This window comes from Bdellovibrio sp. ZFWA1, from assembly GCF_056175665.1.
In genome coordinates this window covers 1-56,702 of sequence record NZ_JBJKJH010000004.1, presented here as the reverse complement: position 1 = coordinate 56,702, position 56,702 = coordinate 1, and the positions used below count along the sequence as shown (strand labels likewise).

General features: G+C 42.0%; 58 protein-coding genes and 1 tRNA gene (1 of these 59 running past the window's edge). 40 read left to right on the top strand and 19 right to left on the bottom strand.

Going from position 1 to position 56,702, the window contains the following annotated elements; all coding sequences use genetic code 11:
- Positions 1-299 carry the 5' portion of a metalloproteinase domain-containing protein gene (locus tag AC04MN_RS15015; protein WP_475384030.1) on the bottom strand. Its footprint begins 145 nt before the window's first position, so only the first 299 of its 444 coding nucleotides appear in the window; it begins with the start codon at positions 297-299; its stop codon lies beyond the left edge, outside the window.
- 248 nt (positions 300-547) lie between these two features.
- On the opposite strand from AC04MN_RS15015, the gene AC04MN_RS15010 reads away from it, so the two are divergent.
- Positions 548-1,027, top strand: a complete 480-nt coding sequence (locus AC04MN_RS15010) for a hypothetical protein (protein ID WP_475384029.1) — start codon at positions 548-550, stop codon at positions 1,025-1,027.
- Positions 1,028-1,032: 5 nt separating this feature from the next.
- Here the strand turns inward: AC04MN_RS15010 and AC04MN_RS15005 are convergent, their stop codons facing one another.
- A complete protein-coding gene (locus AC04MN_RS15005) occupies positions 1,033-2,208 on the bottom strand; it encodes a glucosidase family protein (RefSeq protein ID WP_475384028.1) in 1,176 nt (391 codons plus the stop codon).
- Positions 2,209-2,425: 217 nt separating this feature from the next.
- On the opposite strand from AC04MN_RS15005, the gene AC04MN_RS15000 reads away from it, so the two are divergent.
- Positions 2,426-4,078 carry a hypothetical protein gene (locus AC04MN_RS15000; protein ID WP_475384027.1) on the top strand — a complete coding sequence of 551 codons (1,653 nt, stop codon included), beginning with the start codon at positions 2,426-2,428 and terminating at the stop codon, positions 4,076-4,078.
- Positions 4,079-4,133: 55 nt separating this feature from the next.
- On the opposite strand, the gene trhO is transcribed toward AC04MN_RS15000, so the two are convergent.
- Both trhO and AC04MN_RS14990 read right to left on the bottom strand, forming a co-directional pair.
- Positions 4,134-5,192, bottom strand: coding sequence for an oxygen-dependent tRNA uridine(34) hydroxylase TrhO (gene trhO / locus AC04MN_RS14995; RefSeq protein WP_475384026.1), 1,059 nt, complete (start codon positions 5,190-5,192; stop codon positions 4,134-4,136).
- A 95-nt stretch (positions 5,193-5,287) separates the two neighbouring features.
- Positions 5,288-5,668, bottom strand: coding sequence for a hypothetical protein (locus tag AC04MN_RS14990; RefSeq protein WP_475384025.1), 381 nt, complete (start codon positions 5,666-5,668; stop codon positions 5,288-5,290).
- A 127-nt stretch (positions 5,669-5,795) separates the two neighbouring features.
- Here AC04MN_RS14990 and AC04MN_RS14985 point away from each other — a divergent pair, with 127 nt between their 5' ends.
- From AC04MN_RS14985 to AC04MN_RS14970, 4 genes are read left to right on the top strand one after another with little or no spacing between them, the layout of a single operon-like run.
- Complete coding sequence (locus AC04MN_RS14985) at positions 5,796-7,403, top strand: peptide chain release factor 3 (protein ID WP_475384146.1); 1,608 nt, start codon at positions 5,796-5,798, stop codon at positions 7,401-7,403.
- Entirely contained in the window at positions 7,403-7,678 is a 276-nt protein-coding gene (locus AC04MN_RS14980; RefSeq protein WP_475384024.1) for an ATP-binding cassette domain-containing protein, read from the top strand. The genes AC04MN_RS14985 and AC04MN_RS14980 overlap by 1 nt, the downstream gene beginning before the upstream one ends.
- Positions 7,635-8,297: an ABC transporter ATP-binding protein gene (locus tag AC04MN_RS14975; protein ID WP_475384023.1), complete on the top strand. Its 663-nt coding sequence runs from the start codon at positions 7,635-7,637 to the stop codon at positions 8,295-8,297. The genes AC04MN_RS14980 and AC04MN_RS14975 overlap by 44 nt, the downstream gene beginning before the upstream one ends.
- Positions 8,294-9,067 carry an ABC transporter permease gene (locus AC04MN_RS14970; RefSeq protein ID WP_475384022.1) on the top strand — a complete coding sequence of 258 codons (774 nt, stop codon included), beginning with the start codon at positions 8,294-8,296 and terminating at the stop codon, positions 9,065-9,067. The genes AC04MN_RS14975 and AC04MN_RS14970 overlap by 4 nt, the downstream gene beginning before the upstream one ends.
- A 14-nt stretch (positions 9,068-9,081) precedes the next feature.
- Here the strand turns inward: AC04MN_RS14970 and AC04MN_RS14965 are convergent, their stop codons facing one another.
- Positions 9,082-10,128, bottom strand: coding sequence for a hypothetical protein (locus AC04MN_RS14965; protein WP_475384021.1), 1,047 nt, complete (start codon positions 10,126-10,128; stop codon positions 9,082-9,084).
- 267 nt (positions 10,129-10,395) lie between these two features.
- Here AC04MN_RS14965 and ffh point away from each other — a divergent pair, with 267 nt between their 5' ends.
- The 10 genes from ffh (at position 10,396) to AC04MN_RS14915 (ending at position 16,398) form a co-directional block, all read left to right on the top strand.
- Positions 10,396-11,727 (top strand): signal recognition particle protein, encoded by a 1,332-nt coding sequence (gene ffh / locus AC04MN_RS14960; protein WP_475384020.1) that lies wholly within the window; start codon positions 10,396-10,398, stop codon positions 11,725-11,727.
- A gap of 79 nt (positions 11,728-11,806) precedes the next feature.
- Positions 11,807-12,058, top strand: coding sequence for a 30S ribosomal protein S16 (gene rpsP / locus AC04MN_RS14955; RefSeq protein ID WP_475384019.1), 252 nt, complete (start codon positions 11,807-11,809; stop codon positions 12,056-12,058).
- Between the two features lie 78 nt (positions 12,059-12,136).
- Positions 12,137-12,376 carry a KH domain-containing protein gene (locus AC04MN_RS14950; protein ID WP_475384018.1) on the top strand — a complete coding sequence of 80 codons (240 nt, stop codon included), beginning with the start codon at positions 12,137-12,139 and terminating at the stop codon, positions 12,374-12,376.
- Positions 12,377-12,533: 157 nt separating this feature from the next.
- Entirely contained in the window at positions 12,534-13,058 is a 525-nt protein-coding gene (gene rimM, locus AC04MN_RS14945; protein ID WP_475384017.1) for a ribosome maturation factor RimM, read from the top strand.
- Positions 13,048-13,857 carry a tRNA (guanosine(37)-N1)-methyltransferase TrmD gene (trmD, locus tag AC04MN_RS14940; RefSeq protein ID WP_475384016.1) on the top strand — a complete coding sequence of 270 codons (810 nt, stop codon included), beginning with the start codon at positions 13,048-13,050 and terminating at the stop codon, positions 13,855-13,857. The genes rimM and trmD overlap by 11 nt, the downstream gene beginning before the upstream one ends.
- Entirely contained in the window at positions 13,857-14,456 is a 600-nt protein-coding gene (locus AC04MN_RS14935) for an RNA methyltransferase (protein ID WP_475384015.1), read from the top strand. Before trmD ends, AC04MN_RS14935 begins: the two co-directional genes overlap by 1 nt.
- 71 nt (positions 14,457-14,527) lie before the next feature.
- A complete protein-coding gene (gene rplS / locus AC04MN_RS14930) occupies positions 14,528-14,914 on the top strand; it encodes a 50S ribosomal protein L19 (protein ID WP_475384014.1) in 387 nt (128 codons plus the stop codon).
- 120 nt (positions 14,915-15,034) lie between these two features.
- A complete protein-coding gene (locus tag AC04MN_RS14925) occupies positions 15,035-15,682 on the top strand; it encodes a ribonuclease HII (protein ID WP_475384013.1) in 648 nt (215 codons plus the stop codon).
- Complete coding sequence (locus tag AC04MN_RS14920; protein WP_475384012.1) at positions 15,627-16,046, top strand: YraN family protein; 420 nt, start codon at positions 15,627-15,629, stop codon at positions 16,044-16,046. Before AC04MN_RS14925 ends, AC04MN_RS14920 begins: the two co-directional genes overlap by 56 nt.
- Entirely contained in the window at positions 16,012-16,398 is a 387-nt protein-coding gene (locus AC04MN_RS14915) for a hypothetical protein (protein ID WP_475384011.1), read from the top strand. The genes AC04MN_RS14920 and AC04MN_RS14915 overlap by 35 nt, the downstream gene beginning before the upstream one ends.
- On the opposite strand, the gene AC04MN_RS14910 is transcribed toward AC04MN_RS14915, so the two are convergent.
- Positions 16,399-18,816: an LPS-assembly protein LptD gene (locus tag AC04MN_RS14910; protein WP_475384010.1), complete on the bottom strand. Its 2,418-nt coding sequence runs from the start codon at positions 18,814-18,816 to the stop codon at positions 16,399-16,401.
- Between the two features lie 107 nt (positions 18,817-18,923).
- Here AC04MN_RS14910 and AC04MN_RS14905 point away from each other — a divergent pair, with 107 nt between their 5' ends.
- Positions 18,924-19,250, top strand: coding sequence for an STAS domain-containing protein (locus AC04MN_RS14905; RefSeq protein WP_475384009.1), 327 nt, complete (start codon positions 18,924-18,926; stop codon positions 19,248-19,250).
- Here the strand turns inward: AC04MN_RS14905 and AC04MN_RS14900 are convergent.
- From AC04MN_RS14900 to AC04MN_RS14890, 3 genes are all read right to left on the bottom strand, one after another.
- Entirely contained in the window at positions 19,247-19,822 is a 576-nt protein-coding gene (locus AC04MN_RS14900) for a hypothetical protein (RefSeq protein WP_475384008.1), read from the bottom strand. The two genes, AC04MN_RS14905 and AC04MN_RS14900, sit on opposite strands and share 4 nt — an antisense overlap.
- 4 nt (positions 19,823-19,826) lie before the next feature.
- Complete coding sequence (locus tag AC04MN_RS14895; RefSeq protein WP_475384007.1) at positions 19,827-20,927, bottom strand: hypothetical protein; 1,101 nt, start codon at positions 20,925-20,927, stop codon at positions 19,827-19,829.
- A gap of 87 nt (positions 20,928-21,014) precedes the next feature.
- Entirely contained in the window at positions 21,015-22,214 is a 1,200-nt protein-coding gene (locus AC04MN_RS14890) for a vitamin K epoxide reductase/DsbA family protein (protein ID WP_475384006.1), read from the bottom strand.
- A 61-nt stretch (positions 22,215-22,275) separates the two neighbouring features.
- Between AC04MN_RS14890 and AC04MN_RS14885 the strand changes: the two genes are divergently transcribed.
- Complete coding sequence (locus AC04MN_RS14885; RefSeq protein WP_475384005.1) at positions 22,276-23,979, top strand: ChaN family lipoprotein; 1,704 nt, start codon at positions 22,276-22,278, stop codon at positions 23,977-23,979.
- A 9-nt stretch (positions 23,980-23,988) separates the two neighbouring features.
- Positions 23,989-24,408: a GYF domain-containing protein gene (locus AC04MN_RS14880; protein ID WP_475384004.1), complete on the top strand. Its 420-nt coding sequence runs from the start codon at positions 23,989-23,991 to the stop codon at positions 24,406-24,408.
- Here the strand turns inward: AC04MN_RS14880 and AC04MN_RS14875 are convergent.
- Complete coding sequence (locus tag AC04MN_RS14875) at positions 24,389-24,661, bottom strand: HU family DNA-binding protein (protein ID WP_475384003.1); 273 nt, start codon at positions 24,659-24,661, stop codon at positions 24,389-24,391. The genes AC04MN_RS14880 and AC04MN_RS14875 overlap by 20 nt on opposite strands.
- A gap of 157 nt (positions 24,662-24,818) precedes the next feature.
- On the opposite strand from AC04MN_RS14875, the gene AC04MN_RS14870 reads away from it, so the two are divergent.
- From AC04MN_RS14870 to pyk, 4 genes are all read left to right on the top strand, one after another.
- A complete protein-coding gene (locus AC04MN_RS14870) occupies positions 24,819-25,502 on the top strand; it encodes a tetratricopeptide repeat protein (RefSeq protein WP_475384002.1) in 684 nt (227 codons plus the stop codon).
- 2 nt (positions 25,503-25,504) lie between these two features.
- Entirely contained in the window at positions 25,505-26,248 is a 744-nt protein-coding gene (locus AC04MN_RS14865; RefSeq protein ID WP_475384001.1) for a hypothetical protein, read from the top strand.
- 118 nt (positions 26,249-26,366) lie between these two features.
- Entirely contained in the window at positions 26,367-28,031 is a 1,665-nt protein-coding gene (locus AC04MN_RS14860) for a hypothetical protein (RefSeq protein ID WP_475384000.1), read from the top strand.
- A gap of 30 nt (positions 28,032-28,061) precedes the next feature.
- Complete coding sequence (gene pyk, locus AC04MN_RS14855) at positions 28,062-29,549, top strand: pyruvate kinase (RefSeq protein ID WP_475383999.1); 1,488 nt, start codon at positions 28,062-28,064, stop codon at positions 29,547-29,549.
- 34 nt (positions 29,550-29,583) lie between these two features.
- On the opposite strand, the gene AC04MN_RS14850 is transcribed toward pyk, so the two are convergent.
- The 5 genes from AC04MN_RS14850 to AC04MN_RS14830 form a co-directional block, all read right to left on the bottom strand.
- Positions 29,584-30,645, bottom strand: a complete 1,062-nt coding sequence (locus AC04MN_RS14850) for a hypothetical protein (RefSeq protein WP_475383998.1) — start codon at positions 30,643-30,645, stop codon at positions 29,584-29,586.
- Positions 30,646-30,756: 111 nt separating this feature from the next.
- Complete coding sequence (locus AC04MN_RS14845) at positions 30,757-31,740, bottom strand: Crp/Fnr family transcriptional regulator (RefSeq protein ID WP_475383997.1); 984 nt, start codon at positions 31,738-31,740, stop codon at positions 30,757-30,759.
- Positions 31,741-31,869: 129 nt separating this feature from the next.
- A complete protein-coding gene (locus AC04MN_RS14840; RefSeq protein ID WP_475383996.1) occupies positions 31,870-32,526 on the bottom strand; it encodes a 3-oxoacid CoA-transferase subunit B in 657 nt (218 codons plus the stop codon).
- A 3-nt stretch (positions 32,527-32,529) separates the two neighbouring features.
- Positions 32,530-33,228, bottom strand: a complete 699-nt coding sequence (locus AC04MN_RS14835) for a CoA transferase subunit A (RefSeq protein ID WP_475383995.1) — start codon at positions 33,226-33,228, stop codon at positions 32,530-32,532.
- Between the two features lie 16 nt (positions 33,229-33,244).
- Complete coding sequence (locus AC04MN_RS14830; RefSeq protein ID WP_475383994.1) at positions 33,245-34,420, bottom strand: thiolase family protein; 1,176 nt, start codon at positions 34,418-34,420, stop codon at positions 33,245-33,247.
- A gap of 210 nt (positions 34,421-34,630) precedes the next feature.
- Between AC04MN_RS14830 and AC04MN_RS14825 the strand changes: the two genes are divergently transcribed.
- Both AC04MN_RS14825 and AC04MN_RS14820 read left to right on the top strand, forming a co-directional pair.
- A complete protein-coding gene (locus AC04MN_RS14825) occupies positions 34,631-35,650 on the top strand; it encodes a hypothetical protein (RefSeq protein WP_475383993.1) in 1,020 nt (339 codons plus the stop codon).
- Positions 35,651-35,692: 42 nt separating this feature from the next.
- Positions 35,693-36,712, top strand: a complete 1,020-nt coding sequence (locus AC04MN_RS14820; protein WP_475383992.1) for a YheT family hydrolase — start codon at positions 35,693-35,695, stop codon at positions 36,710-36,712.
- Between the two features lie 4 nt (positions 36,713-36,716).
- On the opposite strand, the gene AC04MN_RS14815 is transcribed toward AC04MN_RS14820, so the two are convergent.
- Positions 36,717-37,361: a hypothetical protein gene (locus AC04MN_RS14815; RefSeq protein WP_475383991.1), complete on the bottom strand. Its 645-nt coding sequence runs from the start codon at positions 37,359-37,361 to the stop codon at positions 36,717-36,719.
- A 102-nt stretch (positions 37,362-37,463) separates the two neighbouring features.
- Between AC04MN_RS14815 and miaB the strand changes: the two genes are divergently transcribed.
- The 5 genes from miaB (at position 37,464) to guaA (ending at position 43,036) form a co-directional block, all read left to right on the top strand.
- Positions 37,464-38,849, top strand: coding sequence for a tRNA (N6-isopentenyl adenosine(37)-C2)-methylthiotransferase MiaB (gene miaB, locus AC04MN_RS14810; protein WP_475384145.1), 1,386 nt, complete (start codon positions 37,464-37,466; stop codon positions 38,847-38,849).
- Positions 38,849-39,412 carry a bifunctional nuclease domain-containing protein gene (locus tag AC04MN_RS14805; protein ID WP_475383990.1) on the top strand — a complete coding sequence of 188 codons (564 nt, stop codon included), beginning with the start codon at positions 38,849-38,851 and terminating at the stop codon, positions 39,410-39,412. Before miaB ends, AC04MN_RS14805 begins: the two co-directional genes overlap by 1 nt.
- A complete protein-coding gene (locus AC04MN_RS14800) occupies positions 39,412-39,927 on the top strand; it encodes a gamma carbonic anhydrase family protein (protein ID WP_475383989.1) in 516 nt (171 codons plus the stop codon). Before AC04MN_RS14805 ends, AC04MN_RS14800 begins: the two co-directional genes overlap by 1 nt.
- Before the next feature lie 119 nt (positions 39,928-40,046).
- Positions 40,047-41,513 (top strand): IMP dehydrogenase, encoded by a 1,467-nt coding sequence (guaB, locus tag AC04MN_RS14795; protein WP_475383988.1) that lies wholly within the window; start codon positions 40,047-40,049, stop codon positions 41,511-41,513.
- 2 nt (positions 41,514-41,515) lie between these two features.
- Positions 41,516-43,036, top strand: coding sequence for a glutamine-hydrolyzing GMP synthase (gene guaA, locus AC04MN_RS14790; RefSeq protein ID WP_475383987.1), 1,521 nt, complete (start codon positions 41,516-41,518; stop codon positions 43,034-43,036).
- Between the two features lies 1 nt (position 43,037).
- On the opposite strand, the gene AC04MN_RS14785 is transcribed toward guaA, so the two are convergent.
- Positions 43,038-43,850 (bottom strand): substrate-binding periplasmic protein, encoded by an 813-nt coding sequence (locus tag AC04MN_RS14785; RefSeq protein WP_475383986.1) that lies wholly within the window; start codon positions 43,848-43,850, stop codon positions 43,038-43,040.
- Positions 43,820-44,857: a sugar ABC transporter substrate-binding protein gene (locus AC04MN_RS14780; protein ID WP_475383985.1), complete on the bottom strand. Its 1,038-nt coding sequence runs from the start codon at positions 44,855-44,857 to the stop codon at positions 43,820-43,822. The genes AC04MN_RS14785 and AC04MN_RS14780 overlap by 31 nt, the downstream gene beginning before the upstream one ends.
- Positions 44,858-45,078: 221 nt before the next feature.
- Between AC04MN_RS14780 and AC04MN_RS14775 the strand changes: the two genes are divergently transcribed.
- Genes AC04MN_RS14775 through AC04MN_RS14745 form a run of 7 tightly spaced genes read left to right on the top strand, consistent with a single transcriptional unit; the run spans position 45,079 to position 55,035 of the window.
- Positions 45,079-47,733 (top strand): ATP-binding protein, encoded by a 2,655-nt coding sequence (locus AC04MN_RS14775; protein WP_475383984.1) that lies wholly within the window; start codon positions 45,079-45,081, stop codon positions 47,731-47,733.
- Between the two features lie 12 nt (positions 47,734-47,745).
- Positions 47,746-48,447 (top strand): response regulator, encoded by a 702-nt coding sequence (locus tag AC04MN_RS14770; RefSeq protein WP_475383983.1) that lies wholly within the window; start codon positions 47,746-47,748, stop codon positions 48,445-48,447.
- A gap of 1 nt (position 48,448) precedes the next feature.
- Positions 48,449-48,853: a response regulator gene (locus AC04MN_RS14765; RefSeq protein WP_475383982.1), complete on the top strand. Its 405-nt coding sequence runs from the start codon at positions 48,449-48,451 to the stop codon at positions 48,851-48,853.
- 1 nt (position 48,854) lies between these two features.
- Positions 48,855-50,150: a hypothetical protein gene (locus tag AC04MN_RS14760; protein WP_475383981.1), complete on the top strand. Its 1,296-nt coding sequence runs from the start codon at positions 48,855-48,857 to the stop codon at positions 50,148-50,150.
- Positions 50,151-50,166: 16 nt separating this feature from the next.
- Positions 50,167-53,724, top strand: a complete 3,558-nt coding sequence (gene dnaE, locus AC04MN_RS14755; protein WP_475383980.1) for a DNA polymerase III subunit alpha — start codon at positions 50,167-50,169, stop codon at positions 53,722-53,724.
- Complete coding sequence (locus AC04MN_RS14750; RefSeq protein WP_475383979.1) at positions 53,721-54,065, top strand: hypothetical protein; 345 nt, start codon at positions 53,721-53,723, stop codon at positions 54,063-54,065. The genes dnaE and AC04MN_RS14750 overlap by 4 nt, the downstream gene beginning before the upstream one ends.
- Before the next feature lie 13 nt (positions 54,066-54,078).
- Positions 54,079-55,035 (top strand): hypothetical protein, encoded by a 957-nt coding sequence (locus tag AC04MN_RS14745; protein ID WP_475383978.1) that lies wholly within the window; start codon positions 54,079-54,081, stop codon positions 55,033-55,035.
- A 31-nt stretch (positions 55,036-55,066) separates the two neighbouring features.
- Here the strand turns inward: AC04MN_RS14745 and AC04MN_RS14740 are convergent, their stop codons facing one another.
- Entirely contained in the window at positions 55,067-55,426 is a 360-nt protein-coding gene (locus tag AC04MN_RS14740; RefSeq protein WP_475383977.1) for a KH domain-containing protein, read from the bottom strand.
- Between the two features lie 193 nt (positions 55,427-55,619).
- On the opposite strand from AC04MN_RS14740, the gene AC04MN_RS14735 reads away from it, so the two are divergent.
- From AC04MN_RS14735 to AC04MN_RS14725, 3 genes are all read left to right on the top strand, one after another.
- Positions 55,620-55,695: transfer RNA gene (locus AC04MN_RS14735), tRNA-Val, on the top strand.
- A gap of 260 nt (positions 55,696-55,955) precedes the next feature.
- Positions 55,956-56,240, top strand: coding sequence for a helix-turn-helix domain-containing protein (locus tag AC04MN_RS14730; protein WP_475383976.1), 285 nt, complete (start codon positions 55,956-55,958; stop codon positions 56,238-56,240).
- Positions 56,241-56,254: 14 nt separating this feature from the next.
- On the top strand, positions 56,255-56,702 hold a 448-nt coding region (locus AC04MN_RS14725), incomplete at its 3' end, for a hypothetical protein (RefSeq protein ID WP_475383975.1).

The following is a 56,702-nucleotide window of genomic DNA, read 5'->3' as shown; positions in this document are numbered from 1 at the left end:
GCGCGAACACATTTAATATCAATGTGCTGAATATTTGATTTCATGTCTTTTTCAAGGTCGCCGCCATTAAGGATTACCTCTTCTAGCTCTTCTGTATAGGCGTTAACGACTTTCAGAATATCCGTTAGTCTTTCACCATTTTTTATGTCTCCCTCTAGGCCGACTGTTTGAGCATTTTTATTTAAGACTCCGTAGGCAGAGGCCTGAAGTTCTTGATCTTTAATTGAGTCAAACGCCGACGCCGACGCCTGAGAAATAGAAAAAAGTACCACTAAAGAAGCAAATAGCATTTTAAGCATAAACAATCCTCCGCTTTTTATATTCGGGCTTGCTCAATGCCAAATCGGAGCCAGGCTCAGCTTCAAATTAGCGATGGAAGGGATGTCAAAATGATATGCAGTGACTCAAATTGGTCTTTTTTTGGGACATTTAAGCTCACTTCGTGACTCGGCGATTCCTGAAGCTATGTTTATCGAAAGGGGGCAAAGTTTCGACTTGTCCTAGGTATTTATAAGAGTAATTTGTGAGCATCTCCAGAGGGGGAATGATGAAAGCATTTATTTTTATGGTTGTTCTGTGGCCTGTTTTTGTTTTGGCTGGCAGTGGAGCTTTGATTAATGCAAAAGATGGTTTGTTTAGTGATACCTCACGCTTTGAAGCTGTAGCCTTAATGGAGCAGAACTTAAGAAAGGCCTTTGAAAAAGTCTGCGATGATACTTTCTGTGAAGGGGAGTTTTCGAATATCAAACATATTGCATTGAATTGCTTTATTAATGGCGATACCGCGATGGTTGATAGTTGCCACTGGGATTTTGCCGGCTCGTACGCCTATGCTGATGGCGATGTGATCGTTAAGGATGCCAGGGTTTTTCAGTGTGAGTTTAAGCCCGAGATGAATATTATGGACCTAACTGAAATCGTAAATTCTGCTGCGGGAAAGCGGATGACAAATCCATTGCGAGTGCTTCATACAAAGATAAACAATCGGGGAGAGACCATATTTGATGGTCTTTCCGATTGTCTTTAGAGGATTTATTTTAAACCCAACAAGGACTTGAGATTTTTTAAAAACTCAAAGGCCTCGGCGTAAGATGCTGCCCCCCAAAGGAAGGGCTCTTCGCTTTGATAAAGCCAACTGGAATAGGGTTTTCGAGATTTAGGATCATAGACTTCAGAGACGAACTGCTGTTTTCCGAAAAGTTGGTCGGATATTTTTAAGATATTTTGAGCCTGTTGAGTATCATTCATCATTAAAGCAACTTTAAAAGCCAATCCAGTAAGCCAGCTCCAAGTCATCTCATCATGATAGGCCTTCAGGCCGGCCCATTTTACATGGGAAATAAGCTCGCCAGATTTATAGCGAGGATAGGTGGCTATCAATGGCCCTTGAGAAGAAGTCCATAGTGGGTGTTTGATCAAAGCATTCCAGAGTTCTTTTTTTTGATCTCCTTTTACCCAATTCCACTTAATTGCAAGTAGCTGGTCATCAAGTCCAAACTGATTCCTCTTAAATTCACTCTGAAAGAGTCCCGTCTGCGGATCTTTGAAGCCTGCTTCGATGGCTCGACGTAAAAACGGTGCGCGCTCTTGGCAAAAGTTGAATTGGCTGAATAGGCAAAGCTCTTCGGTTACGTTTGAATACAGCATATTCGTCAGGAATATAGCTCCTTCGCGTCGAGCAGAGTCCTTCCAGTCTGCGAATGGGCCCTGATGAATCAGGCCGTCTTTTAGGAATTGGTCGTAGTATTTATAGATCGAAACCAGCTTTGTTTCGTTCTTAAGAAAGAATTCGATATCTTGAGTTTTTGCGCAATATTCTAATACGGCCTTTAAGGTTAGTATGTTTGAATCGATATTAGGATATTTGCCGTTGATTTTGTAATAAGCTTTTAGTGGAGACTGAATTTTTAATTGAATCCGAAATTTAAATAATGCTCCGATGCTGGAAAGAAAAACTCTTTTCATTGGGCTCATCGAGTCACAATAAAGTGGTACTAAGCCATTTTCATTTGTGTGATCGATAATTAACTGCAGTTGGTTTTTTACGATCTCTTGAAGATTTAAATTTAAGAGTCCTGAAACTGAAAAGCAAAAGTCACGAGTCCAGAGTGTTCTGAACTGATGAGCCCCGGCTGTGACATACTTTTTTCCATCAATTTCAATAATATTTTTGAGAATGCTTTGAGCAACAATAGTTTCTATATCCATCTGAACATTATGGCATTTTAGATCAAATTGTCGAATTTCTTTTCGGTGAGTCGAGCTAGAATAATTAAATAAAAGTCTTTTTTGTAAAAGCTTTGTGCACTTCAATCTCAGAATAAGATTATGTTGAACTTCGCTGTTTGATTGAAAGATGATGGAGTCAGCCCTAGAGGAAAGTCTGCTTTTATGAGCACCACGGGGTGAGGATCAGGAGGTCCGAATGAAGAATCAAGGAAGATATCTATTAGCTACAGGTTTATTAGCTTCGGTCATGGTCATCACGGGATGCCTTGAGATCAAGGGCGAGCACGAAGTTCCAACTTCTGATTTAAACAATAGTGACTTTAGCGTAACAGCTCCTGATGGTAGTTCAGGTTCCACTCAAAGTGGCGGACGCCCCACAACTCCTACGACAGATTCTGGGACTTCTGACAGCGGTCAGCTTCCTCCTGATGTATCAACAGACTTACCAGCGGGATTCACAATCAATCGTGGGGCATTGATGACAGGTTCGCAAGACTTGCTGCTCGCCTTTAATCCTCCCTTCACATCTGCTTTCATGAAAGTCTCGGAGTCCAGTGATTGTAGTGGTGGATCATGGGGGGACTATGCGGATTCTATTATTTATTCGGCCCAGTTGGTAAATCAAAGTGTACCCATATCGGTTCAGTTTAAGGATTACGATGGACGAGTAAGTCTTTGTTTTAAGAATAGCATTATTATTGATAAAGCTGGGCCTAGTATTGTCTTTCAAAAGTATCCTGCCGCATCTATTGAAGAAGGACTTGATGTTGAAATTGTTTTTAATGTTGAGGACGCTGCCGGTGTGAAGTCGGTTCAATGTCAATTTGCTGGAGTTTTGAAAACTTGTTTAGCGGGCTCAAATAAAGTCGTATTTCCCAAAATGGCAGCAGGATCCTATCAGTTCAATGTCTTGGCTGAAGACTCGTTCGGTAATAAATCACAACGTGCTATTGTCTTTCAGGTGACAAGTCTTTATAAAAATATGAAGCAGTCGGTGACAGTGACTCAAAATAACAAAGTCGATATTTTATTTGTTATTGATAACAGTGGTTCGATGGCTTACGAGCAAAAAAGTATGGCGTCCCGTGTACGCAACTTTTTAGATGTCATCAAAGGTTTGGATTGGCAGGCTGCAGTTACCACAACGGATCCTTCAAATTCTACCTATGGGGATGGACGATTGGTCAGCATGAAGGGATTGTCTAATACCTATATTTTGAAATCATCAATGGACGAAGCTACCTCACGCACGGTTTTGAGTAATACTTTACAAAGAAGCGAGACGGGAAGTGGAAGTGAACAAGGAATTTATGCGACCTACCGTACTATCGAGAGAAGTCTTGCGGGGCCTGGTATTTATAAAGATTTTATCCGCGAAGGGGCTCAGTTAGCTGTGGTGGAAATTTCGGATGAAGACGAATCCGCGAATGGATTAAAAAATGATCCAAGTAATTTAATAAAGCTAATTCAGAGTTCCTTCAATGGGCAAAAAGCCTTTAGTTTTCATAGTATTATTGCTCGACCTGGTGATACCAAGTGTCTTTCCGGAGAGGGTGCAACCGCTGGCTTCCGTTTAGAGCAAATGTCGAAGTTAACTGGTGGGATGGTTGGAGACGTTTGTGCTTTGGATTACGCCGAACAAATGAAAGGAATCGCTGATGGAGTTCGTAAAACTTTAAAAACACTCACTTTAAGCTGCGAGCCCGTAGTCGACTCTTATCGTAACATAATCATTCTTAAGGATGGTCTGGCTTATACGGGGACTTATGTAAAATCCGGAGTGAATTTGACATTTAATGACATGCTTCCTTCGGGAAATTATGAAGTGCTTTATACATGTGTAAGATAGGTTTGATCCTAAAAAAGTACGAGATAAAAAAGCCACCGAAGAGGTGGCTTTTTTCTTATGACTTTACAGTAACTGCTTGTCCGTTTTCGTTTAAGGTGACTTTCTTGTTTTTAGTCACCTGAATGATCGGAAGACTTTCCGGAGACAGTCCTTGGGCCTTCATTTTTTCAAGTTCAAAAGGCAACAACTGGCGAGCTCCTTTCTTTCCTGGATGCATTTTCCATTGGTTCGCGCAGTTCTTAGAGCAGGTGTCCTTCAAAACGTCGATTTTTGCGCAATCCACACAAATCAGTTGTTCGTGATCGCAGCGAACACAATCAATTTTCTTTTCTGACGGCTGCCCGCAATGTGGACATAGACCGTACTTCGTTGTCGGTTTTAAATTTTGATCTAAAGCGACACGGTGATCAAAGACGAAACATTCCCCTTCGTACTGATCATTGGGGTGCTGGGCTAGATAATTGATAATACCGCCTTCAAGCTGATAGACTTGATCGTAACCCTGCTTTTGAAGTTCTAGAATTCCTTTTTCGCAGCGAATTCCGCCGGTGCAAAAGATCATGATCTTTTTATCTTTCGCAATACCTTGCTGTTCCATGAATTCTGGAAATTCAGTAAACTTTTCTATGTTAGGATTAATAGCGCCTTTGAAAGTTCCAATTTTATATTCGTACCAGTTTCGGGTGTCGATGATAACGTGATCCTTGTCTTCCTTCATCATCTTATTCCATTCGGTCGGAGACAGGTGAAAGTTCTTACCTTGCGGAGGCATCATTTCAGGAATACCTGTCGTGACAATTTCTTCTCGAATTTTTACTTTGTAGCGGCGGAAAGGGACAATATTGCACGAGCTATCTTTAAAGAATAGTCCATGACAGTTGAAATAATCTTGGATCCAATTTTTAAATTGATTCAGATTCTGTTCGTCGTCTGCCGAACAAGTCGTATTGATGCCCTCATGTCCCAGAATAAGCAGGCCTCGGATATTAAGTTCAGACGCTTTGTTTTCCAGATCGGATTTGATTTTTTCAAGGTCATTTAAACGGGCAAAGTGGTAAAATGTAGAAACGTAGTGAGTGATCGCACCCGTATTAGGTGTCGTTGGTGTAGTCATATTGTCCTTCCTCTCCGGGCTCCAAACCCGGTGGCAATGAAGGACTAGATAGAATAAAAATCAAAAAAAATCAAGCAAGCTTCGTTGGCGCGGATCTAGATGCCAGAACAAGGGGGGATTGAGATACTTTTTTCAACGGGGCGATTGCCTCGGCTGTCGATAATTATGTACTTGGCTCGAATAGTAACCCCTTTAATTTCACATTTTTTTAAAAGTAGGTTTTCGTCTCCGCCATCGGCAAAGTTTTCTCGAACTTCGTGAATATCATTAGCAAGGGCTCGGCAGGCGTCGTAGACATCACTTTCGTAGCAATACGTCTTCGTACGATCGTCAAACAGGCTATCAACGAACTTAGAGGTCTCTTCGATGACATTGCCTTCACGATTAAGATAGGTTGTTTTTATAACGGTTTTAATCTCGGCATGAGAGATTGATGAAACAGACAATATCAAGGAAGCCAGAACTGTAACTTTCATGCGATAGACCCTCCCCAGAGCTAAGGGGGTGATACCAAAAATAAGGCCCCGCGACAAGGGGCTTCATGATCTTAACAAAGTCTTGAAGTTGCTAGACCTTTGCGAGGGGATCGTTTATGACTTAGAAATGCTTGCAAGTCCTCAAATTCAAAAAGAAATTCAAAGAAGACGCACATTTGCGATTATTTCTCACCCTGATGCTGGTAAAACCACGCTGACAGAAAAACTTTTATACCATGGTGGCGTTATTCACGAAACTGGGGAAGTTAAAGGAAAGTCGGGCACCAAGGCGGTGACTTCGGACTGGATGGAGCTTGAGCGCCAAAAAGGGATCTCGATCACCTCATCGGTCATGACGTTTGACTACAATCAGCTTCGTGTGAATCTTCTGGATACACCGGGACACAAAGACTTCTCTGAAGATACTTATCGTGTTTTGATGGCCGTGGATTCAGCCTGCATGTTGATTGACGTTGCCAAGGGTGTGGAAGAGCGGACGAAGAAACTTTATGAAGTTTGTCGTCTTCGTAGTATTCCTATTTTTACTTTTGTGAACAAGTTAGACCGGGAAGGTAAAGACCCTCTGACATTGATTGATGAAGTCGAAAAAACTTTGAATATGCAATGCTATCCAGTGACTTGGCCTTTAGGGATAGGTCAGCGTTTCAAAGGGATTTACAATCGCATCTCAAAAGAAATCACGATCTACGATCAACGCCGTGAAGAGGTTGAGGAAGTCACTGTTTTTCCTTTTGAAAAAGGGAAAGATGACGAGATTCTTTATAAACATCTTGATAAAGAATCCGCGGACCAAGTTCTTGAAGAACTTGATCTGATCGAGGGCGCTTTGCCGCCTTTTGATGTGGGCGCTTTCTTAGCAGGTGAACTTTCTCCAGTGACTTTTGGTTCTGCGAAACAGAACTTCGGTGTAGATACTTTCCTTAATTTTTTCTGTGAATATGCGCCAGGGCCTCAGCCTCGTCGGACGAAAGACGAAAAAGAGATGGACCCTTGCGATAATACTTTCTCGGGCTTTGTATTTAAAATTCAAGCCAACATGGACCGTCGTCACCGCGATCGCATCGCCTTCATTCGTATTTGTTCTGGAAAGTTTGAACGTGGCATGAAGGTGAAGCACTCTCGTCACGATAAAGAGTTACGTCTGGCTTACTCGAGTCAGTTCGTAGCTGCGGATAAAGAAACTGTCGATGTGGCCTATGCAGGCGACATTGTCGGTGTTGGTGATACGGGTAATTTCGCCATCGGTGACTGCGTTTTCACTTCTGGAAAAGTGATCTTTGAAGATATCCCTAAATTTGCTCCGGAACTATTTGGACAGCTAAAGGTTCGCGATGCTTTGAAGCGTATCAAGCTACAAGAAGCTGTGAAGCATCTGTCTGAAGAAGGGGCAATTCAGGTTTTCTTTGACCCTGTGATGGGGCCGCAAGAGGCGATCATTGGTGCGGTCGGGGAACTTCAGTTTGAAGTGCTATTGCACCGTCTACAGGACGAGTACAATTTGGATGCGACTTTGAACCGATTGCCATTCTCTGTGGCGCGCTGGCCGCGCACCAAAGACGGTAAGCCGGTCTCTGATCTCAAGGGTGGGGCGCGATTCTACCGCGACATGATAGATCAGCCCGTTGTCTTGGTGAATCAAGAGTGGGATCTGAATTGGTTGATTCGTGAGAATCCAGAAATTGAATTCCATACGAGTATTTCAAGAGCGCGCTAATGCTGGCCTTAGAAATCAACGAACTAAAAAAGAGTTTTGGAAAAGCTGATGCCGTTAAAGGGATCAGCTTTTCAGTAAAGGCTGGAGAGATATTTGGACTCTTAGGTCCCAATGGCGCTGGGAAAACGACCACAATCAACATCATCACAAGTCTTGAATCTCCAACCAGCGGAGCTGTGAAAGTTTTTGGTTATGATGTTGTTCAAACCCCTCAATTAGCTAAACGCCAACTTGGGGTTGTTCATCAAGAAATTATCAACTCTGGTTTTTTTTGATGTCGAAGAAATTCTAGAATTCCAATCGGGCTATTATGGTCTTCGCCGTAACAAAGAGCGCATTGATTATGTGTTACATAAGCTTTCCTTGTTCGAGCACAAAAAAAAGAAGGTCAAGCAGCTCTCGGGCGGAATGAAAAGACGTCTGATGATTGCAAAGGCCTTGGTTCACAATCCAAAACTTTTGCTTTTAGATGAGCCAACTGCTGGAGTTGATATCAAACTTCGTGAAGACCTCTGGAATTTTGTGCGTGAGCTTCAAGCAGAGGGTATGAGTATACTTCTGACAACCCATTATTTAGAGGAAGCCGAGGAGCTTTGTCATCGAGTGGGGATTTTAAATAAAGGTCGTATCGAGTGCATCGGTGAAACTCAAGAGATCGTTCAGCGATTCACTCAAAAGTCCGTATTGGTGCAACTTCGCTCGGATAGAAAAATTCAATCGACATTTTTGCAAAAACAAGAGTCTCGAGCCTGTTATTTTTTAGTTTCAGCGGACTGTTCTTTGGGGACTTTGCTGGAAGAAGCGCAAATTCCATTGGCTGATATTGAAGATGTAAAAATAGAAGAGGGGCGTTTGGAAGAAGCCTTTTTGCGAGTCCTAGGGGAGCGCCTATGATTGCTTTTTGGACCTTATTTGTGCGGGAACTCAGTCGCTTTTCAAAAGTGCTTATTCAAACAGTGGTGACCCCGTTTATCAGCAGCTTTCTTTATTTGTTGGTTTTTGGGGTTTCTTTAGGGCAGCACATTCAAGAGGTGCAAGGTGTGCCCTATTTGGTATTTCTAATTCCAGGGCTTATGATGATGGGGCTTATGAATAATGCTTTTCAAAACTCGTCTTCGTCTATTGTCTCGTCGAAGTTTTCAGGAGATCTAGAGGACTTGCGAGTGGTGCCGATCACGAATCAACAGATTATCTGGGCTCTAAGTCTGGGGGGGCTTGTGCGCGGTTGCATCGTTGCCTTGATCACTTTGTTTGTCGGCGGTCTATTTTATTATATTCAAACCAATGAGTTTATTCAAATCGCACACCCATGGGCGATGGTGTTTTTTATGACAATATCTGGTTTGTTGTTTAGTCAAATCGGTATTTCGGTGGCCTTTTGGGCAAAGACCTTTGATCAGCTTTCAGCATTTTCCGCTTTTGTTTTATTGCCATTAACTTATTTGGGGGGCGTCTTCGTTTCGATTCAGCAGCTTCATCCTTTCTGGCAAGAAGTCTCGAAATGGAATCCGCTGCTATATCTTATCAATGGCCTTCGCTATGGCATGTTGGGAGTGAGCGACGTCGATCTTTTTCAATCGATCTGGGTGTCGCTCATCGGGTTAGGCTTGTTCTATGCCATCGCTTTTTGGAGCGTTAAAAAGGGCTCGTTTCAGCGCTGGTGATTATTTAAACTCAGTTATCTTCCTAGGTTGCAAAGATTTTTGTAGTACTTAAAGAGTGTTTGTGCAATGGCGCTGATTTCTTCGTCGTCAACGTTAAAGATTGCGACTTCACGATAAAATCCTACATCGACAAAGTTAGAGATTATATTGGGGGCTAAAAATTTTCCAGTTTTTGCTATGTATACAACCTCTGCGTTTGTTTTTCTTGGCTGGTTCGAATCGTAAACAGTAAATGTGATATCGCCGTTAAGTTCGAATCTGAATTTTTTCAGTAAAACTACATGTTGTTCAGTTCTACCGGCTCGTATATTGATTAAAGGTAGGCGATTGAACTGAAGATTCGAGACAAGCTTCATAGCTAAAAGATAGTTTTCGGCGGGCTCGCCGGTCGAGCTTCCAAGCGCCATACCTAAATTTTTCCCCCTATAGAAGCGATCGCCTTGGTATTCTTCGATGTCGGCCTGAAAGCCTCTTAAGACTTCAGGGGTATTTTTAAACTGCATTTTTCTTGGTTTTACTAATTCCGACCACAGGCCTGTCTTGTGGAATACATGCTTTGAAAAGGACTCTAAAAGATCTTTGTCGGACGTCTTTAAGACTTGGTAGTTCGTGAATTCAACTTTATCTTGAATCCAAGGGTTATGGCTTCCATTGCGGGGGTCATGGCTAATTTTCTCGACGGGTATTGAACCTCTAATTAAATTTAGCATATTTCTTATTTGATCTTGATTTACAGTTGTAGCTTCGGCTTCTCCAAAACGAGTCAGGTAAAAAAGCAAGCGCTGTGTTCTAGACAGGGACCAGCATCCGCCAAGGGTTGCCGGGCCGGAGCGAAAACTCCAGTTGTTTACAGGGATATGACGTTCGCTACTGAAGGCTTTTTCCTTGTTAATATAGTTAAATACAGCCCATTGATTGGGAATGAAGTTGCAGCGTAAGTTTGTTACTAGCGAGTCGTTGATAATAGGTTCGCCTCTTATTTTTTGGATTTTTGTCTGTGTTTGGCCTTGAATAGGGCTTAATATTAAGAGGCCTAAAATAGGGAGTAATAAAAACTTCATAAGAAACTCCTAGCAAGAACGTCATCTGCTTAAAGGGAACATGGGGTGATGCTGTTACAAATCTGAAGCCATGAGTTATTCGACCCTTATTCGATTTAGGCTGTTCAGTTTGTTTACAGTGACAAAATAAGTTTCAAAGAAAATTGCAATGGGTTAAATTGTTCTGAAATTTCAGAGCTTTATGGGGTGGAACGCAGCGCTACTTGTTGAAGTCTTCTTTGTCATTTGCGGGGCGATAAGGTAGTTATAGCCTTCTTAGGAGACAAGATGTTCGAAAACTTATCAGATAAGTTCATGGCCAGTCTTAAGAAATTAAAAGGCCAGAGTAAGATAACGGAAGCCAATATTGAAGAGGTTGTTAAAGAAATTCGTCTTCATTTATTGGAAGCTGACGTTAATTTTAAAGTTGTTAAGAACTTTATTGATCGAGTAAAGGCGAAAGCTTTAGGGCAGGATGTTTTAACAAACGTTAATCCTGGTCAGATGTTCGTAAAAATCGTTAATGACGAGCTTGTGGCAACCCTGGGTGGGGAAAAAGTTGATATTAATTGCCGAGAAAATCCGTCTGTGATTTTTTTGGTAGGTCTTCAAGGTGCTGGTAAAACAACGACTGCTGCAAAGTTATCTTTGTATATTCGTCAAAAATTAGGGAAGAAGCCGGGGTTGGTTCCTGCCGATATTTATCGCCCGGCGGCGATTGATCAGCTTCATACTTTGGCAAAGCAAAACAACATTCCAGCATATCCCACTCAAGCAGGAATGAAGCCTGAAGTTATTTTAGAGAACGCGAAAGCATGGGCTAAAGAGAACATGGTCGATGTGGTCATCGTAGATACTGCAGGTCGATTGCAGATTGATGATGAGTTGATGTCAGAGTTGGGTCGTCTGAAAGAGATTTGGAAACCTCAAGAAATTCTTCTGGTCGCCGATGCCATGCTTGGTCAGCAATCAGTGAATGTGGCTGAAGGGTTTCATCAGCGTCTTCAGTTGACGGGTTTGGTGCTTACTAAAGTAGACGGGGATGCTCGAGGTGGGGCGGCTCTTTCTATTCGAGAAGTCACAGGGATCCCAATTAAATTTCTGGGTGTTGGCGAGAAAGTGGCGGCGCTCGAAGTTTTCCATCCGGATCGCCTGGCTGGACGTATTTTAGATATGGGTGACGTCTTGAGTTTGGTCGAGAAGGCTCAGGAAGTTATTGATGAGAAGCAGGCCATGGATTCTGCAAAGCGCCTTATGCGCAACGAATTCACTTTGGATGATTTCCTAGCTCAGATTCAGCAACTAAAAAAATTGGGTGGTTTTGAGTCTATTATGAAATTTTTGCCAGGCATGGGCGAGCTATCTAAGCAAATGAAGAGCATGGCTCCGCCGGATGCAGAGATGAAGAAAATCGAAGCCATTATTCGTTCGATGACTTTGGCTGAAAGGGCTGATCATCGCATTTTGAATGGCTCTAGGCGTCAAAGAATTGCGAAGGGGAGTGGAACTCAGGTTTCTGATGTAAACCGCCTGATTAAGCAGTTTGAAGACGCGAAGAAGATGATGGGCGGCCTCATGAAAATGGGTATGGGCCGTGGGGGAATGAAATTTCCCTTTTGATTATTTTTAATAGCTTGCATTTTCTGAGACTTGCAAGTAAACCAATGGACTTTGTAGTAACTAAAAGAGGTTATATTCAATGGCAGTAGTAATTCGTTTGGCTAGAACAGGTGCTAAGCACGCTCCAAAATTCCGTATCACAGTGGCAGATTCTCGCCGTTATGTGACTGGCAAATTCCTTGATGTATTGGGTGTTTATATCCCAACTCCAAAGGGTCAAGACGTAAAAGTTAAGATGAACCTTGAGAAATACAATGAATGGGTTTCTAAAGGCGCACAACCAACTGATCGCGTTAAGCACGTAGTTAAATTAGCTCAGTCAGGCAAATAATTTTCCTTGGCATTTTAGTCAAATGCGATAAACTATCGAATATCGCATTTGATTCTTTAACTCGCTAATGGGGGAAAAATGGATAACTTGAAAGACCTTGTAGAGTTTATGGCGAAGTCTCTTGTGGACAGTCCCGATAAAGTAGAAGTGGATGAGGTCCCAGGCCAACAAACGACTCTTCTAGCTTTGAAGGTTGATAAAGAAGACCTAGGTAAAGTTATCGGTAAGCAGGGTAAAACCGCTGCAGCGATGAGAACTATCATTCGCGCGGCTGGTACCAAGCTAAGCAAGCGCTATCATTTAGATATCGTTGAATAGTTTTGTCTTAGATCTTATCTGACTACTTTAAGAAGGCGCAGCTGCGAAGCTGTGCCTTTTTTATTTCTTTTTTCCAAAACTACCAGCAAAACTGGAAAAATTCTTAAAAATCTATTATTTACACATTTTACTCAAAGTAGAATGAAGGAATAGCTGTATGCAAATTGTTGGAAAAGTTCGAGAAGCCCATGGTCTTAAAGGAGATCTTTACATCCATATCCCATCCGGAGATGTTTCGTGGATGGCGCGCCTTCAGAAGTTTTATTTAAAAACAAAAGTTCAAGAACTAGATGAAGTTCAAACTTATACTGTTCAAAAACTGAAGCCATTTAAAACAGGTCTTCTTGTTAAGGCAGAAGAAATCAATGATCGCAATGCTTCAGAAGCGTTGAAAGCTTTTGAGTTTTTAATTGATGATGAGCTGTTGGTCTCTAAAGAGGGTGAAACGATTTATTTGGGTGAAATCAAAAACTTCAAATTGAAAAACTCTAATCAGGATCTTTTGGGTGAGATCACTGGTTTTGGATCAAACGGTGCTCAAGATCTTTTGATTGTAAAAACAGTAAAGGGTAAGACGGCCGAAGTTCCATTTGTTGAGGCCTTTATTAAGCGTATCGACTTTAAACAAGAGACAGTCGTTATGGAACTTCCTGAAGGCTTATTGGATCTTGATGAAGTTTAGTGTTGTAACTGTCTTTCCTGAATTGATTGAAAGCACTCTTCAATACGGAGTGCTTTCGCAGGCCTTGGCTACGGGGTTGATTTCCATCGAAACTTGCAACCCGCGGAGTTTTTCGCAAGACAAACATCGTACAGTGGACGATCGACCTTTTGGAGGCGGAGACGGCATGGTGATGTTGGCCGAGACCTTAAAGGCGGCGATAAACTCGGTGAAAACAGAAAAATCTTATGTGATTTATTTATCACCGCAGGGTCCAGCGCTGACACAGGATAAAGTTCGAAACTTGGCAGGGCTGGGCCGCTCACTTGTTTTAGTCTGTGGTCGCTATGGTGGAATTGATCAGCGGGTCATTAATGACTGCATCGATGAGGAGCTTTCTATAGGGGACTATGTTCTATCGGGTGGCGAGCTTGGTGCTTTGGTGGTTATTGATGCTGTTTCTAGATGGGTTCCTGGGGTCTTGGGGCATTCAGAAAGTGCGGCAAGTGATAGCTTTTCGAATGGTTTGTTGGAAGCTCCTCAGTACAGTCGTCCCCGAGAGTTTGAAGGTGTGATGACGCCAGAAGTTTTATTGTCGGGAAATCATGCTAAAATTGAAGAGTGGCGATTCAAAGTATCTTTGTTGGTCACTCTAAAGAAAAGACCTGATTTATTTTGGAAGTACGTTAATAATTGGACCCCTGAATCTAAGAAGCAGCGACCCATCTTAGAGCAGCTAAAAGTTTTCGCCGATCAGTTGTCTTTGGAAGAGTGGAGAGCTTTAGGCCTTAACAGAGAAGAACTGAACTGGAAGCCTTAATGGAAAATCACAACGAACAATCAAGCAGTGTTTATGTCCCCAAACTCGCGATTGGATTGGTTCACTATCCAATATTTGATCGACTTAAGAAGGTCGTTGCCACGAATGTGACGAACTTTGATATTCACGATATAGCTCGTGCGGCGACGGTTTACGGGGTCGATAGGTACTATATTATCCATCCATCTCATGAGCAGCAGGCCTTTGTTCATCGTGTTCTTGATCATTGGAGAACAGGGCAAGGGGCTAAATTCAACCCTAAAAGAAAGACGGCTTTAGAGAATGTCTTTACGGCGGACTCTGTCGAGGCTGCGGTTAAAGATTGGGGCTATCCGGACTGCCTGAAGGTCGCAACCCATGCCCGAAAGTTGGAAGGAGCAGATTATTACACCTTTCCTGACTTACGCAACGCGATACATGTTGAAAAAAAGCCCTGTTTTCTGATATTTGGAACTGGTTTTGGACTTACAGATGACTTTATGAAGTCCTGTACAGGGGTTTTAGAAGGTATCCGGGGTGCTCCCCCTGCCGATTATCGCCACCTTTCTGTGCGGTCAGCCGTAAGTATCTGTCTTGACCGCGTCATGGGTCCGTGGTAGACCCTTGCTTTACGTTTATTGAACTGAAGCAAAATTATAGATTTGTAAATTTAAGTTAAAAGGATTCGACTATGGCAAAAGCAGAAGTAAAAGAGACAAACCTCATCCGCCGTGTAAGTGTTAAACCTGCAAACAAAAGCATCCAATCTTTTGATGTTGGTGACACTGTGAATGTATTCGTTAAAGTTAAAGAAGGTGAAAAAGAGCGTGTTCAGGCCTACAAAGGTCTTGTAATTAAAGTACAAGGTGCTGGCGCTGCAAAATCTTTCACTGTTCGCAAAATGTCTTCAGGTGTAGGCGTTGAAAGAACATTCCCATTCTCTTCTCCTGCTATCGAGCGCGTTGAAACTTTGACTAAAGGTAAAGTTCGCCGTTCTAAACTTTACTTCTTGCGTGGTCTTGAAGGTAAAGCTGCAAAAATCCAGTCTGAGCTGGTTACAGCGAAAGACGCTGAGTAATTTGCAAATATATTTTTCAGTTCTAAAAAACCGGATGTCAGTGGCATCCGGTTTTTTTATTTGTCCAACGGTCTTTGATGCGTCTATAGTTTTGCAGTCCTTGATACAGAGAGAAAAAATATGATTCTAGGCAAAGATAAGCCAACAAAAGAAAAAAAAGCAAAAGCTCATTATGACCTTATCGATTGGAAGCAGTTCGGTCCAGAGCCTGTAATTGGAGTCGATGAAGTAGGGCGGGGTTGCCTTGCTGGGCCAGTGTATGCTGCTGCTGTGATTTTTAAGTCAGACGTTTTGTCTGACTTAGTAACCGATTCAAAACTACTTTCCGAAAAACGTCGCGAGGAATTACATGATTTAATTTTAAAAGAGCATCAAGTTGGAATCGGTTATGCAACACCTGAAGAAATCGACGAGTTGAATATTTTGAATGCGGCATTGTTAGCAATGAAGCGAGCTGTTGAAAAATTAGGTGTTGAGAATTCAGGTCATGTCTTGGTTGATGGAAATAAAAAAATTCCAGACTTAATGGGTTTTGAACAAACAACGATAGTGAAGGGAGACCTTCGTGTTGCTCCTATTTCTGCGGCTTCGATAGTAGCTAAGGTTACCCGTGATCGCTTAATGAAAGAACTCGGCAAGGAGTTTCCTCATTATGGCTTCGAAGTTCACAAAGGTTATTGTACGGCCCTTCACAAGGCGGGAATTGAAAAGTATGGCCCCTGCATTCAGCATCGAAAAAGTTTCGCAGGAGTTAAAGAGCACTGCTAGTTTTATTGAAACAAAGTCGAAAAATAGAGATAAGGCTCCTCACCTTGTAAAAGGGCGTTGGGCTGAAGATCAAGCCCTGAGCTATTTCATAGATCGGGGCTTTGTTTTATGGGCTCGTAACTTTCGGACTCCTTTTGCTGAAGTCGATCTTGTTTTCGAAAAAGATGATGTATTGATGTTGGTAGAGGTGAAGTTTTTAAGTGATTGGGAACAAATTCCTCATCGCGTTCATCCAAGGCAGTTGGCAAGATTCAAGCGAGCCTCCACATTTTTATTGAACGAGTTGGGCTATTCCGAGCTGCAAATATGCTGGGCTTTTGTTTTAAAGAATGGGCAGGTCTTCATTATTGATGACGGTTATTAAGAGCCTACGGCACAATAAAGTGATGAAGAATATATATATCTATTTTGTAGTTACATTCTTGATCTCCTCCGCTGGTCATGGTGCGGATTTACGTCAGTTTGTCTCAGATTGTGCATGGGGAACGATTGGCGGTGCTGTGGCCGGTGTTGTTTCGATGGCGGTAACTGACAAGCCATCCAAGCATACGAGAAATATAGCGATGGGGGCCAGCCTGGGACTGTACGCCGGAATTGGTTTTGGATTGTATCGAATACAAACCGAGTCGGGACGTTACAATGAGTACGTCCAGGTTGGGGTAGCGAAGTTTGATGACAAAGACAGCTACGGATTAACCTTGCACGGCAGTTTTTAACTAGAAGCCAAATGCATCCAATGTTTCCGGTGGTAGCGGTGCTTTAGGGACCCCATCAAAAGTGAATTCAAAGTTAATTTTAAGGCGAGTATCGCCCCCAGTCACCTGTTCATGGATGAATGTGATCAGCCAGCAGTCACCTGGTGGTTTTAGTTGGGCAATATAGGCCCACGATTTCACTCTTTTAGCAAACCTAGTTTCGTCCGTATTAACGGCATCATAAACGAATTTACCCATCAAATTAATGTAGTTTGAAATAAAGCCGGTAGAGTAGGTGTAGTCCTCGATACGGTCAGCATCTTTTGCGGGCTCTCCTGGGGTGATTTTATATTGCCGAGTTAGGGCAACTTGAAAAAACTGACCATAGTCATTTGTAAAGCGAACGCGAGACGACGCAGAGGTGACGTTTTGATATGGGTAGTAATTAAAATTCGAATACGTCTGAAATTTATCAGCTCGAATACTTAAAGAGGCCGCCAGATCTGACCAAGGCTGCTTGTTCGCATCGGCCTTTGAGTCTGCATGGGCATCAAATGACTGACTCAAACGAAGGTAGCCCCATTGTCTATACTCGGGCTTTCCACTAAGCCAACGCTTTTGGATAAGCTTATTGGTGACAGCAAAGGTCACCAGGTTGCGGTCGTAGATCCGATCATTGTAATCGAATTGAAGACCAAAATCAGAACCTAGGTCTCCATCGCTGATATTGTCTTTAGAGGCAATAGGTGGCTCGGTTTGGGTTGAGAACCCAAAGAAGGGGTGGCTTTTGTGGTCAATGAGGGGAATTGAGGTATAAGTCACCTCGGGTATGATCTCGTGTTTCCAGCGCTCGGCCGTGGGATTTTCTTGGTCGCCAAAAATTTTACTAAAGCTAGCTCGGCTAGAGACTTCGGTGCGCAGAGTACGGCGGATATTTGCTTTTTCTCCGACAGAAAAGGCATAGTGCGTTTCGCGGTAAGTAGCTTTGGGGACGATGTCAAAGCCGTCAACCAACGAGATCGGATAGGAAATCGACGGGCGAATGTCGAAGCGTTGTCCAGTTCGAATAAGATCGACTCCAGGATCGTATTTTCCATCTTCTTGTAGTTGGCAGTTGGCCGTATTTTCATAGTTGCCTACCGCACCACAGTTGTTTCTTACGTAGCGAATTCGACGACCATTCGAGGTCACCGGACCGTTTAAGTCATCGTAGGCTTTCGAACTTCGTGCAAAGTTTGTGTAGTTTAGATCCAAATTATAATAAAGACCCGAGTTTTTTATCTGGCGCGGGGTTTGTGAATAACGAAGCTCGGGGAGTCGATGAACGGCATCATCGTTGCCGTTCAAGGGATTGGTGTGCAGCATATTAATATAATATGAGCTGTCGATCATCCATTGTTCGTTGTCGGTGTTCTTAGTCCAAGAAACTCGATTTTCCATTGCCGAGTCACCATGGTTCCGCGTTTCGGTGGTGAAGTCTGTTGGATATTGAAGGTCGCTGGCATTATTTAAAGACATGCGGTGAACGGTGTTGTCGGGAAGTTCGTAAAGGTGTTGGTAGCGCAAATACCAACGATCCCAAGATTTACTATTTTTTAAATTCGAAAATTGCTCGACTCGATCATCTTGGGGAAAGACGCGATCTTTCAGATGAGCAAAGTTAAGCTCTCCATAAGAATTTTCAGAAAGAAGATAGCGATACTCAATATGATTTTTAATTCCCCGTTTTTCGTAGGATTGAAAAGTGTAGGTCAGATCCGTATTGCGAGAAATGGCCCAGAAGTACGGCAAAGAGACAGAAAGACCCCCTTTGGTTGAGGTTTCAAGTGAAGGGGTTAGTAATCCTGACTGACGATCCGACTTAAGAGGAACGATCAGATAGGGGAACCATAAAACGGGAAGACCTCCAACCTTAAGGATCGAGTTTTTTATATAAGCATAGCCTCCAAGCTCTGCTCTAATAGAGTTGCCCGTAAAAGACCAAGCGGCGGGGCAGGTTGTGCACGTCGTGTACTCGGCGTTAGCAACGAAGTACTCGTCAGGGCCGATTTTTTGAAGAATAGAACCGTCAAATATCACAGATCCTGCCTGAACGAAGCCATCGTATATAAGGCCTGTATTGCTTTCGTAATCCATGACAATCCGGCTGCCGCCAATCGTGTTTTTGGCAGAGACGATGGAGACATTTCCCTTTAAGTCGATTCTTTTAGAGCGAAGACGAATTTCCGCTTCATCTGCTTTCAGGTGGTCGCCGTTGTACACAATCTGAACATGGCCATTAAGGCGAACAATCTCTTGTTCGTTGTCTCGATCCATCGAGTCTGAGCTAATCAGGAGGCCCTGGATTTTGGCAGTGGGCTCAAAGGCTGCATCGGCAGCAACGAGCTGGAATGGGAAGCATAGAAGTAAAGCTAAGATGAGGATAAAACTTCGGGTCATAATTATGAGTCTAATCATAGGGTCTTTGGTCTGGCTTTGTCGAGAACTGGCCTTAAAAAACTTTAAAAAATCCCGATTAGAACGTCGTGTAAATCCGGAGGATGTAGATGCAAGCAAAGATGCTTCAGTTGGGCGATGTGACAGTGGTTACATTGCAAGGTCGGCTCGAGATCGAAAGAGCTAATTATCTAAAAAAAGTATGCATGGACAACTTGAAAAACAAAAAAGTCGTTTTTTGCTTGGATCAACTAAGTTTTGTGGGCTCTTCGGGGATCCAAAATTTTTTTGGTTTTTTAGATGAAGTTAATAAAAACCATACGATGGAGGTACGGCTTGCTGGATTGAAGCCCGACTTTATGCGTTTATGGTCTTTTTCCGAGCGAAATGTGCAGTTGCATAAAAGTATTGATGAAGCTGTGAAGTCTTTTATTTAAAATAATAGTGCGAACACTAGCATCGGAGAGTTTTCGGTAAATTTTTGTTTTACGAAGGTCGCCTGTGTGGGCGATCTTTTTTTGTATTCGAACTCTCGATAAGCATAAGAAGCACCTAGGTAGAAGCTTGTCGAGACATCAAAAAGAAAACCAGCCTCGGCTCCAAGTCCGGTGCTTTTTGAATACTCAGCAGAAGCGCTATCGTCCTTGAATTTCCCATCAAGAAAGTAATGACCCAAAACAAAAAAACCTTCTGGGAATGTCAGACCTAAGCTGATTCCTGAATTGGTGCTTTTATCAGTGTTGAAAATATCGGCCTGAGAGCGAGAGTGATAGATCCCACCAATGTACCAGCCATCTTCGGTGATCCAGCCGATTTTGGCATCCAATATACTGTGGCTAAGCTTAGATTTTGATATAGAGTCGGTATAGGTTGTTTGTGTCGTTTGATTTAAAGTTGAAAAGTTTGAACTAATGAGGATTCCGTTTGTCAGCCCCCCGTAGGCTTGTACAAGGGGGCTAATTAAAAAAAATCCTATAAAAAACAGAATTCCAAAGAAATTTTTTTTCATATTCTTAAAGGTTTTGCTCTCTCATAGAGTTGATTCGCTGACTTAGCTCAATATTTAACTTTTCAAGCCCACCAAGTGCGGATTTGAGTTTCTCGGTCTCGTCGTTTTTAGCAGACCACATATAGCGTAGACTTTCGAGCTGTTCTCGAAGCTGTTCGTTCTCTGAGCGCAGTTTCTGCATCTCCTGGGAATCTTCAACGACTCTGATTTGAAGATCCGAGTGTTCGATGCCCAGGCGTTGGTTTTGGCGGTTGAGCTCTAAGATTCGAGTTTGAAGGTTTTGAACTTCTTCTTCAAGGCGATTTTTTAGTTCGTCTTTTGAGCGCGAAACTTGAATCACTTCATTTTCAAGCCAGTCCTGACGCTCTAAAGCTTTATTTAGCTTTAAAGTCTTAAAATCGTGATCTTTGCGGATCTCGCGTAGAACTTCGACTTCTTTTTGGATGGAATCAATTTGAGCTTCGTAAAATGAAGTCAAATCTTGATTCTTTTTTGTCTCGATTTCAATTTGTTGTCTGGAAACTTTCGTGATTTCAATAATCTGGTTTCGTAAGTCGGCGATCAAAGCCAAGTTTTGATTCGTCACTCGACATTCATTGTCTACCTTTTCTTGTAAGCTTCGAGAGTACTCTTTAAGCTGGGCGATGTAAGGTTTTACTTGCGTGCGAACCTTGTCGTGGTATTTTTGAAATCTTTCAACGCTGGCACTTAGTGATGCTGTTTTTTCCTCTAGGGCTTTGCATTTCTCAGTCAGGATATTTTTTTCAGTTTCTAAAATATCAGTGCGGTTTTTCCACACTTGATCCTTTTCTTTTAGGATCATAAACTGATCTCGGACTGCCGTTTGTGAAAGTGTGGCTTTTCTAGCAACTTCCGTTAATTTCTGATTCTCCATCTCGACGGCAGACAGGCGGCGCAAGGCCACTTTGAGTCGTCCCATCAAATCTTCGTTCTGAGAAATTAAATTTTCGACCGTTGAAGATTTTAAGATGTCCTGAGGGATATTTGCACGATCCGCAGGGCGCGGCAATTCATCCGGCAGAGCGATTTTGCCGATTGAAAACTCTTCTTCTTCCTGAAGAAATTCTAAATTATGAAGATCCATAGGCCTCCTCCATGAAGTCCAGGTATCCAGTCTTTTATGTTGCACTGGCTGCAGGACTTATGTCAATGGAGGCGGTTGAAACTGGACCTATTTGCTGTTGATGGCTTGATAAGTGGCTTCGAGGATTGGGATTAACTGTCCGCCGGAAAGAAGGCGACCGTTCACAAAGACCGTAGGAGTTCCCTGAATTTGAGCCGCGACACCTTCTTGTGCCATGGCAGAGATTTTTTTCTGCATCTCTGGAGAATTCAAGCATTGCTTGAAGTTATCAACTGAAAGTCCAATAGTTTGTGCAAATTTAAAGAGTTCTTCGTCTGGCGATGCCATGCCCATATACGACTCTTGATTGTCGAAAATATGGTTGTGCATATCCCAACCTTTTTGATTCTGTTCTTCCGCGCAAAAAGTGGCGTAAGCTAAGCGGCAACGAGTGCCGTCTCCTCCGGTTATTGCCGAATTGCAAACTCCATCCAAAGGGAACGGTTTGAATACAAGTTTTACGTCCGGATGTGATTTAATAAAGGTGTGAATGCTGGGAGCGGCATGTTTGCAGTGAGGGCATTTGAAATCAGCAAATTCAACAATCGTCATTTTAGCTTCGCCATTACCCTTGAAGCTGACTAGGCCCTGAGAAAGATCAAATTTTTGTTCAGGTGCTACTGCCCAATAGGCCACTTTTTCTTTAGCGATTTTTTCAATTTCACCCATTCCATAGCTGTCTAGGGCCATGCCGTGAGTAATGTAAGCCAATACCGGAACGCTGGCTAAAATTCCAAGGCTTCCGCGGTTGGTTTTAAACAAAGCCGTGACGTCTTCGAAGAAGTGACCGCTGATTTTAGCTCGTGTACCACCCCAGATCAATCCAAGGTTTATAAAAGACAGAGCATAGTTGGTCATGCAGAATAAGCAATAAGCCTTTAAGACTCCAGCCGAGATCGTGCCCATGATAACAGAGACCAGTGCGATGAATGTTGCTAAGTAGAGGGGATAGCGTTGAGCGCGGGCTTCATCTTCAGAAAGATTGAACCGAGAAACTGCTACCAAAACCAGAAGAGCAAAATTAGTAACGGCTCCCCAGATAGCTATTGGAATTTTAAAAAGGGACGCATAGCTGCTGGCAGAGGCTGTGTCACAGTTAAAGACATCGCTAATGTTGCAGAGCGAGTTGTCAGACAGTGCTCCGAATTTGAGCCCGTAAAAGTGCTTTGCTAAATATACATGCACTCCAATGGCAACGAGGGACACAATAAGCGATAGCGAAAGAAGTTTCTTATTTTGTTTTGTCATAACAGGATTGAACTACAGAAAGTTCATTGAAATCAACGGAATTTGTGTGAAAATTAATGTTATGAAGAAGCATGAACGTTGGTTGGAGCTAAGAAAAGAGTTGTATCTTCGCACTCGCAAACAGGTTGAATTGCGTTTAGGGCGCGATTCCGCTGATTTGCTGAATTATCGGCGTTCGTACGAAAAAGATTTTCTAGGCGCATGGCGCATTGCCTCTCAGTCTCAGTTTTTAAAAGATTTGGCTCGTCGGGATATCGTGTTAATGGGCGATTTTCATTCATCGCAACAGTCTCAAAAAGCTCATTTGCGAATCTTGAAAAAGATCCTACAGCAAAAGCAATGGCGTCGCCCCCTGACTATCGGTATCGAGTGCGTCGATTCAAAATTTCAAAGTATTGTGGATGACTTTCTTGGCGGACGGATTGGGGAAGAGTCATTTTTAAAGCATGTTCAGTGGGACAAGCGTTGGGGTTTTTCCTGGGACTATTACAGAGGGCTATTTTATTTTGCGAAGAAACATAATATTTCTATTTTGGCGTTGAACAAAACTTATTCTCGCCGAACAGAGCAAACCCTGAAGAAAAGAGACGAATGGGCCTCGAAAATTATTGCTAAATATTTAGGCAATAATCCGGGTTCCTTTTTGTTTGTGATCTATGGTGATCTGCATATTTCAAGGGGACATATACCAAAAAACTTGAAGAATTTAGGAATTGCTTCGGATAAAACAATCTCTATATTTCAAAACCCCGAGACCTTTTATTTTCGGGTTATGAAAAAAACCAAAAATAAAGATGTGGATCTGGTTAGGTTAGAGACGGGCGATTATTGTTTGCTCAGCGTTCCTCCGTGGGTTCAATGGCAAAATTATCAACTTTATCTTGAGCTGGCTGATCAGCAATTGATTCAGATCGATTACTCGAACCTCGATGAAAATGATGATGATGATGACTTTGATGATGAGTTGGATGCCGTTGACTACTCTGATTATGTCGCTCGCTATGTTGAATTCATAGCGAAGGAATTTGAGATAAGAATTAAATTAGATCATTTGGACGTTAGTTCAATTAATGACGACTTGGTATGGGATAAAATTTCTGAAGCCTATGGCGGTGGGACATTTAAGATTATTCAAGAACTGGTAGAGGATGGATTTAGTTTATTTTTGCCTGAGCTCAATTTGGGGCTGTTGGCCAAGGCATCGGTGAATCATGCGGCATCATTGGCGATGCAGTATATTTATCACCAATTATTGCTTGGGACGTCGCCGTCGAAAAAGTCTAGAGCTACGCCGACTCCGCGTGCTTTAGATCTTTTTCCAGGCGACTTTGAATCCTTAATTTGGTTGCTTACTATTTCTTATTTTGGAGTTAAAATTATCAACCATCGCTTGAAATCCGATACGCTGTTAGACATCAAACAAGCTTTGATGCAAAAAAATTCAGACGCGGATAAGTCGGTATTGCAGTTGACGTTGGCGCAGAAAATGAAAGAGCTCTTGGTGCTTTCAGGACGGCCTCCGCTTAAGAAGTTCCCTAGGTATCACCGAGGTATTATCTACTACCAAGCTGCCGATTTGTTAGCTGGGATGTTGGGTGAGAAAATGTACAATGGCTTCGTAAAGGGTTCTTTAAATTTATCCACGATGAAGATGTTGTTGAAGAAAGATTATTCTGCCAAAGATTTTTCGGTGACATATTACGAAATATTAGAAATTATTGATTCGTTACCTGCCCCCTTCTTTTCAAAGCAAGAAAGACTATAAGAGGTTTTTATGAGTTGGTATTACAGCGAGAAATTAAAACCTGTAGGTCCCGTATCTTTAGAGGCTATTAAGGAAAAAATTGCTAAGGGTGAGGTTGGTCCTTATGACTTGCTATTAGTTGCAGATGGCGAATGGAAGCCTGCGGCAGATTATAAAGAATTTCCCTATCATCTATTTCCGGCTTGGCAAGAATGGGATCGAGCGTTTGGCGATACTCATCCGGAAGAAAAAAAGTGGGTTTTGTTGTTTAAAAATTCCCAGGGGGTACCTCAGCAGGCAGGGCCCGTGAGTAGTATTGAAGTTCAACAGTTTATTCAGGCTAAGAATCAGGATATTTCTTCTTTATGGATTTGGAAAACAGGTCTTTCGGGTTGGGCGCGCGTGCAAGATCGCCCCGAGTTCCGTGATTTTATTTTACCTTATCTTTAAATTCTTTTCCCGGCTTAAAGAAGGGAATTGCAGCACCAGGAATCTCGACTTTTTCACCAGTGCGGGGGTTTCTGCCGACTTTTGCTTTTCTTAATTTTCGCGAGAAAGTGCCGAATCCAACCAATTTTACATCATCTCCTGCGATAACGGCCTCGGTAATCGATTCTAGTGCGGCATCTAAGAAGGTTTCAGCATGAGCCTTTGGGCAATCAAGTTTTTCGGCTATAGCTTCAATAAGTTGAGATTTGTTCAATGCAGCTCCTCGATGAGACCCGATTGGAAGAAATTATCGGATGGGATCAAGGAAACTAAAGTCCGTTAATAAAGCAAGAGTGTCTTATTTTGGGATGAACTTTAGGCTGGACTTTGGATTTATTAAATAAATCAGGTTTTTATCCGATATAGTTCCTATGAAAAACCAAACAGCTTTTTTCATCATATTTTGCCTTGTCGTTACTAGCTTTATTTTAGGCGCTTACGGAGTGTTTTTAAATCATTTTGGACAGGGACAAGAGCATATTGCAAAAATTGAAAAGCTAGAGCAAGAAGTTGCCCGAGAAAAATTCAAAAATACGCTATTGGGGCATCAAGTGCAGGATATTCAGCAGACGGTTGCTGAGTTAATGCCTAAGAATACTGAGATTGCTAAAAATATCGAACTTAAAAACTTTGCTGATGCTGTCCGTGTGCCGGCAAGTGACTCTGGTGTTGATTTGTCGGGGGTTTTATTTGCACGCGGGAAAAGTTTTTTTGCTGAAAAACGCTTTGATGACGCAATTCGCACATTTCGGGAAATGTTAGATAAGTACCCTCTATCTAAATATACCGTAGAGGGCAGATTTTTTATAACGGAAAGTTATTACTTGAAGCGGGATTATAAAGCAGCACTCTCATCTATAGATGAGATGATCACTCTTTATCCTGATAATGATTTGACAGGCTATGCTCTGCTTAGAATGGGGCAGATATCTGAATACAATAATCAAATGGACGAGGCTTCAGAGGTCTATCGAGCGGTCCAGGCGAATTTTACAAATGCAAAATTAATCGAACAAGCTAAAAAATCAGCAGCCAATTTGGAAGTAGGCGAGTAACTATGAAGTTAATGCTTCGTCTACTGCTTTTTGTGCTGTTTTTTCAAGCGGACGTACGAGTTCGAGCTTCCGCTGGAAGTGTCTTGGAAGAGCCTTCTCATTGTTTAACCCAGGAAAATGTTTGTGCGGTTAGTGCCTACAAAAATTCGTTCCATTTTCGTAAGGGAAAGCTTGCTTGGTCAATGCCTGATAAATCTTCAGTTGTACGTCACTCTTTGACGCATTTGGAGTTTGTAAAAGGTGGTTTGTGGGTCGAATCTGCAATTCCGGGTTTTTCTGTGCAGACTTTGTATGGGCGAATTAAGGCCGACTCAGGAGGCTTTTATATATCTGAAAAAGATGGAAAAATTTGGTTTCAGAATTTAGATGCCGATGTTTCAGTAGAATTGCGCGGAGGACGGACCGTTAATTTACCCGAGGGATTTGAAGTATGGTTTGGTCCAGTTAATGACGCTGGGGTTGCGACGACCGGGGTTGTTCGCCCCATTGAATTAGCGAAAGTAGCCGAGTTGATTGGACCGGTATTTTCTGGTGGTAAGAAGAAGTTCTCCGAGCAGTTGGTTTATTATCGTGATCGCTGGGGTGATTTAACGGCGCGTGCTGCGAGCCTTTATAAAAATGAAGTGCTCCGAGAAATGGCTTCGATTCAAGAGGCGGAAGAGGCCGCGGTTCGTAAAAAGCGCCAAGCTGAAGAAGCTCGGTCTCGTCAGAAAGAGCTCTTTTTACAACGTGCTTTTAGTCGCTAACAGTCTAAAGTCTTAAATCAAAAGTCTGGATTTCAATACATTATGACTCTAGGGTCCTGAGAAATGCGAGCTTATGCTATTCTTATGCTAAGCAATGAATTCTCAGGAGGAGAAGTCGATGTCGTCTATTTCGTCTCGCTACGATGAAAAATTGAAAGCTGCACGTGAAGAATATGAAAATCGTGAAGCCGAAAGTACGAAGAAAAGAAATAACGAAATTCGTAGATTGCGTAATCAACAAGCGCAAGAACTTGAAAATGCAAAAGAAAACTACGATGAACAAGTCGATTCTCTTCAAACTAAACATCGAGAACTTTTAACCGAGCGCGATCAGCGCCACAATCAGCAAATTGATGATCTTCGTGGGTTCTACCGGGACTCCTTAAGAAAAAAATACGACGAACATGATAATTCCAGAATGCGTCTTCGAGAGAATTACGAAGGTGAGATTGCAAAACAAAAAGAAATCAATGATTCTCAGAGAGAGAATCTTCGAAATCAATTGAACGACGAAGTGGCAAAACGGGAATTTGAATATCAAAACTCGTTAGAAGATCAGCGAACCAAAGCACAGTCCGTTGTTCAAGGAAATAATGAACGAATGAATAAGTCTTTCGAAAAAGAGCGTCAGGCTGTTGCTGCGACTCATACGAAAGATATGCAAGAGTCCGAACGCGAATACAAAGATATGCAAAGAGCTTTGCAGCTTCAGTTGAGAGACTCAGATCAGCGTCGCGAACTAGACAATCGAAATTGGTCTCATCGCTATACTTCTGAAGTGGAAAAACAAAAACAGGTGATGGAAGATGAGCTGGCGGGGCGAGATGTGGTTCTTCAGCAAGAGCTATCGTCGTTGAAGGATAAATATCAAAAAGCAACTGAAAATAAGTTCGATGAAATGGAGTATGCCAAGGATAATCTTCGATCGGATGTGATGGACCGATTCAACTCTCAGGTGCGTTCGCGAGACAATCAGATTCAAACTCTTGAAGGTAAGCTGAATCATCAAATTATGAACGATAAACGTTTAAGGGATGTTGAGCGACGTAACATAATTTCTGATTATGAGAAAAAGTTAGAACTTTTACATGAAGCCCGCAAGTCCGAGGTTGAAAAATTAAAAGACCTAAATTCGGAGCGTATTGAGAAGACCATTGAACAAAACAATCGGTTTGTGAATTCACAGGACCGTTACTATAAAAGCAAAATCAGCATGACCACAGAACAAAATCGCGCTGACCGCGAAAATACTGCCCAATTGCATAAAGATGAAGTTGAGCGTACTTTGAAGACAACCGACAAGCGGGTTCGCGACATGCAGAAAGTAATGAAAGAAAATCACGATGTTTTGCAGAACTATCATCGCGATTCAATGGATCAAATGCAGGAAAACTTTGTTTCGCGAATCGAACAGCAGCGCGATCAGTCTATGATGGATCAAGTGCGCTTAAATAATATAATGTCCGAGCGATTTCGTAAGTTAGAGTCTAGTTTTGAGAAGAAATTAGACCGCGTTTCTGAAGTTGCTGGGGAGAAAATAGCGAACTTAAAAGAGCAGCATCAAAAAGAGATTGAGAATCTAAAAGGTCAGTACGAGCAAAGATCCTACGAGACTGAAAAGGCTGCAAAATTAGAAAAGAACACGATTCAAATGAAGTACGAGAATCAAATCGCTCAAATTCACGAAGCGCACCAGCAGAACATTGAAAGAATGAATAGACGGCACGAAGAAGATATGCAAAATTTAGCTAGGAAGGTAAATAGTTATTCCCGAAAGGCGTAACTTAAAGCCTTCAAGAAATGAGGCTGAAGGATGCTAGCTCAACGACGTGCAAAAATTGTTGCAACGATAGGACCTGCAACGAAAGATGAAAAGAACCTAGAAAAGGCCATTAAAGCGGGTATGAATGTTGCCCGTCTTAATTTTTCTCATGGATCCCACGAAGATCATTTAGCAGTTCTTCGTTCTGTACGTAAACTTTCGCATGATTTAAAGGCTCCCGTTACCATCTTACAGGATTTACAGGGGCCGAAAATTCGAGTCGGAAAATTTGCAAATGGTAAAATAGAAGTTAAACCCGGTCAGATTGTGACTATTACGACTGAGGAAATCCTAGGGAACGAGGACTTGATTCCTTCGGATTTTAAAGAGTTGACTCAAGCTGTATACCCGGGTGCAAAAATATTATTGGATGATGGGCTTTTAGAATTCAAAGTTCTTGAGGTGAAGCCTCCGTTAGTAAAAGCAGAAGTTATTTACGGGGGGATTCTTAAGGACCGAAAAGGAATGAACCTGCCGGGTATTTTGCTACCAGTGGACTGCATGACGGAAAAAGATCTGAAGGATCTAGAGTTCGGTTTAGAAAATAATGTTGATTATGTGGCCTTAAGCTTTGTTCGCCATGGACGCGATATAAGAAAAATAAGAGAGATAATTGAGTCAAGAAAGTCGTCTGCCAAGATTGTCGCAAAAATTGAAATGCTTGAGGCTCTGGATAACCTTGAGGAGATTTGTCGCCTAAGTGATGCCGTGATGGTGGCTCGAGGGGATTTGGCTGTGGAAGTAGGGCAGAGTCGATTGCCTGGCATCCAAAAGAGAATTATCACTTTGTGCAATGAGTTGGGAAAGCCTGTTATTACCGCCACTCAGATGTTAGATTCTATGGTTGAAAATCCTCGACCGACCCGGGCTGAAATTACGGATGTTGCCAACGCTGTTTTGGATGGTTCCGATGCTTTGATGTTGTCGGCGGAAAGTGCATCTGGGAAACATCCCTTTAGATGTATTCGCACTATGCACGAGATTATTTGCGAGGTTGAGCAGAACGAAGAGAAGTACTACAAAATCTCTCTAGAAAATGAATTTTTAAGTACGCCGGCGGCTATTGCGGCTAGTGCCTCTTTGAGCGCATTAAAACTGAATGCGAAAGCTATTATTTGCTTAACGACAACTGGCAAAACAGCTCAGATCATTTCCAGCTTCCGCCCGAAAGCTCAGATCATTGCCGTGACGGATAGAATGGATGTATTGAACGGATTAGAGTTGATATGGGGGATGCAGACTTTTGTTATTCAGCCTTACAATCGCTTGAAAGATATTTTGGCTCAGGTGGATCGACTTTTGGTGACCCATGGTCTTGGTAAGACCGGAGATCGAATTATTTTAACCTTGGGACAGCCGATTGTTGATGGCGCAAAAACGAACTCCATCTACATCCACACCGTGGGGGCCGAGGGCGAGACAAGAATGAAGGATGAGCTTCTGCCGTTGCGATGTCAGCAGCTAGATCCCGAAGTCTAATAAAAAAAACCGAAGCTATCAGCTTCGGTTTTTTTTATTGAGGTAGGCATTTGTATTCAGTTTCTATTTTGGTTCCCTCGATCAATGGATTTTTATATTTGATTTGTCGTCCATCAATTTCAAAATCTTTAAACTCTTGTCCATTGATTTTGACTTTAAGGCTGCGTTTGTCGGGTACGCAATCAAGTTCACTGATGCTTAATGAATTCACGATGCGGTCTTTGAACGTATTTAAGTTATCAGAGTAGTCCGAGTCGCAGATACTTCCGACGCCTCCAGCAGTCATTCGGCTTAGTTCTTGATAAAGAAATCCGGGGTGACTCGGCGAAGTGTCTTTATCCTGAAGAATTTCGCAAGAACGATCACCTGGCTTTACGATGATTGAATTAAACGTGAAGCGCAATTTACTCCCAAAGTAGGCATTCATTTTCTCAACAACAAAAGAGGGTCGGTCGGAATCCTCGAGCGGTTGATAGGCGCCTTCAGCATCAGCGGCTTTCACCTTGCTAGGGTCGCCACCAACCGAGCGTACATCTTCATCGGATATTAGGATGACAGAGATCGCGGCTCCCGGGCGATAACAGGCAGTCGCATTATTTAAGCTATCTACTGTAGCTTTGGTGCCTCGTTCGTCTCCAGAGAATGTCCCGCCAATGGGTAGATCGTTGATTGTTTGGGTAAAGATATTGTGTAAATTGGAGGTGCCTTTTTTAAGAATCGTATTCGAGGCCCCTGCAGGAGTGTAGAGACTCCAGCTTTTAGCTTGGCCATAGATGGGACCTCGAGTTGTGGTAAGGCACATCTGCCAGTCAATGTCGGCGGCATCAAGGAGTTGTACAAATCCTGCCAGCTTTGCAGCTAATTTTTTAAGTTCGGGAAGCATTGAATTTGAGTCATCCAGTACCAGCATGAAATCGACTTGTTTGTTTGCATACGCAACATACTCGGTTTTTGAAATCAGAGGGCTTGACGGACCGGGTGTTATTGAAGTTGCTGAGTCTAAGTTTACTGGATTGAACGAATACCGGGAGCACGCGGTAGAAAACATAACGGAAGAAATTAGAAGTGCAGAATAAACAGCTTTTATTGTTTTCATAAATACCTCTTCGTCAGGCTAGCATAAAAATTAATGCTTAAAAAAGAGGCAGAATGTAGTTTCTACTTTGTGACTGAAGTTTAGCTAATTTAGTGTCGACATCATTGACACTTATCGAAGTTTCTTTCGAAGAGTATTGACGATAGTCCAGTTTCTAGCCAAGGGTTCGACTTCGTCTACGTGAATTGCGATGTAGACCCCTTTTTCATCCAAGATTTTCTCGTTAAGATATTTTTTCTCGATAAGAGGGTTTACATCGTCAAGTTTGATAAGAAATCCAACTTCTTTCATGGAATCGTTTTGAACATCATTAAGATTGATTTTATTCAGCCCTTTTTTGTCTAGTTCTGATTTGCGGGCAAAACTTAGAAGTGCCGTTAGGATTTTTGTTTCGCCTTCACTTAACATGGCCATGCGATCTTTTTCTTGTTTAAATAGCCATTCATTATACCAATCAACGAAGGCAAAGAGCTCATCAGGTTTTTTGTTGGTAATTTTTTTTGTTCCGTCGCCTTTATCTTCGTTGGCTAAAAAATCCATTTCCGTCAGTACTTCAACGATGGACTCCATTTTATTTGTAGCTTCTTGAAATATTTGAATACAGTAATTGCGTAAAAGATGAGATGAAAAACTTACAGTTCCATCTTCATTACGCTTTCCATAGCGATGTCCGACTAAGTTTATAATTGAAATATATTTATTGACGATATGAGGGGGAAAACGATCTTGATCTTGAGCGGGGTTTTCTAAAATCTTAATTTTTTTATTCGCTTCACGTAAATTTTCGTTCATGTTTTTCATGATCGCGCGAACCCAAACCGGAAGTTGTTCCATCTGTTTGGTTAAAGAGTCATAAGGAAGAGCGATGACTTCGGTATCCTTAGTGGCCTTTACATTGGCGCTTCGAGGTTTCATATCGAATAAAGCCATTTCACCAACCATCGCTCCAGGGCCTATTTGGGCAAGAATGATCTCTGATGTTCCTTTGGCTTTAGTCACAGCAAGAGCGCCACTTTTGATGATGTACATCGCATCTGGAGCGTCACCTTCGCGAAAGAGGTAGTGATCTTTTAAAAGTTTTTTACCATCAGCCAAAGAAAGCTCCTTGAAACATCGCCCTTTATATTATTTCAGTCCTCGCCGTCCGAGGCAATCCACCCAAGGACTATAGTCGAGTTAATCCGAACAAATTAAGGATAAAAAAAAGAGGCCGAAGCCTCTTTTTTAGAATTCCATTTTTTTGCAATCTTTAGCAATGGTGATTTTACCTTCCGTGGCTTTTACAACGGCCTCGGGACTCATATCGGGAGCATATTCCGTCAAAAGGAATCCTTCGGGCGTTACTTCAATAACGCCATAATCACTGACGATCTTCTTGATGCATTTTACTCCGGTCAGGGGAAGAGTGCACTTCTTGCGAAGCTTCGAATTTCCCTCTTTGTCAGCATGTTGCATTGCCACGATGACGTTCTGAGCTCCAGCGACAAGATCCATGGCTCCGCCCATGCCTTTTACCATTTTTCCAGGAACCATCCAGTTTGCAATGCTTCCTTCTTCGTCGACTTCCATCGCGCCAAGAACTGTCATGTCAACATGACCACCGCGGATCATCGCAAAGCTATCGGCACTGGAAAAAAAACTTGCACCCTTTACTGTTGTGATTGTTTGCTTTCCGGCATTGATCAAGTCCGCATCGATGGCATCTTCTGTTGGAAATGGTCCCATCCCAAGCAAGCCGTTTTCGCTTTGTAACATAACAGCTTTATTTGCCGGAATGTAATTGGCCACTAAGGTCGGAATACCAATGCCTAAATTTACAGTGAAACCATCTTCAACTTCTTGAGCGATTCGCATTGCAATTTGTTCTCTTGTTAATGGCATGGCTTATACCTTCTTTGTCGTGCGTTGTTCGATGCGTTTTTCATAGTTCTGTCCTTGGAAAATTCTTTGGACATAAACACCCGGGGTATGAATTTGATCAGGATCAAGTTCGCCAACTTCAACTAATTCTTCGACTTCAGCAATCGTGATCTTTCCTGCGGTGGCTGCCATTGGGTTGAAATTGCGCGCAGTTTTTCTGAAAATAAGATTGCCGAATTTGTCACCTTTCCAGGCTTTCACAATAGCAAAGTCACCTTTGATTCCACGCTCAAGTACATAGTCCCGGCCATCAAATTTTTTGATCTCTTTACCGTCAGCAACCAGCGTTCCCACGCCAGTCGGAGTGTAAAAGCCAGCAATGCCGGCTCCTCCGGCACGAATTCTTTCTGCTAGGGTGCCCTGGGGACAGAATTCAAGCTCGAGCTCGCCACTCATGTATTGGCGTTCAAACTCTGCATTTTCACCCACATAAGAAGAGATCATTTTTTTGATTTGTTTATTCTTTAGAAGAATTCCCAATCCAAAATCATCAATGCCGGCATTGTTGGATACGCAAGTCAGATTTTTCACTCCCAAATCACGAAGTGCCGCTATCGAGTTTTCAGGAATTCCGCAAAGACCGAAGCCCCCGACAACGAGGGTCATTCCATCTTTGATTCCTTCGATAGCACTTTTTGCATCTTTAAAAACTTTTTTGCTCATAAAAATTTTCTTCGGTTTAGATTTTTTCTACAATCAAGGCAACGGCTTCACCGCCACCAATGCACAGAGTTGCAAGTCCGTACTTTTGGTTATGGGTATGAAGAGCGTGCACCAATGTCGTAAGAATGCGGGCTCCCGAAGCGCCGATAGGGTGTCCGATAGCAACCGCGCCGCCGTGTACGTTTACTTTTTCGGCAGGAATTTCAAGTTCTTTCATTGCGACTTGAGTGACTACAGCGAAGGCCTCGTTGATTTCCCATAAGCCGATATCGCCAACTTTCAATCCAGCTTTATCTAAAGCTTTTTTGATAGCGCCAACCGGAGCTGTGGTGAAGTATTTTGGTTCGTGAGCAAATGTTCCGTGTGCAACAATGCGGGCTAAAGGTTTCGCTCCGCGCTTGTTTGCTTCTGATTCAGCCATTAAGACGAGAGCGGCTGCACCGTCGTTGATTTTAGAAGCATTGGCCGCAGTGATTGTTCCGGCTTTATCGAAGGCTGGTTTCAATCCAGGAATCTTGTCGAAGTTTGTGTTGTATGGCTCTTCATCTTTTTCAACAGTGATGGCGCCTTTTTTTGATTCGATAGTTACGGCCGCGATTTCATTTTTGAAAAGGCCTTTTTCCCAAGCTGCCTGAGCTTTTTTGTAAGAATCAACGGCAAAGGCGTCTTGTTGTTCGCGTGTAAAGTTGTGCTCTTTAACGCAAATTTCTGCGGCATTTCCCATATGAAAATTATTGTACGGATCCCATAGTCCATCTTTGATCATCGAATCGACGATCGTTTGAGCGCCCATTCTGTAACCGTTCCGAGAGTTTTCAAGTAGGTGAGGCGCAAGAGACATATTTTCTTGACCACCAGCAATGGCAATTTTTGTGTTTCCAAGTTGGATATTGTCTGCAGCAAGCATAACTGCTTTTAATCCTGAACCGCATACCTTATTGATCGTCATGCAAGGGGTATTATTGCCAAGGCCTGCGTAAAGAGCCGCTTGTCTGGCTGGAGCTTGGCCTACGCCTGCAGTTAGAACTTCACCAAAAATGACTTCGTCAACCTCATCGGTTTTAACCTGAGCTTTTGTTAAAGCTTCTTTGATTGCGACGGCACCTAATTTTGGAGCTGGCAACGCACTGAATGCGCCCTGAAATGAAGCCACGGGTGTACGTACGGCACTAACGATAACTGCTTTTTCCATATTTTCCTCGTTCGTCAAAAGTTGATTATTAAATAAGCATTTTTATAAAAATGAACGGCCTTACTATTTTAGTTTTTAGAGAGGGTGTCAATCATAGCTAAACGCGCATCAGCATCATTCCTCAGAAGGCAAAAATAATCAGTTGACAGGAGGGGGTGTTTAATTCAAAGCATGAAAGGGTCTATTTAGAAGAAAGAAGTGATTTGACGTATGGCGAAAAGCAAAGCGAAACCTGTCAAGAAAGCTCCAGCAAAACCGGCAGCTAAATCAGCGGCTAAAGGCGCAAAACCAGCCGCAAAATCTACAGCGAAACCTGGTAAGCCCGTAAAGCCTGCCAAGACTCCGGCGAAACCCGTTAAGTCATCGGCTAAGCCAGTGGCGAAATCTTCTGCAAAAGCTCCAGCGAAAACTAAGCCTGCTGCGGCGCCGAAGAAAGCTGAAAAGGCGGTTGTTGCAAAAAAGCAAGATGCTAAAAAAGCAACGCCTGTAGCTCCAGCTAAAAAGGGAGCGGCGGGAAAAGCTGAAGTGAAGCCGGCAAAAACTGAAGTTGCTAAGTCTGCCAAGCCAGCGAAACTTGAAGCTAAGGATTCGAAAAAAGAAGTTTCGAAGCCCGAACCTAAAGACACCAAAAAGTCTAAAAATGAAGACTCTAAAAAAGATTCTAAGGCTGTTGGTAAGAAAAATCGCCCAGCTAAAAATGAAGAAGAAGACTTAGATGATGACTTCATCGCCGATGATCTGGGCGGTTCGGAAATCGAGGAATACGAAGAAGAGTTGGCGATTGTTGAGGAACTTGACGAAGAAGATGTCGAGGATTCGGAAGAAGTTGCTGTTGAGTTAAAAGATCGTGATTCTGAAGAAATTATTTTAACAGACGCTGAAGGAAATCGTTATTGTCGTGCGCGCGATTGTGATCAAATTGCCAATGTCGATGCTTATTGTCGTTACCATTATCTTCTTTACTGGAGAAAAATTCAAAATCGCAAAAAGATTTTGGCAGATGGTAAGCTTGAGCGCTACATCGAGGAGTTGACGGCAAGGTACCCTGATAAATTCCTAGAAATGATTCGCCGTGATTTGCGTTCAGAAAAAGACTTTTTGGCCGCCATTCAAGAAATGGAAATTGATGAGTCCGGACTTGAAAACGAGTTTGAAGAAGATGCAAGTTCATTCATCGATGAAGTTCGGGGAATGGGTGAAGGCACTGGAGTTGAAGACGAAGAGTTTTAATGAAAAGGGTCCTAAGGGGCCCTTTTTTTTTGGATAGAATTTATGAATAGCCTATTTGAAAGTTTTAATCTGATTCCCGCTTGTGATGCTCCAGCCTTGTTAAAATGCGGGCATGCTCAGACCTTGGCTGGAGAGTTTTTTCCGAACAAGTTTAGGCCCTTAAGCGGTCCGCAAAAGACTTTTTTACTTTTAGATGATGGGGATCAGTTGTCCCTCCATAAATACTCTGGGCAAAGCGACTATGTTGTTGTGATGGGGCATGGTTTGACCGGTTCGGCTGAGGCGACTTACTTGCAGCGCCTTACGTATCATTTGAATGAAAAGGCTGGGCATACGGTTGTCTGTTTTAATCATCGAAATTGCGGGGATGGGCTAGGATTAGCTAAAGGAATGTATCACTCAGGTCGGTCGCGAGATTTTGCTCAAGTTGTTCATCAAGTGAAACGAGATTTTCCAAATAAAAAAAATATTGCGGTCGGGTTCTCTATGAGTGGGAACGCTCTGTTGCGATTGATGGGGGACCATCATCATGGTGGAGGACGAGAGTTCTCTTACCCAGATTTTGCCATTTCTGTAAACGCTCCGGTAAATTTAGCAAGATCATCTCGATTAATTGATGAAGGTTTTAATAAGATTTATCAGGCTAATTTCATGAAAGGGATTAAAGAGCTTTTGTGGAAGCAGTACCAAAAGGGCCTTTTAGATGAACATCCTCGGTTTTCCTTTTTGAATATTTCTTTGTATGAGTTCGACGATATTTTTACGGGCCCGCGCTCGGGTTTTAGCGGGGCTGAAGAGTACTATCAGAAGTGTTCGGCTCAGCAGTTCTTTCCTTTTATAGAGCGTCCGACAGTCATGATAACTGCACAGGATGATCCTTTTGTACACTTTAAGGATTATCTCTTGGCGGCACAAAACCCTTTGGTTCATTTACGAATCGAAAAGACCGGAGGGCATATGGGATATATCCATTCTAAAACACTTCCTACAGGAGATCGCCGTTGGATGGATTTTGCAATTTGTAGGTACATTGAAAATATAGTTCAGTTAGAAAGCACCTAGACTATTAGTGCATGTCTTCTTTTTTTGGCTTTTTGCCGCCACCAAACATTCTGGGTTGATTGTCGATATCTTCAACTTCTTCGTCGTTTGATTCCTCTGCCGGTGTGTGCTCGTGATCTGGATCAAGACCTTTGCCATGGCTGATGTCTTCATCAACCTCGGCATGAGCAAGGGCGTCGGTATCATTTTCGTCATCTTCATGAAGCATCGAATCTTCGGTTAAGCCTAAAAGACGATTTGCTTCAGCCTCGAGATCTGAGTTTTCAGTCGAGAATTGAACATAGACGGTGTTTTTGCCGAATTCGACATCCTTCCAAGAGTACGGAAAGTCCACGTCGCCCTCGGTTTCATAAAATTCCGTCATCATGGCTCCAGCCGCATCCACGCAAAGATGAATTTTTTCGACAGCGTCTTGTTCTTCTGCTGGATTGTAATTTGTTGAAATTTCAAAGTTTGCGGCAGCAAGGCGTCCATCTTCAAGAACGCTAATGCGAAGCGTTATTTCTTCTGGGTAGATGCGCCCTTCTACTGACAACTTAGAATTTGATATTTTTTCAGAGAAGTTTTCGATGAAAACGGTTTTGATTTGATCTGCGTACTCCGTCGGGAAATTCGTCCATTTTTTGGATGATTTTAATCTTGGTTTCATTGGAGATTCTCCCTTATCTAAAATCGCTGGCATTGACAGTTTTAAGACCCTCCTCTATAACTCAAAGGCTTTATTGACACAAGAGGTAATCGCTTGGAAAACATGAATCAAAATCCAAATCAAAATGAAAACTTAAGTGGACCATTTACGCCCTTCATAAACTCCGATATTGGCCAGGGACGTGGGGTTTGGGTATCGACTTATGGTTGTCAAATGAACGTGAACGACTCTGAGCGTATCTATTCGTTGATGGAGATGGCTAACTTCAGACCCGTTGATAAGCCCGAAGACGCTTCTGTTATTATTATCAACGCTTGCTCAATTCGTGAGAAACCAGTTCATAAAGTTTATTCCGAAGTTGGAATCTATAAAAAGTTGAAAGATGCAAACCCCGAACTACGTATTGGTGTTGGGGGCTGCGTAGGTCAGCAAGAAAAAGAAAATTTAATTAAAAATCAACCCATCATAGATTTTGTTTTTGGAACAGATAATATCGATTCTGTACCTCAAATCGTTGCAGATGTGATGGGTAGAACTAAAGCTCGATTAGTGAATGCAAAGTTTGAACACCGAGCACCCTATCACGTCGAAACACTGGTTAGAAATCCGGGAGTGTCCACTTTTGTGAACGTGACAAAGGGCTGCGATAACTTTTGTACCTTTTGTGTAGTGCCCTACACACGTGGTCGAGAGAAATCTCGACCGATTGAACATGTCTTGACCGATATTCGCCACCTAAACAAAAGAGGCGTTAAAGAAGTGACTTTACTTGGTCAAAACGTCAATTCTTATGAGTGTGGTACAACAAATGCAGATTTTGCTGATCTTTTACAAAGAGTGGCGAAAGAGACCGATATTGAAAGAATTCGTTTTACCACATCACATCCGAAAGATTTTGATCAAAAACTTGTGGATGTGATGTATGCGAATCAACCAAAAGTTTGCGAATACATCCACTTACCTTTTCAAAGTGGAAATTCTCGGATCTTGAATCTTATGAATCGCGGATATACGCGCGAGCAGTATCTTGAGAAAATTGCTATGATTAAAAAAGCTATTCCAAATGTATGTCTTTCTACAGATATCATTGTCGGTTTTCCAGGAGAAACAGAAGAGGAGTTTCAAGATACGGTTTCTTTAGTTCAAGAAGTCGGTTTTGAAACAATTTTTGCGTTTATGTATTCGCCTCGTCCTTTCACTAAAGCTGCTAAAATGGATGGACAGGTTCCCGAGGCTGTTAAAAATGAAAGACTCAATCGTTTGTTTGATGTTCACAACAAGATGGCCTTTGAAATTGTAAAACGCTATGAAGGTCAAATCATCCCTATTTTGGTCGAAGAAGCCAAAGAAGATGGTAAGGTTGTTGGGCGATCTTCTTCGAACAAGTTGACATATTTCGATGGATCACCAGATTTAATTGGTAAAACCGTGCCTGTGCGAATTACGAAGGCATTTCCAGCAGTACTACGCGGAGAAATTGTTAACTAATGAAAGATATGTTTAATATGAATCCCTCAGGGGGGCAGATTTTTTTTCAAAGCCAAGATCATGAAGAAGAAGTTTTTCATGAACGGGATTTGATTCGACTTTTCCCTTATGGTCTTAACTTAACGTCTGATATGGCTCGGCCTTTTTTGCTGATGCGGGATGAAACTCACGAACACACCTTGCCAGTGGCTGTGAATCCGCTTGAAGCTGGCATCACTTTGAATCAGTCTACCAAATCAGTGACTCCTTCAACACCACATCGTTTTTCCGCCCATTTGTTAGAGTCTCTGGGGATTAAAATTCAGCAGTGTGTGTTCGTTGAAATTAAGGGTGTTCATCAGTATGTGCGCTTGTATTTAAGTGGTCATCCTCTAACCAATTCTATTAAGGTTCAGGCAGACGAGGCGATGTCGCTTTGTCTTTATTTAGAAGTTCCAATTTTTGCGACCAAAGCCTTTATTTCAAAGAGCCGTGTCTTAAGTGCAAACCTCGAGCAGCAAATGAAGTCAATTCCAGCTTTAACAGATGCGGCAAATTTTGGTGGCCGAGGAACGGTACATTAATGAACTCAAATCAAATTATTTCGGTTCGTGGTTTCGAACCTCAAATTGGCAAAGAAGTTTTTATTGCTGACAATGCCCGTGTTATTGGAGCCGTTGTTTTGGGAGATCGATCCACAGTCTGGTATAATGTCACGATTCGCGGTGATGTGATGCCAATTGAAATTGGATCAGAAACGAATGTTCAAGACGGAGCGGTTATTCATGGCACCTTTGGTAAAGCGGGCGTGCGAATTGGTCATAGGGTTACAATTGGTCATTTGGCTATGCTTCACGGGTGCTCGATTGGGGATCGATGTTTGATTGGCATGAGTTCAACGATTATGGATCAGGCTGAAATCGGCGAACAGTCCATTGTTGCTGCGGGTTCGGTGGTGACTCAAGGAAGTGTTTTTCCTCCTCGAAGTTTGATTATGGGTTCGCCGGCAAAAGTCAAACGAACCTTAACCGATGAAGAAATCCAATTCCTTGATAAATCGGCGGACAATTATCTTTTATACAAAACCTGGTACGAATAAGCGTAACATAAGAGTTAATCATGCATTTGCTAATAACGGTCTAGTTAGGTGATTCTTCTAGACCGTTTTTTATTTTCCGAGCCAAAATAGAGGGACCATCCCCCTGCAAGGAGAGATTTGTGAGAGTCGATTCCAGCGTCCCTTTGGCTTTAACATTTGATGATATTTTATTGATTCCACAATATTCAGAAGTAGTTCCTTCAGATGTTATTCCCCGCAGTTTTTTTGCGAAGGATTTGTATCTTAATGCGCCTTTAATTTCAGCGGCCATGGATACGGTGACCGAAAATCGCTTGGCTCGAGTGATGGCGCAATTGGGGGGCTTGGGCATTATTCATAAAAATATGTCTATTCAGCAACAAGCCCTTGAAGTCGAAAAAGTAAAAAAATACGAAAGTGGAATGATTTTGGATCCAATTACGCTGGGTCCTTCACACTTAGTCAGTGATGCTTTGCAAATGATGCAAAAATTTTCAATTAGTGGAGTTCCCATTACAGTAGATGGTCAGCTCGTTGGAATTTTAACTAATCGAGACTTACGATTCGAAGAAAATTTTGCACAGCCTATTTCGAATTTGATGACCAAAGATAAACTGGTCACAGCCAAAATTGGTACCACATTGGATGAAGCAAAAAAAATTCTGCAAAAGCATCGAATTGAAAAGCTTCCCGTTGTAGATGATCAAGGACGTTTAAAGGGTTTAATTACGATTAAAGATATTGAAAAGGCAAAAACCTATCCGCAGGCGACAAAAGACAAGCATGGTCGACTTATGGTTGGGGCGGCTGTAGGAGTTGGTGCTGATTCGAAAGATCGAGCTTTGGCATTGGTTCAATCCGGCGTTGATGTCTTGTGTGTGGATACGGCGCATGGGCATTCAAAGAATGTCATTGAAATGGTCAAGTGGATTTCGAGTCAATTCAAAGATGTTATTGTGGTTGCTGGTAACGTTGTGACCGTCGAGGCTTGCCAAGCTTTATACAGTGCAGGTGCTGATGTTGTGAAAGTTGGCGTTGGACCTGGTAGTATCTGTACGACTCGTGTGGTTGCGGGCGTAGGAATGCCGCAGATATCCGCTGTGATAGATTGCTCTCGGTTTGCAAAGTCACTTGGTAAGACCATTATTGCTGACGGTGGAATAAAGTATTCTGGTGATGTGGTTAAGGCACTGGCTCTAGGAGGGAACTCCGTTATGGTAGGAAACCTTTTGGCGGGCACCGAAGAGGCGCCTGGTGAAACTATTTTATTCCAAGGCCGCACTTACAAACTTTATCGAGGAATGGGAAGTTTAGGAGCAATGGCTGAAGGATCTAAGGATCGTTATGCCCAATTTGATATTGAGGATGAAAAGCTTGTGCCCGAGGGAATCGAGGGACGAGTTCCTTATAAAGGTAGTACTTCAGGTGTGGTTCATCAGTTACTGGGGGGACTCCGCAGTGGAATGGGTTATCTGGGTGCTTCTAATATTGATGAGCTTCAACAAAAAGCACGATTTGTTCAAATCACATCTGCTGGGTTGCGCGAATCGCATGTTCATGACGTGAGTATTTATAAAGAAGCTCCTAATTATCGAATGGATTCCTAAAAATGCGCGGTTTTATAATTTTAGATTTTGGATCTCAGTTTACCCAGTTGATCGCTAGAAGACTGCGCGAGTTGGGTTTTTATAGTGAAATACATCCTTTTCATTTAAGTGATGATAAGATTCAGTCCTTAAAGCCATTGGGTATCATTTTAAGTGGAGGCCCGAACTCTGTTTACGAGTCCGAAAGTCCGCAGCGAGACGTTAAAAAGTTATTGGCTATTGCACCTGTGATGGGTGTTTGTTACGGCATGCAGTTGCTTTCCGCTCAATTAGGTGGGGTGGTAGAAAAAGCAGATCACCGAGAATATGGTTTGCAAAAGGTTTTTTGGAAGAAAGCACTTAGAAATATTCCGGCTCAGCAAAATGTATGGATGTCCCATGGTGATGTTGTCAAAAAAGTGCCTTCAGGGTTTTCAGTAGTTGCTGAGTCCGAGTCGGGGCACATCGCTTCTTTTTTGGGAGAGCGCTGTTTTGCTGTCCAGTTTCATCCTGAGGTTGCTCATACCGATCATGGCCAAGACGTGATTTCTTATTTTGCTGAACAGATGTGTAAAGCCTTGCCAACATGGAAGCCTGCTTCATTTAAGAAAGTGATTGCTGAAAAAATTTTGGCGCAAGTTGGTCCGCAGGATCATGTTTTAATGGGCTTAAGTGGCGGCGTTGATTCTACTGTTGTTGCGACATTGTTGTCTGAGGTTCTAGGGGCCGAACGGGTTCATTGTATTTTTGTCAATAATGGACTATTAAGGAAGAATGAATACGATGAAGTTTTAGAGAGCTATCGAAGAGTCGGTTTAAATGTTCAAGGTGTTGATGCCGAACAGTCATTTCTAAGCGCGCTTGTGGGAGTTACGGACCCTGAAAAAAAACGAAAGACAATTGGAAAGCTGTTTATTGAGGTATTCGAACAGAGTATGCCTCAAGATCCAAGGATTAAGTGGTTAGCTCAGGGAACGCTTTATCCCGATGTGATTGAATCCGTCTCTTCAGTGGGGGGGAGTGTAACCATTAAATCCCATCATAATGTGGGTGGCCTTCCCGAAAAGATGAAGCTTAAATTGTTAGAGCCGGTACGCGAATTATTTAAAGACGAAGTGCGCGAACTTGGTAAAGAGCTTGGATTGCCTCATCATATGTTATGGAGACATCCATTTCCCGGGCCTGGCCTTGCCGTGCGAATTTTGGGTGAAGTGTCTTCTGAAAAATTAGAAATTTTGAAGGCTGCAGATCAAGTATTTATACAAGAGCTAAGACGGGCGGGGATTTACGATAAAATTTGGCAGGCTTTTTGTGTGCTACTCCCAGTTCGAAGTGTGGGTGTACAAGGAGATTCTCGTAGTTACTCTTACGTGTTGTCTTTGCGAGCTGTTACATCAGTGGATGGTATGACGGCTGATTGGTATCCTTTTGAAATGTCATTTTTAAGGCATGTCAGTAATCTGATTACGAACCAAGTGCCAAGCGTAAATAGAGTTGTTTATGATATAACCAGTAAGCCACCGGCAACGATAGAGTGGGAGTAAGTTAAGGGCGGGACGTAAACGCGTCCCAATCTTCGAGGTTGTATTTTTTGAAAATGCTTTTTAAAGTTCCTTTTTTTCGTTCCTTAACAATCCAGTTTGATAGGACCTTATCGAACTCCTGAAGATCCTTTCGCGAATTTAAGCTTGCTAGATGTATGCTGGAAAATCCAGCAATCGATGTTGGTTGAATGCGGACATCTGGGAAGTCTTTAGATTCTGCTTTAAGTAGATTATATTCGCCAATACCGAAGCGGGCTCGTTTAATCTTAATTAATTTCAAAAGGCGTTTTATCGAGTCCGTACCGGTAAGGATAGAGACCTTAGATTTTTCCGCCTGAATTTCAATGTCACTTATAATTTTTGAGGTTTCTTCGCCGAGATCGGCAACAACGACGGTCGCCATTTTAAGTTCAGAGATATCTGTAAAGTGAAAGGCATCATCTTTATGAGTCGCAAGTCCGGCTAACGAAAAGCCAAGAGTCGCTTGAGATGCAATAATATCAGACTCATATCTAAATGAAAATAATGGTAAAATAGCGCTATCTATCTGTTTTAAACGCAGACTTTGCAGCAACCTAGAGTTTGGAATATCGCGGATTTGGATGTCTACTTTTTGAATTTTTGAAATAGATTCGAGAATTTCAACAATGTAGCCATGCCATTTTCCTTCATCATTTAAACAGGCATAAGGGCACACTGCAGACACCCCAACGATGAGGGGTGCTTTCTTTGTTTCGTCTTTTGCAATAGCATGACTGCTAATACTGAAATTGATGATAAAAATTAGAAAAGTGTTTTTAATTCTCTTTTCCATTGTTCCTTATTCTTTGACCATGGTTTTACAAATGATTCAGGCATAGAGCCCATCCAGCCATTATAAAGATGATATGTTTCTGCTGTCACAGGAAATGTCGGAATTAGAACTTTCCTAGGAATTTTCTTTCCATCAAGATAATCAAGACCTAGTTTCATAGACTGTCTTCCGATTTCAGCGCAAAATTGAGCCGTGTCGATTTTAGTGATTTTTTTATTTTTAATATTTTCGATGGACTCGGGGTCTCCATCAACGGTTGCATGAACAACCTCATTTCGATCTGACTTATGAAGGCTTTCAACAAAGGAAATGCCACCCCCATCGTTGACCGAGAAGACCACGTGAATGCTCCCTTTTATGGGGAATTCTTTTAACATTTTTTGGGCTGCCTTTTTACCACCTTCAGGTTCTACGGCTTCGTAGCGAGCTACTATTTGGAAACTCCTACCCGCAGATTTTAGAGTTTCTAAAAAACCATCAACTCTTTCAATTGTTGACGATACTCTAGGATATTCAAGAAGAACGATGCTGAGTTTAAGGTCCGACGGAAATAACGAATGGATATATTCAGCGTTTAGTTTGCCAGCTTGATAATTATCCGATGTCACATAAGAGAGTAGTTCTCCTCCGGAAATGTATTGATCAAAAGCGATGACAGGTATTTTTTTTGCATTTGCTTGTTTAAGACTTGAAGTAAGGCTGGCATTGTCGGTGGGCTGTATAATGATTAAATCAGGTTTTAACTCTAGGGTTTCCTTGAATTGCTTGATTTGATTTCGTATTCCATTTTTCCCATCACCAGCAGTTCGGATAATGAGTTCGATTTTTTCATCTGGACTTTTCTGGTTGTGGTGTTGATGGGCCTCTTCCAGGCCATTTCTCATCGCTATTTGGCCCTCTATAGTTTGACTCCATAAAAGTGCCACGACTTTTTTACCTGAGGTGGCCCATGCATGACTGTTCAAGCTAGATATTAATACAACGAATAGGAGATGTAGCAGTTTCATAGAGCATAGTTAAACATACTTTAGTCCTACCCCCAACATAAGTTTTTGTAATCAAAATATGAACCTAACCTCTAATTGTAATATTCTCCGTTCGGATAAGTAAGTTCTTACTACGAAGGTCGAGTTAGAAATCTCAAAATGAGACTAGCCTTTAAGAATTGAATTTAATTTATGTAATCGGCTCTTATCGAGCACATAAAAGCCGATATTAACTAAGATTCATGGGATTATTAAAACGCTTTTTCATCTCGAATTTGATTATCTTGGTTTCTGTCGTGGTTGTCATGACAGGTTTAGGTTTCTATTCCTTGCAGTCGACCATTAAAGAATACGCATTTTCTCGCATAGAATATGTCACAAGCGCGAAGGCCAACGAGATTGAAAAATTCTTTTCTCAAAAAAAATTGATCGTAGATATTATCGGTGAAACAGAGCGGATAAAAAAATTTGTAACAACTAATGATATTCGAGGATTAGAATCTAGTGTTGATGCACTTCTAAGCAAGTCAGATTCTTTTGATCTTTTGTTGATGAACCCTAAGGGGGAAATTCTTTACAGCCACCAGGGCGTCTTTTCGGGCGGAGAGCGTCTTGCTGAGGATCCAAGCAGTCGAAAGCTAGCAGAGATTCTAAGCTGGTCCCAACGTCAACTCGAGCCACATGTCTTGCTTCTTGATTTCGAAAAGTTCGGTCGCTACGACGATAAAGAGGTGATGTTTATTTCTCGACCTCTTTTTGTCAACGGTAAGGTTGTATCCACGGTTGTTTTGGTATACTCATTAGAGCAATTTCATCGCTTTGTAAAAAGAGAGCTAAGCAAAAACATTCAAGATCTTGGTCCCAGCGGCGGAATAACTATCTTCGGTGAAGATTCGATGATTCGTTCGACAAGTCGAGACGCCGGAGCTCTGGTGTCTGAGATGAATCCTGATGGTATCCGGGCTGTCGAAGAAAAACAACGTAACAGTGAGTTCTTTGAATCAAAATCTGGCGACTCGTATTTCAAGTCGACGACTTTGGCACGTTTACCAGATGGGCTTGTTTGGTATATTGAAGTTTCTGTTCTGCAAAAAGATGTATTCCGTGGGATGTATCACTTATTTGCTGGATTTATTCTAGTCATGTTTACTGTCATTTCTGTGGTTTCGCTATTGAGCTATTACGGAAACCTGAAGATCATTCGTCCACTTTATGATGTCATTGATAGTATTAAAATATTAGGGACAACTGAAAAGCCCGAAAAATTAGCTATCACTGATTCCTATGAACTTGGGTATCTGATTAAAAACTATAATGAGTTGGTAGATCGATTGCAGTGGACTCAGCTTTCAAGAAACTATTTCGAGGGTATTTTAGAAAGCATTAACGAATTTGTTTTCATTGTTGAGAGAGAATTAGATGATTCTGGGGGCGCTCGATTCTATGTTAAACAAGTCAATAAATCAATTTGCGAGGCGTTTAAAATCGGGCGCTATGACCTGGTTGGTAACGATTTGCGTGATTTCTTAATGCTTGAAAGCACTCAATTCGAGCAATTTATTCAAGGTGAAGCAGATAATTTTGTCGAGGGGCAGCTTCTTATTTTAGGGACTTCATTGCCAGTTATAGTGAAACCATCGCAAGTACGTTCTGTTGGTGAAAAAAATTACGTTATCTTATGTCACGATATTAGCCTACAAAAACAGCAGCAGTTTGCGCTTGTACGCGCTAAAGAGGAGGCAGTAAAAGCCTCGCAGGCAAAAAGTGACTTCCTTGCGAAGATGTCCCATGAAATAAGAACGCCATTGAATGTTATCGTCGGAATGTCTGATATCTTGAAAACCTCCCCTGATGTTCCCGAAGATAAAAAGGAAATGGTCAGAATCCTGTCCAGTGCCAGTGAAAATCTTTTAGCTCTTATAAATGACATTTTAGATTTATCAAAAATCGAGGCTCAGGAAATAAAAGTCGAAAGTATTCCTACGAATATTGTTCGCCTTATCAATGAAGTTGTTGATATTTTGAAAGTCAAAGCTGAACCTAAAGGGCTTCAGATGAATTTCATCTTTGATAGCGATCGCTTAAAGCCTTGCTATTTAGATCCCACCCGTCTGCGACAAATTGTCTTTAATCTAGTTGGCAATGCTGTAAAGTTTACGGAAAAGGGTAGTATTGATATTGTTGTAAGTTCGTATGGCGATGACCAAAATGAATTGCTATTTGAGGTTCGAGATTCGGGGATTGGCATCCCGCGAGAAAGCCAAGGAATGTTGTTCAGAAGTTTCGTGCAGGCAGACGGTTCGATATCAAGAAAGTTTGGTGGGACGGGGCTTGGCTTGGCGATTTCTAAAAACTTAGTAGAACTTATGGGTGGGAAAATTTGGCTGCAAAGCGAGCCAGGTGTTGGCACAAGCTTCTTCTTTACCCTCCCTTATAAGCAAGTAGAAGGCGAAAAACTGAAAGCCTTTTCGGCTCAAGAAGTTGAAAGTCCGGCCAAAGTCATAGACTTAAGCTCGAAACGAAAATTTAGAATTTTAGTGGCAGATGATACTGAAGATAATCGTGTTTTGCTGAAGGCTTATCTTAAAGGTATGCCTGTTGACGTAGTTGAAGCCGAAAATGGTCTTGAGGCAGTAAACTTAATTAAGTCTGGTCAGAGGTTTGATCTTGTGTTTATCGATATTCAGATGCCGGTGATGGATGGTTATACCGCTACTCGGGCAATCCGTAATTTTGAAAAGGAAAATGGGATATCAAGAACCCCGATACTAGCTTTATCTGCGAATGCGATGTTAGAAGATTTTGAGAAGTCAAAAAATATGGACTGTGATGCGCACTTAACTAAACCAATTCGTCGCAACGAGGTTGTTAATGCCATCACAAAGTTTGCGGCTTAAGGTAGGTGATGCATGTCTCTCATATTAGTTATAGATGACGATGTAGATATGATTGAACTGACTAAAAAATATTTAGCCAGCGAGGGGTATCAAATTATCGCTGTGACAAGTCCTTTCGATGCAGAGGAGGTCATGGAAAAGTACCGAATCAATCTTGCGTTGGTTGATATCAATATGCCAATGAAAAATGGCTATGACTTTGTTGCTCAGTTAAAACGTTCGGTTCGCAATCGATTTGTACCTATTGTTTTTATGTCGGGTAGATCCGAGAAGAAAGACATTGAACGAGCTTTAAAGTTAGATGTTGAAGGATATATAGTTAAACCTTTTTCTAAAGATACTTTGTTGGAAAAAGTGAAGTCGGTTTTAAAAAATACAGGATCCAATCAACCAGCGATAGAAAGTGTTGATCTCTCCAGTAAAAATATTGTTGGAACAGTCAAGTTGGAGTATCCCATTAGAGTGACCTCTATTACAGAGATTGGGATCACGATTTCATCCCAAGTCGATATTGGTGAGGTTGGCAAAGACTTGGAGAACTCAGTTGAAATTGTAGCTCCTATTTGGGCGGTTGTTGGTATATCCCCAGTTCCGTTGAAAGTTGTTAATAAAGTGAAATTGAGCTCGGGCGGTTTTGAGTTGTCATTGCTATTTAAAAAGATTTCTCCGGAGGATGTCGATCGACTTCGCCTTTGGATAAGAAAGAGCCTTTAAGATGGGTGAGAAGAAGATTGCCCCAGTAGAGAGTTTAATTATAGTAGATGATGAGACAGATATGTTAAATCTGTACCGCCATTTTTTTCGTCGAGAAACATCGTTGGGTAATTTTCATCTTTTGTGTTTTACGTCTGGAAAAGAATGCCTTGATTACTTGTTGTTATATCCTCAAGAAGGGGCCTCAACATTGATCATTAGTGATATCAATATGCCCGAAATGTCAGGGTTTGATCTGTTAGAACGGCTAAAACAAATGGATCCGAATATGTCAGTCTGGATAGCCTCAGCCTACAGTGGTGATGAGTATAAAAAGAAAGCTATAAATGGTGGTGCTGAAGGTTATTTTGAAAAGCCTATTGATTTTAAATTACTGAAAGCTGCGATCGCGCTGAGAGTGAAATAATATGTTGGCTTTGATTGCATTTCTTGTAATTTTTCAGCAGGTTTGTGCGGTCGTAGCTTTCAAGTATTCAACGAATGCTTCAAAGACCTTTTGGATTAATTCGGTATTTCAGAGCACTGTTTTTTTGGGGGCAATCTCGCTGTTAATCTATGGGAATATTTTTATTTTCGAAAATATTGCTAGCCTTATTTTTGCCGAGGTGTTCTTCTTTACAGTCGGCTATATTTATCATCAAGAATTGATTAAAGTAATTCACTTAAGAAGTAAACTCAACGAGCTGCAGATGGTCGTTGATAGCTTTCCAGGAGCTATCGCATTGAAACATAATTCTTCCGAATTTATTGTTGCAAGTAAATGCGGTGAAGAAAGCGTTAAGGAAGTTTTAAGCCAAAGTCCATTAAAAATCGTTCTTCAAGATTCCGATGGGATGTATGCGGATGTAAATATATGCAGAATAATTCAGGTGAAAGATCAAAGGTGGGTCTATGGAATTGTATCAGCCTCCCAAGGTGCGGACAGATTTTTAATTTATTTGGTTCCGATCGATAACATAGCAGAGATTGTTAGGTCGGGGCATGTTGATGATAGCCATAACCTTCAGGGCGACTCGAACGAAGATTTTGCTGGAGCATATGCCGGACTTATAAGTGGATTAAGTCACGAGCTTAACAATTTGGTTACGATTATTTCGGCAAGATCATTTCAAGGACAAATGCTTTTAAATAAATCAGCTTCGTTGGGAAAACAGGATTCTTTGGAAAAGATTTTTTCTTCGATATTGAAAGAAGGAGAGCGACTCAAACAGGTAGTGCAGAGTTTTAGAAAATTTGGTGAGGCGCGATTTGATGAAACTAGTAAGAACATTAATCTTGGTGAAGTAATTGCAGAAATGAGTTTGTTTTTCGAGGTTCGTTTGCGAAATTATGGTGTCGGTCTGATTGTCGATCAAAACTTTCGGAAAATTGAACTTAAATTGCGGCCTGGTTCATTCGAGCTTGCATTTTTTGATGTCTTTTTCCGGGTAATAAAAATAGCTGTACGTCTGCCCGAGGCAAAAATTGTGTTAAATTGGATTGAGCAGACTGATCGGCTAGGCGTGGCCATAGCTATCCAATCCGGCGGCTTTGTATCTAAAGATGAAAGTGTTTTTCGGGCACTTGAGGCTCAGCTTCCGCAAGCATTGGCTTTAGCATTGAAAAAGAATGATATTGAGGTCTCAACACTCGATTTTCCAGAGGGCGCCTACCTTTTCTTCTCGTTGCCGCGTAGTGTTCTAAGTATGAAAAAATCTGCTTAGTTTGTAGTATCTGGGGATGTCATTTGTTCATCTCCACGTACACTCTGAATACTCCCTTCTTGAAGCGGCGTGTCGCATTAAGAAAATTGCAAAAAAAGCCGCAGAATACCAGATGCCCGCAGTTGCCTTGACTGACAACGGGAATATGTTTGGTGCTGTAGAGTTTTACTTCGCCTGTAAGGACAATAACGTTAAACCTATTTTGGGATTAGACGCCTATTTGGCGCCAGGATCGCGTTTTGATAAAAAGCAAGATCGCGATCAAGTTCAAGTGGGTCCAAAACGTTTAGTTTTGTTAGCTCAAAATACCGAGGGATATCGAGAGCTCTGCAAAATTTCAACTATTGGATATCAAGAGGGTTTCTATTGGAAGCCACGAATCGATTATGATGTTTTAAAAGAGTATAATAAAAATCTTATCTGTCTAAGTGGAGGTTTAAGGGGAGAAGTTGCTGATACTTTTCTTCGAGAAGGTGCCGATGCCGCCCTTGAAAAAATTCGACATTTAAAAGAAATTTTCGATGATCGTTTTTACCTTGAAGTTTGTCGTACAGGTGTTCCTGAGTGGGATCGTATTAACAAATTTATGTTAGAAGCCTCTAAGATTACTGGTGTTCCGTGTGTAGCAGGGAATGATGTTCATTATATCACCCCCGACGATCAGTTGGCGCAAGAGGTTTTGGTATGTATTGGTTCGAACAAAACTTTGGGAGACGAAAGTCGATTTAAATTAGGTTCATCAGAGTTTTATCTTAAGAGTCCAGAGAAAATGAGAACACTCTTTTCGGATCTCCCGGAGCTTTGTGATCGAACTTTGGAAATTGCGGATCGCTGCGATGTTAAATTCAAACTTAAAGACGAAGCGGGAAAGCCAATATATCACTTGCCTACCTTTCCCACACGAGATGGGCGATCTTTGAAAGAAGAAATCGCAGAGACTTCGATGGCAGGGCTTCTTGAACGATTTGTGGAGGCTCAAGAGCGTGGCGAGGCTGTTCCTGAAGAGAAAAAACCCGAATACTTTAAGCGTTTGGAATACGAATTAGGGATCATTGATAAGATGGGCTTTAACGGTTATTTTTTGATCGTTCAAGATTTCATCAATTGGGCGAAGGGTAATGATATTCCAGTTGGGCCTGGTCGAGGTTCCGGTGCTGGTTCTTTAGTGGCTTATTCTTTAAGAATCACGGATTTAGATCCTTTGCCAAACTTTCTACTCTTCGAACGTTTCTTAAATCCGGAACGTATATCGATGCCCGATTTTGATATCGATTTCTGTCAGGACCGAAGACAAGAGGTTATTGCCTATGTAACTCAGAAGTACGGCCAAGAATCAGTTTCGCAAATTATTACCTACGGTAAGTTGCAAGCAAAGCTTGCAATTAAAGACGTCGGTCGTGTGTTAGGCATGACCTTCGGAGAAGTTGATGTTGTCACGAAATTGATGCCGGAAAAGCTGGGCATAACGATTAAAGAAGCTTTAGAAACTGAACCAAGACTTACTGAAATGATGGAGATGAATCCCACGGTAGCAACCTTGATGGATTTGGCTCAACGAATCGAAGGTATGGTTCGACACGCCGGAATTCACGCGGCTGGGGTTATTATCGCGGACGGGCAGCTGGTTCGGCATGCACCTCTTTACAAAGGCGCGGATGGCGAGCAGGTCGTTCAATACGACATGAAACATGCCGAGAAAATTGGTCTGATTAAGTTCGACTTTCTTGGTTTGAAGACATTGACTCATATTAATTATGCTTTGAAGTTAATAAAGAAGAATCGCGGGCAAAGTGTTCAAGCAAAAATGATTCCGATGAATGATACTGCCACTTTCGAGATGATGTCTCGAGGGGATACGGCTGGGGTGTTTCAGTTCGAAGGTGAGGGGATCACAGATGCGACTCGTAAAATAAGGCCCTCTAGCTTTGGTGATATTACGGCGATCACATCACTTTATCGGCCAGGTCCAATGGCTAATATTCCTGACTTTACTGATCGTAAGCACGGTAAAAAACCAGTTGAATTTTTATTGGAAGATACACGAGAGGTTCTTTCGGAAACCTACGGGATTATGGTTTACCAAGAGCAAGTTATGGGTATCGCATCTAAAATTGCGGGATACTCATTGGGTGAAGCAGATATGCTTCGTCGAGCTATGGGTAAAAAAATTAAAGAAGAGATGGATAGGCATCGCGAGCGGTTCATGCAGGGGGCGGTTGCCCGAGGCCATGATGCTAAACGTTCGGAAGAGCTCTTCGATTTGATGTACAAGTTTGCCGATTATGGATTTAACAAATCCCATGCGGCTGCTTATTCTGTTGTTACTTTACAAACGGCTTGGCTGAAATGCCATTATCCTGCCGAATTCTTTGCGGCCCTTCTTTCAACGGAATTATCTGATACGGATAAGATCGTTAAGTACTCTAAAGATGCGGCTAAAAGAGGTCTCGTTGTTCGGTCTCCTAATGTGAACTATTCGGATTACTTATTCGATGCTAGAGGAGAAGAAATATTCTTTGGTTTGGGTGCTATTAAAGGAGTGGGTCAGGGAGCTGTCGAGTCGATTATTGAAGCTCGAGAGAAATTACCGAATAAAAAGTTTTCAAGCCTTGATGAGTTTTTTAACTCAATTGATTTACGACGAGTAAATAAAAAAGTTGTCGAATGCCTTATTAAGTCGGGTGCATTAGAAGACTTCGGTGTGCACCGTGCACAGTTGATGGCTGGATATCAAAAATATTTAGACCGAGCGTTGGGGTTGCAGAAAGAGAAGGAGTTAGGGCAAGCTTCTCTTTTTGATTTGGCACCAAGTTCTTCAGAGAACAAAGTCGTGCTGGATAGTGTGGCTCCGTGGTCAAGAACAGCCGCATTGGCCTATGAAAAAGAAGTTTTAGGTTTTTATCTTAGTGATCATCCGTTGAAGGGATTTGACAATTTGATGAAAATTTGGACTTCGGCTACCATCGCAGATTTACCTGCTTACAATCAGCGTATCGAAAATGAAAAAGCGGCTCAAGGAGCCCCGGCTGCACCGGCGAAGAAAATGGATTGGAAGACGGCCCGTGAAGCCGGTAAGACGAAGGTCACTGTTGCGGGACTCATTAGTGAGATGCGAGAGTTGATTACAAAAAAAGGTACTCGGATGGCCTTTGCCAAGGTTGAAGATTTAACCGGATCTTGCGAATTGGTCGTCTTTCCTGAAGCATATAAACGTCATGAGATGGATCTGCGAGATGAACGTCCTGTTTTAATTGCTGGTTCATTGGAAGTTGAGGATGGTGTCCCCAAAATCATGGTCGATTCAATTTCACCTTTAGAGGAAAACCTTAAAAAGACTAAGGGTATTGTAATTAAGTTAGAGTCGGTCGATATCGGGATGTATCATTCTCTGTTTGAGGTGTTGAAGTCATTTAATGGGGCCGTACCAATTCAGATTGAACTAAATTTAGCTGAAGTCGAGAGACGAGTTGTTCTGGATTGTCCAGATATACCGGGTATTCGAGTTTGTAATGAGTTATTTGAAAGTATACACTCTTTAACTGGAACAACTGATTTTATGGAGATTCGCGCATGACAAAAATGATTTTGGTATCGATATTGACGGTGCTTGCCAGTGTAGTTTTGGCTTGGGGGCAAGTTGGCTCGTCGAATGAGCCTGTTTTGATTCGTTTACAAGTTCAAAGCCGTATCCCCGTTGGAAAAATTCAGGCTTTGAAAGAGGCCTTACAGTTGCAGTTTTCGAATATTAAAGATCTAAAAGAACGAGAGATCGCCGTCGGCTTATATTCTTTCGAAGGGAAAACTGCTGGCTCGTTGGAGCAATTGAAGAAAACGGCTGAAGCTTTTCTTTTTGAGTCGATGCCTGTGAAGAGTGTTGTCGTGGAAGATAATAACAATCTGCTGATTAAGTTTTAAAGGAGTTAGGAAAGTGATTAATAAAATTAAAACAGGGATCGTTTTGATTGTTTCGCTATTTCTAGTTGTAGCCTGCTCTTCATTGCAGAGACGTGGGGCCGTAGAAGGCACTGCACTGCAAAGGCAGATTCGCGACGAATCTTTGGTGAGTGCAGAGTCCAGTTCTGCACCTCGGAAAAGAGTTCTGGTTTTGCCATTCTTGGATGATTCGGATCGTCGTCCGAGTTCTCTTCGGGATAAAGCCGAGCAGGCCCTTATTCAAGATTTGAATCGGTCGGGACAGATTTTAGCCTTTGATTCTGCAACCCTTAAAACTGACTACTCAAAGTTAATTGTAAATAACCAGTACAAACTATCTGACTTGGGTAAGATGGCGGCTCCATTGGGATTTAATGCAATCATTGAGGCTAAAATCGTTGATATTCGTATTAAAAGAAAAGGGGATTCAATCGGAGTTGTTCGAAACCTTAAGACTGAATTTGAAATCGTTGGACAAGTGCGGGTTTTAAATATTCGTCGAGATAAAGAGGTCTTCAATACAATTAAAACAGTGACGATTGAAGATGCTAATGTTCGCGTCGCCGAGCGAGTCGAGACAGACCGATTTATTGAGAGCAATCCTAGAATGATTGAAATTTTAGTGAAAGATGCATTTTTAGATTTCTCTCCTCAAATTTTATCATCCCTAGATCAAGTTGAGTGGCAAGGCCGCATTGCTGCCATCAATGGTGACAGAATCTATCTTAATGTTGGGAAAGCCTCAGGCTTGATAGTTGGCGATCTGTTAAAGGTGATGGAAGATGGTGATGATGTTTATGACCCCGAAAGTGGATCTCATATCGGCAAGGTGCAGGGGCGTTTAAAGGGCACTCTCGAAGTGATCTCTTATTTTGGATCCGATGGGGCCATAGCTGTTATTCATAGTGGCGGTGGCTTTAAAGAGAATGATCGTGTTGAAATTTATCAATAAAAAAACCGAGCCTAGTGCTCGGTTTTTTTATTTATCGTTCTTGTTGAAAGTAGGGAACTTCAATAATTGAACGAAGTCCTTGCCGGGCTGTTATTGCCGAAATAACCGATCTGAGTCCATTGATCGTTTTTCCTTTGCTTCCTAGGATTTGCCCTAGAACCCGCTGTGAGCAGTCTATTTTGTAAACTGTAGTGCGGTCTCCGTTGAAGTAGGTCACAGTGATATCATCAGGAAAATCCACAAGGTCTTTAACCAAGCGTTCGAGCGTGTCTCTGGTGGAATCACGAATGATTTTGCGTTCATCTTCAGTCGTAGGCTTTGTCACTTCTGTGTTATTCATTGGCTCCGTCTTTATCATTTTGAAGATTTCAATTTTTTTAGCTTCATTCATTTTTTTTGCGCCTCACACGTTCTTTATTATCGTAATTTTTGATAAAAAGTGGATACCCCCTGGACCTCTTAATGATGCGAAATTGTTGCTCAATAATTGGAACACATGTTTCCTTTTTTTTGAGAAACGCATTGCACAAACAAAAAGCTTTTGCAAAGTTTCACTAAAATAGATAGATTCATCGCCTGTCTGTGGTCTCTTGGCGTAGTTGGTAGCGCGTTCCCTTGACATGGGAAAGGTCACTGGTTCGAGTCCAGTAGAGACCACCATCTTTCTTCTTTAAATCATCTACAATTTATATCTAAATACTTGATATTCAAGGCGTTCTCCCTTGGGGAAAATACATTTTTTCTCAATTCTTCAAATTCAATTAAACGACATTTAAGACATGAAATGACTCGTGAACTTGTACTACTCCTGTACTACCGAGCTTTTAACCGCTTTTTGATATTCAAACATAAATTTCAATTTGAACAACTTTTAGACTCAAAAAAATTGGGTCTTCATTAGCTATTTATCTGGGGGCAGCATGGAAAATTTAGGCGAATTAAAATCAATTTCTGCAGGTCAATTTTTGAAAGATCTTCGTATTAAATCAGGTCTTTCGCAACTTCATCTATCAAAGCAAATGGGCTATTCAACGCCGCAATTCGTGAGTAATTGGGAACGTGGTGTTTCTGAGCCACCAGGTAAATCGATCAAAAAACTCGCAAAAGTATTGAATCACGATGAGTCCGATCTGCGTCGGGTTCTGGCAAATTTCTTGATTCGAAAAAAGACGGCTCAAATCAAAAGACAGTTCAAAATTAAATAGTTCAGGGGATCATCATGAAGTACATCCAGATTCTCAACATGGACGAATTCAACCCGCGAAAAGACCGAAAGAAGCACTCTTGGTTTCGCGTTGATAATACAATAATGTTCTCAAGAAAGCTCCACGGCCTCACTGCTTCGCAGAAATGGCTTTGGATCTGCATCCTATCATTAGCATCAAATGATCAAAGGGATTGGATCGAATTAGATCTTGAGTACCTTTGTGATCATGTAGGGGACACTTCTAAAAGTATTCTGTCAGCAATTGAGCATTTCAAAAATAAAGAAATGATCGCGGTTTCCACGGAAAAACCAACTGGTTACCACTCGGTTACCGATCGGGAACCAACTGGTTACCACTCGGTTACCGATCGGGAACCAAGCGGTAACCAACCGGACGCCAGTGGTAACCAAGCGGTGTCAACTGGTATCACTACAGACGGACAGACAGACGGACGTACAT

Excerpts from the sequence above, each read along its gene's own strand:
- dnaE (WP_475383980.1), top strand. The coding sequence starts at position 50,167 with ATGTCATTTGTTCATCTCCACGTACACTCTGAATACTCCCTTCTTGAA.
- AC04MN_RS14880 (WP_475384004.1), top strand. The coding sequence starts at position 23,989 with ATGAGTTGGTATTACAGCGAGAAATTAAAACCTGTAGGTCCCGTATCT.
- AC04MN_RS14770 (WP_475383983.1), top strand. The coding sequence starts at position 47,746 with ATGTCTCTCATATTAGTTATAGATGACGATGTAGATATGATTGAACTG.
- rpsP (WP_475384019.1), top strand. The coding sequence starts at position 11,807 with ATGGCAGTAGTAATTCGTTTGGCTAGAACAGGTGCTAAGCACGCTCCA.
- AC04MN_RS14830 (WP_475383994.1), bottom strand. The coding sequence starts at position 34,420 with ATGGAAAAAGCAGTTATCGTTAGTGCCGTACGTACACCCGTGGCTTCA.
- AC04MN_RS14925 (WP_475384013.1), top strand. The coding sequence starts at position 15,035 with ATGATTCTAGGCAAAGATAAGCCAACAAAAGAAAAAAAAGCAAAAGCT.
- AC04MN_RS14840 (WP_475383996.1), bottom strand. The coding sequence starts at position 32,526 with ATGCCATTAACAAGAGAACAAATTGCAATGCGAATCGCTCAAGAAGTT.
- AC04MN_RS14970 (WP_475384022.1), top strand. The coding sequence starts at position 8,294 with ATGATTGCTTTTTGGACCTTATTTGTGCGGGAACTCAGTCGCTTTTCA.
- ffh (WP_475384020.1), top strand. The coding sequence starts at position 10,396 with ATGTTCGAAAACTTATCAGATAAGTTCATGGCCAGTCTTAAGAAATTA.
- AC04MN_RS14990 (WP_475384025.1), bottom strand. The coding sequence starts at position 5,668 with ATGAAAGTTACAGTTCTGGCTTCCTTGATATTGTCTGTTTCATCAATC.
- AC04MN_RS14800 (WP_475383989.1), top strand. The coding sequence starts at position 39,412 with ATGAACTCAAATCAAATTATTTCGGTTCGTGGTTTCGAACCTCAAATT.
- AC04MN_RS14860 (WP_475384000.1), top strand. The coding sequence starts at position 26,367 with ATGTCGTCTATTTCGTCTCGCTACGATGAAAAATTGAAAGCTGCACGT.
- AC04MN_RS14910 (WP_475384010.1), bottom strand. The coding sequence starts at position 18,816 with ATGACCCGAAGTTTTATCCTCATCTTAGCTTTACTTCTATGCTTCCCA.
- guaA (WP_475383987.1), top strand. The coding sequence starts at position 41,516 with ATGCGCGGTTTTATAATTTTAGATTTTGGATCTCAGTTTACCCAGTTG.
- AC04MN_RS14785 (WP_475383986.1), bottom strand. The coding sequence starts at position 43,850 with ATGGAAAAGAGAATTAAAAACACTTTTCTAATTTTTATCATCAATTTC.
- AC04MN_RS14915 (WP_475384011.1), top strand. The coding sequence starts at position 16,012 with ATGGGCAGGTCTTCATTATTGATGACGGTTATTAAGAGCCTACGGCAC.
- AC04MN_RS14870 (WP_475384002.1), top strand. The coding sequence starts at position 24,819 with ATGAAAAACCAAACAGCTTTTTTCATCATATTTTGCCTTGTCGTTACT.
- rplS (WP_475384014.1), top strand. The coding sequence starts at position 14,528 with ATGGCAAAAGCAGAAGTAAAAGAGACAAACCTCATCCGCCGTGTAAGT.
- AC04MN_RS14780 (WP_475383985.1), bottom strand. The coding sequence starts at position 44,857 with ATGAAACTGCTACATCTCCTATTCGTTGTATTAATATCTAGCTTGAAC.
- pyk (WP_475383999.1), top strand. The coding sequence starts at position 28,062 with ATGCTAGCTCAACGACGTGCAAAAATTGTTGCAACGATAGGACCTGCA.
- trhO (WP_475384026.1), bottom strand. The coding sequence starts at position 5,192 with ATGACTACACCAACGACACCTAATACGGGTGCGATCACTCACTACGTT.
- AC04MN_RS14980 (WP_475384024.1), top strand. The coding sequence starts at position 7,403 with ATGCTGGCCTTAGAAATCAACGAACTAAAAAAGAGTTTTGGAAAAGCT.
- AC04MN_RS14905 (WP_475384009.1), top strand. The coding sequence starts at position 18,924 with ATGCAAGCAAAGATGCTTCAGTTGGGCGATGTGACAGTGGTTACATTG.
- AC04MN_RS14885 (WP_475384005.1), top strand. The coding sequence starts at position 22,276 with ATGAAGAAGCATGAACGTTGGTTGGAGCTAAGAAAAGAGTTGTATCTT.
- AC04MN_RS14765 (WP_475383982.1), top strand. The coding sequence starts at position 48,449 with ATGGGTGAGAAGAAGATTGCCCCAGTAGAGAGTTTAATTATAGTAGAT.
- AC04MN_RS15005 (WP_475384028.1), bottom strand. The coding sequence starts at position 2,208 with ATGGATATAGAAACTATTGTTGCTCAAAGCATTCTCAAAAATATTATT.
- AC04MN_RS14895 (WP_475384007.1), bottom strand. The coding sequence starts at position 20,927 with ATGGATCTTCATAATTTAGAATTTCTTCAGGAAGAAGAAGAGTTTTCA.
- AC04MN_RS15000 (WP_475384027.1), top strand. The coding sequence starts at position 2,426 with ATGAAGAATCAAGGAAGATATCTATTAGCTACAGGTTTATTAGCTTCG.
- trmD (WP_475384016.1), top strand. The coding sequence starts at position 13,048 with ATGAAGTTTAGTGTTGTAACTGTCTTTCCTGAATTGATTGAAAGCACT.
- AC04MN_RS14760 (WP_475383981.1), top strand. The coding sequence starts at position 48,855 with ATGTTGGCTTTGATTGCATTTCTTGTAATTTTTCAGCAGGTTTGTGCG.
- AC04MN_RS14805 (WP_475383990.1), top strand. The coding sequence starts at position 38,849 with ATGAAAGATATGTTTAATATGAATCCCTCAGGGGGGCAGATTTTTTTT.
- AC04MN_RS14890 (WP_475384006.1), bottom strand. The coding sequence starts at position 22,214 with ATGACAAAACAAAATAAGAAACTTCTTTCGCTATCGCTTATTGTGTCC.
- AC04MN_RS14965 (WP_475384021.1), bottom strand. The coding sequence starts at position 10,128 with ATGAAGTTTTTATTACTCCCTATTTTAGGCCTCTTAATATTAAGCCCT.
- AC04MN_RS14935 (WP_475384015.1), top strand. The coding sequence starts at position 13,857 with ATGGAAAATCACAACGAACAATCAAGCAGTGTTTATGTCCCCAAACTC.
- AC04MN_RS14815 (WP_475383991.1), bottom strand. The coding sequence starts at position 37,361 with ATGAAACCAAGATTAAAATCATCCAAAAAATGGACGAATTTCCCGACG.
- AC04MN_RS14750 (WP_475383979.1), top strand. The coding sequence starts at position 53,721 with ATGACAAAAATGATTTTGGTATCGATATTGACGGTGCTTGCCAGTGTA.
- AC04MN_RS14850 (WP_475383998.1), bottom strand. The coding sequence starts at position 30,645 with ATGAAAACAATAAAAGCTGTTTATTCTGCACTTCTAATTTCTTCCGTT.
- AC04MN_RS14730 (WP_475383976.1), top strand. The coding sequence starts at position 55,956 with ATGGAAAATTTAGGCGAATTAAAATCAATTTCTGCAGGTCAATTTTTG.
- AC04MN_RS14820 (WP_475383992.1), top strand. The coding sequence starts at position 35,693 with ATGAATAGCCTATTTGAAAGTTTTAATCTGATTCCCGCTTGTGATGCT.
- AC04MN_RS14985 (WP_475384146.1), top strand. The coding sequence starts at position 5,796 with ATGCTTGCAAGTCCTCAAATTCAAAAAGAAATTCAAAGAAGACGCACA.
- AC04MN_RS15010 (WP_475384029.1), top strand. The coding sequence starts at position 548 with ATGAAAGCATTTATTTTTATGGTTGTTCTGTGGCCTGTTTTTGTTTTG.
- AC04MN_RS14740 (WP_475383977.1), bottom strand. The coding sequence starts at position 55,426 with ATGAATGAAGCTAAAAAAATTGAAATCTTCAAAATGATAAAGACGGAG.
- AC04MN_RS14775 (WP_475383984.1), top strand. The coding sequence starts at position 45,079 with ATGGGATTATTAAAACGCTTTTTCATCTCGAATTTGATTATCTTGGTT.
- AC04MN_RS14920 (WP_475384012.1), top strand. The coding sequence starts at position 15,627 with ATGGCCCCTGCATTCAGCATCGAAAAAGTTTCGCAGGAGTTAAAGAGC.
- AC04MN_RS14865 (WP_475384001.1), top strand. The coding sequence starts at position 25,505 with ATGAAGTTAATGCTTCGTCTACTGCTTTTTGTGCTGTTTTTTCAAGCG.
- AC04MN_RS14825 (WP_475383993.1), top strand. The coding sequence starts at position 34,631 with ATGGCGAAAAGCAAAGCGAAACCTGTCAAGAAAGCTCCAGCAAAACCG.
- AC04MN_RS14950 (WP_475384018.1), top strand. The coding sequence starts at position 12,137 with ATGGATAACTTGAAAGACCTTGTAGAGTTTATGGCGAAGTCTCTTGTG.
- rimM (WP_475384017.1), top strand. The coding sequence starts at position 12,534 with ATGCAAATTGTTGGAAAAGTTCGAGAAGCCCATGGTCTTAAAGGAGAT.
- AC04MN_RS14835 (WP_475383995.1), bottom strand. The coding sequence starts at position 33,228 with ATGAGCAAAAAAGTTTTTAAAGATGCAAAAAGTGCTATCGAAGGAATC.
- miaB (WP_475384145.1), top strand. The coding sequence starts at position 37,464 with ATGAATCAAAATCCAAATCAAAATGAAAACTTAAGTGGACCATTTACG.
- AC04MN_RS14900 (WP_475384008.1), bottom strand. The coding sequence starts at position 19,822 with ATGAAAAAAAATTTCTTTGGAATTCTGTTTTTTATAGGATTTTTTTTA.